Here is a 56585-nt window from a genome sequence, read left to right as displayed (position 1 = left end):
CGCCAGGTCGCGGCCGTCGCCGCGCATCTCGGGATGAAGTGCGTGCTCGTGCAGGAGCACTGGGTCAACTACGACGATCCGGTCTACGATCGCGTCGGCAACATCCAGTTGTCGCGCATGATGGGCGCCGACGTGCGGCTCGTCGCCGACGGCTTCGACATCGGCATTCGCCGCAGCTGGGAAGATGCGATGGAAAGCGTCCGGCAGGCCGGCGGCAAGCCCTATCCGATTCCGGCCGGCTGCTCCGAGCATCCGCTCGGCGGGCTCGGCTTCGTCGGCTTCGCAGAGGAGGTGCGCGAACAGGAGGCGCAGCTCGGCTTCCGGTTCGATTACGTCGTGGTGTGCTCGGTGACCGGCAGCACGCAGGCGGGGATGGTGGTCGGCTTCGCGGCCGACGGACGCGCGGATCGCGTGATCGGCATCGACGCATCGGCAACGCCCGAGCGCACGCGCGAGCAGATCACCCGCATCGCGCGGCATACGGCCGAACTGGTCGAACTCGGCCGGCCGATCGCAGACGCGGACGTCGTGCTCGACACGCGCTACGCGGGCCCCGAGTACGGGTTGCCGAACGACGGCACGCTGGAGGCGATCCGGCTGTGCGCGCGTCTGGAAGGCGTGTTGACGGACCCCGTCTACGAAGGCAAATCGATGCACGGGATGATCGACATGGTGCGTCGCGGGGAATTCGAGCCGGGATCGAAGGTGCTGTATGCGCATCTCGGCGGAGTGCCTGCGCTGAGCGCCTACGCGGAGATCTTTCGCGACGGCTGAGCGGTGCGAGGCGCGTCGTGTCGCGAGCCGCCGACGCGTCGCGCCCCACTTGCTTCACGCGGGCTCGCTCCCTGTTCCCGAGCCGGCTGCACGCAGACGCTCGGCCGACCGCTCGATGGCCGCGCGACACGCCGGCCATGCCGCCCGCAGCGCGGCGGTTCGGCCCTGCGAGAAGATCCGCTCGGCATGCGCGCAAGCGGCGCCAGCGACGATATCGCCGGCCAGCGCGAAACCGCCGCGCATCGAATGCAGCTCCACGCGGATGCGCTCGACGTCTCCGCGCGGCAGCGCGTCGTCGATCAATGCCAGAGACAGCAGCGTCGCGGTCCGCAAATTCTCGCGGATCTCGTCGGTCATCGGCGGTATCGGCCGGTCGCCCGAATCGGCAGAATCGCCCGTAGACGACCGGGCCGCCGCAGCGCGCCTCGCGTGCCGCGTCAGCACCGCGTCGAGCGCATCGATCGACAGCGGCTTGAGCACCACTTCCACCGCACCGGCCTGCGCGCAGCGGCGACGGTCTTCGTCCGTGGCATGCGCGGTCATCGCGATCACCGGCACGTTTGCACCCTGTTCGCGCAGGCAATTCGCGAGCGCGAAGCCGTCGAGTTCGGGCATGCCGAGATCGGTCAGCACCACGTCGAACGGCCGCGCGAAAAACGCGCGCATCGCTTCGATGCCGTTCGACACCAGCGTCGCATCGCAGTGCAGCGCGTCGAGCTGGTCGCGCAGCAAGGCGCGGCTCGCCGGATGATCTTCCGCGACGAGCACGCGCAGCGGCGTTTCGACGTCGGCGCTGCATGCCGGTGCCGGGGGCTGCACCGGTGAGAGCGCCGACGTGCGGGCATGGGTTTCTATCGGTTTGGGAGTCGCTGCGGGGCGGCTCGTTGCATTCGTAGGTGTGGCAGCGGCCCTCGTTGCGGCCGCCATTGCGTCGGCTCCGGTTCTCTTGGCTTCTGTTCCGCTGGCTCCAGTTGCCTCGGCTTCCGTTCCCTCCGCGCCAGTTCCGTCGGCTTCCGTTCCCGTGGCCCCAGTTCCATCGGCTCCAATTCCGTCGACCCGAGCCGCGTCGGCTCCCGTTACCTCAGCCTCAGTTGCCTCAGCGCCGGCCACCTCCGCGCGACGCGCCCCGGCCCCTTTCGCGCCGCTCGCCCTTGCATCAACCGCTGCGCGCCCCCGCAACGGCGCATCGGCCAGCGGCAGCGATGCCGTAAACACGGCGCCCGCCCCCGGCCGGCTTTCGACCGTCACGTCGCCGCCCATCAGCCGTGCGAGACGCCGGCACAGCGGCAACCCGAGCCCCGTGCCGCCGAAGCGCCGGTAAATCGACGCATCGGTCTGCACATAGACGTCGAACAACGTCGGCATGCTGTCCGGCTCGATGCCGATGCCCGTATCGCGCACCACGATTTCCACACCGCGCCCCGGCACGGCTGCCGGCAGCGCTTCGACCGTCACGCTGCCATGCTCGGTGAACTTGATCGCGTTGCTGACGAGGTTCGAAACGATTTGCCGCACGCGGGCCGGATCGCCGACGTACCCGTCGCCGAGCCCGGCCGCGATCACGCATTCGAGCCGCAGATGCTTCGCGTCCGCGAGCGCACGAAAAATCGCCGCAACTTCGTGCAGCACCGCGCGCAAATCGAACGGAACGGCTTCGAGCGCCATCTGGTTCGACTCCGCCTTCGACAGGTCGAGCACGTCGTTGATGGTGTGCAGCAACGCATCCGACGACGACATCACCGTCTGCAACCGTCGCCGTTCCGCCAACGGCAATTGCGCGCGCGCCATCAATTCGAGATTGCCGACGATCGCGTTCAGCGGCGTGCGGATCTCGTGGCTCATCGTCGCGAGGAACGTCGATTTCGCCTTGTTCGCATCCTCGGCCGCGGTGCGCGCCTCCTTCAGCTTGTCTTCGGTCAGCTTGCGCGCGGTGACGTCGGTCAGCGTGCACAGCAGCACGTCGACGCCGTGGAACATCGTCCGTACGACCTGCAATGCCAGATAAACCTTGCCGTGGTCCGCTTGCTCGACCGCCAGTTCGTGCTGCATCACGTCGAGCCGACCGTCGCCGGCCGCCGCGCGCTCGCGGTACGCGTCCCAGATGCGCTTGCCGAGCCGCTGGCCGCCCGCGCCGCCGTCGTACGCGCGCACCGCGTCGTTGTGCACCATCGTCTCGCCGTCCGCCGCCGACAGCAGCAACAAACCCGCGGGCGCATGACGGGCCAGCGTGCGGTTGAACGCCTCGCTCTCGATCAGGCGGATCGCACGCCGATGCGCGGGGCGCAGCGCGCGACGATCGAACAGCACGATCGCCGACCACAGCAGCACGATCCCGAGCAGCGCCGCGCCGAACGTGATGCCCAAGCCGACACGCATCTCCCGCACCATGCTGCGCCACGAGAAGCTCGTCATCATCACGAGGCCTGTGCCCGGCAGGCGATCGTAGACGACGAAGCGCGCGCCGACGCGCCGCACCGCGACGTGATCGCCGAGCGGCGCGCGCGCGTCGTGCAACGCGCGCTCGATCATCGACCGGTCGCGCTCGCGTCCGAACACGATGTCATGGCGCGCGTCGACGATCGCAACGTCTTCGTCGTCGGAACGCGGCGCCATCACGTCGTCGACACGATGCAAGCCGTTGATCACCAGCCAGCCGAACGGCCGGCCGGCCGCATCGTCGAGCCGGCGCGCGAAGCGCATGACGACCCGGCCCGACAGCGGATCGAGGCGTCGATCGAACACGAACGGACGGCTCTGCATCAGCGTCTTCTGCCGTGCGATGCCGGTCGGCATCAGCCCGTCGATCAGCGTGTGCAGGTCGGTGCCGGGCTCGAGCGTGTGCGCGCGCGGCACGAGTTCGGTGCCGAGCACGGCCAGAAACGGCGCATCGAGCCCGATCAGATAGCCACCGAGCGGTTCGCCGCCGGACACGAGCGCCGGCGGCAGCACGTGCCCGGATCGATCGTCCTGCCGGACCAGACCGAACAGCGCGCCGAGATAGCGCGCATACGATGGTGCGGGACGATCCGGCGTGAGCCGCGCGAGCGCGAGCAGCGTCTCGCTGCCGTCGCCGTTGCTCGCACCCAGCACGCCGCCGGCAGCAGAGAATTGCGCGAGCGCATCGGCAGACGGCCGCGCGCCCTGATTCCACAGCTGCTCGATCCTGCCGCCATAGGTCGCGAGCACCATGTCGGCCATCTCCAGCGTGCGGGAGAATTGCGCCTTGCGATAAAGGAACGTCAAACGGGCCTGCGCGCGATAGTCCTGCACGTCGAGCCGCGTGACGAGCAGCGCGCACATCAGGATGAACAGCGTCACCGCGAAGCCGCCGCCGTACAGCAGCAACTGCTGGTAGCGACGCGCGCGGCCGGGCTCGAACGGCTTGCGCCCCGCATTCGCGACCTGACTCGCGATGCGCTTCAGCTCGGCTGGCATGGGCGCTCCTTTACGCTGAACCGGAAGCCGAAGCCGAAACCACCGGCCGGGATGCGCCGCCGAATCGGCATCGTCGCAGCACGCATGCGGCGACTACGCATCGCTTACGGGTGCATCCGCACCGCCCGCATCCGGAAGCTCGCGTTCGCTCGCATAGCGAATCAGGTCCGCGTCGCGCACGATGCCGAGCTTCTTCATCGCGCTCGACTTCTGCGAGCTGATCGTCTGCTTGCTGCGATGCAGCTGGACGGCAATCTCACCCACCGTCAGCCCGGCCCCGTACAACCGCACGACCTCGATCTCGCGCGCCGTCAGCGTCCGCGCGCCGGTCGGCGCTTCGGTGCAGGTCAGCAATTGCTTGACGACGGGAGACACATAGTTCGCGCCGACGTAAGCCGCATGCACCGCGCCCACCAGATGCGAAATCGCGTCGGACTTGCTGAGGATGCAGCCGACGCCCTGCCGTTGAATCGCATGCAGCACGCTCGGGTTGTCGATCATCGTGATCGTCACGAGATGCAGCGCCGGATAGCGCCGTTGCAGAAACGACAGCAACACGAGCCCATCGCCGTACTTGCCGCCCGGCATCACATAGTCGACGACCAGCACGTCGGCCTGCTGCGCGTCGAGCATTTCCACCAGATCGGTCGAATTCGAGACAGTGCCGAACAACCGGATCGTGCTGCTCCCAGCGAGCGCCTGGGACATCCCGAGTGCTGACGCCGGATGATCGTCCGCCACCAACACTCGCACAAAAAATTCATCCATCTGCGTTCTTCTCCCGATACAGGCGCTCGACCTGCGATGTCGCACAATGCGTCGCAATTCGAATCGATTCCGCAACACGGTTCGTGTTACGGCCTTCGGCGGACCGAGCGGCGCGCGGTCCAATTCTAAAATAACGGGTGCGCCGCGCTTTGCGCCAACCGCACCTCGCGGCCTGCCGCAGCGAGGATCGCCACACGAACCCGTCGCGAGGCGAGATGACCGCGCAGGGCGTTGCGCCACGATCCGCCGCCGCTCGACGCTCGCGCAAAACCGATCGGCGGCGCCGACGACGCCGTCGATCCAACGTGCTGCGCGACACGATCGCCAGCAGTCGCTAATGTCCGGACACCGGCTCGTCCGGCTGCCCCGCTCGTTCGCCCGCGGCGTGCTGCCACTCGGCAATGACGCGCCGCCGCTGCGCCGGCGACATCATCATGAATTCGTTCAGCCTGGTCAGGAAATCCCGACGGGACTTCTCCGGCAACGTCGCGAACGCAAGCAGCAGCCCGAACACCTTTCCCATATAGCGCACGGCCGTACCCTTCCTTCAGTCGAAATCACACCGCACCCGCACGACGCGGCGTGTCTGCCTTCGATGATCGACGCCGACGGTCTGTGCCGCCGTGACGCGTCGGTTTCTTATCTTCCCGACATATCCGCGGTTGCCCGCGCCTTACCAACCACACAACGCTCGTTCATTGCGCCCACCAGCACACCGATCCCGCGCCGGCGTGCGATCCGCGTCAGACTGCGGCGCAGATCGGCGAGCATCACCGGCTTCGTCAATACGCAGTCCACCTTCACCGCGGCATAAAGCCTGGCGTCGTCGGGGCCCAGATGGGACGCGACGACGATCACGTCGCACGGCAGCGCGCGCGCATGGACGGCTTCCACCAGCTCCCGAGCGAGCATGTCGGGAAGCTCCGCGGCGATCAGCAGCACGTCCCAGTCGCCGCGCGCGAGCATGTCGAGCGCGGCCGCGCCGGACGACACGCAGTCGAACGGACTGCCGAGCACAGCCAGCTGCTCGAGGAAAATCGAGCCGTTGATCGCGGCATCGTCGGCGACCAGCACGCGCGGCAACGACTCCGCTGGCGCCGTCGCAGCCGCGTGCGGATCGGCAATCGGCGCATGCGGCGACTCGCCGCCGGCCCTCAGCGTGCGCTCGAGCGCCATGCGCAGCCCGTTCACCGAGTAGCTCGATACGCGAATCGTGCGGCCAGCGACATCCGGTTGCAGCGGGCCATCGGGCGTTGCCAGCACGATCGGCGTGTCGTGCCCGGCCCGGTCCAGTTCGTCGCGCCGCCATCGGTCGGCATCGCCGACGAGCACCAGCGCACGAGCGCGCGCGACGAGCTCGGCCGCGATCCCGACCGGGCTCGCGTGTACCGCGACATCGAAACCCCATGCGCGCAGATGCGCGGACACGAACTTGCGCCAGGCCTCGTCCTGCGACACGACGAGTACCACGTGGCCGCGGCTCGCGTCGAGCGGGCGTGTCGGCGCGATGTCGGCCTGCAGCGGCAGATGAACGCTGAAGACGCTGCCCACCTGCGGCGTGCTGTCGACCGACAACGTGCCGCCCATCGCCGTCACCAGCCGATCGCACAGCGCCAGCCCGAGCCCCGTGCCGCCGTAGCGGCGCGTGATCGATGCGTCGACCTGCGAGAACGGCTTGAACAAACGCGCGCGTTGCGTGGGCTCGATGCCGATGCCGGTGTCCTCGACGCTCAGTTCGACCTCGGGCACGCCGCGCGCATCGGGCCACACTGCGACGCGCGCGGCGATATGGCCTTCGCTCGTGAACTTGATCGCATTGCTCAGCAGGTTGCCGAGCACTTGGGCGAGCCGCGTCGGGTCGCCGCGCATGCGCTGCTCGACGCTCGCGTCGATCTCGACGAACAGCGGCAGCCCTTTCGCCTTCGCGATCGGCGCGAACGCGGCGAGCTGCTGCTCGATCACCGCGATCAATTCGAACTCGATCGACTCGACCGACATCGCGCCGGCCTCGATCTTCGAAAAATCGAGGATGTCGCTGACGATCGCGAGCAGCCCCTCGGCCGACGCGCGCAGCGTGCGCACGCGGCTCTGCTGCGACGCGTCGAGCGCGGTGCGCTCGAGCAGCTCCAGGTTGCCGAGGATCACGTTCAGCGGCGTGCGGATCTCGTGGCTCGTCGCCGCGAGGAACGACGACTTCGCCGCGTTCGCGGAATCCGCCGCGCGCACCGCTTCCTCGAGTTGCTGCACGAGCCGGCGCTGGGCGGTCGTGTCGGTGAATACGGCGATCAGCACGTCCTCGCCCTGATAGCGCGCCGCGTGCGCGATGATTTCCAGATGCAGCGGCGCATCGCCGTGAGCGTCGACCGCGAGCTCCGTCACCAGCGTGCGGCCGCGCCCGCCGTCGGCGACGAACGCGTCGTATCGCTCGAGCACGCGGGCCGACAGCGCGTGGTGATCGCCGCCGTGCGGCAGCAGCATCTGCACGAGTGCGTCGCTCGCGAGCATCACGCGCCGGTCGGACAACGACACGAGGCCGATGCCGACCGGCGCCATCGCGATCACGCTGCGGCACAGCGCTTCGCTGTCGAATACGCGCGCGGAGCGCGCGTAAACCGGCGCGAGCACGCGCCGGTGAAAGCGTACGAGCAGCAGCCACATCACGGCGATCGTCACGAGCGTCGCCGCGGCGAGCACCGCGGCCTGCACGCCGACGCCCAGGACGACGTCGCCCCACGACAGCACGTACGCGACGGTCCAGCCGGTCGTCGCGAGCCGGCTGCGAAATACGATCGAGCCGCTGCGAAACAGCGGCTCGCCGAGCGACTCGTCGCCGCGGGCGACGTCGAGCGCGAGCAGGCGCGCGTTCAGCGCGCCGGTGTGCTCGACGGCCGGGTCGATCGCGATGAGCCGGTTGTCCGCCGACGCCACGAAGAACCGGCCGGCCAGGCCGCGATCCGGCAGCCACGACAGCAGGTACTCCGGTGCGTATTCGGTGACGAGCACCGCGAACGCGCCGCCGCCCGCGCGGGCCTGGGCGGCGATGCGGATGCGCGAGCGGCCCGTCACGGGGTCGACATAAGGCGGCAGCCAGCGCACGCTCGGCCGGCCATCGCTCTGCGCGGGCATCGGCCCGTCGAAATCGACGTGCAGCGCCGCGAGCAATTGCGCGCGCGTGCGCGCGGTCGCGAGCGCCGGGTGGTCGCGCGCCGGGCGCGGCACGATGCCGAATACGCCGGTACGCGTACTGTAGTGATAGCCCTCGACCGTGCATGCGCGATTGTCCGCACTCGTCGCGCACAGGTGCGGCAGCATGAACGACAGCGCCAGATAGCGCGCGACCTCGTCACGCTGCGCGGTCTGGCCGGGCACGCCGACCACGAGCGATTGATACGGTGTGACCGCGAGTTCCTGGCCGTGTGTGAAAAAAGTGTCGACGACATCGGCAGGCGCCGGCGCCGTCTCGCTCCAGATCAGCTGCGCATTCATCACGTCGTTGACGAATGCGGTTTCGGCGACCTGCAGCTCCTCGGCGGTCTCGTCGACGCCGTTCAGGAAATTGCGCCGCTCGGCGTCCAGATAGCCGTACACGATCGACGAGATGCCGAGCCCGCAGGCGATCAGGATCAGGATCGTGACGACGATGCCGCCGCCGAACATCGAAATGCTCTGATAGCGGCGAATGAACTGGAGCGTGCTGTTTTGCATGGCGCGACGTGACGACGCCCGGGCGGCGGACTCGCGGCGCAACGGCGGCCGCGCCCGGCATGTCGACGGATAGATTCGGATGACGAATGCCGATCATGCCAAATGACGACGCGGAAATCCGTCGCGGATTATCCTTTTAGTACACGTACGACTCGTTCGAACGTTCGTTTTGAACTTGAACGATATTTCGTCGTCAAGTCGCCGGTGGGGCGGATCGGACGGGACCGATCGCGTGGTCGAATCGCGCGCGCACGCGCGTCGCTGCGCGTCACCGTGAACGTCGGCGAAGAATGCGTACTGCGAAGCGCACGCCGGCGCACGCGGCATGCGGTGCGCGCGCAGCGGGTGTGCGCGCGGCGGGGCGAATACAATTCACCCACGCCGACACGCAGTCCCAGCTTTTCTCAGGCTCTCTCAGGCTCTCTTCGGATTGTTTTGTCACCTGCGCAACGCCGGCTTCGCCGTGTCGATTGGTCGACATTCGGACTCCAAACCTGACGCAACAAACAATAGTGACGCGGTGGGCAATAATAATCGAGATAAATGCCATGTCAAGGCGTATCTCGAATTAAAAGTTTGCATACCACGTCACTTTTGAATATGCTCTCGGTCGCTCAACCGCAGGAGACCCCTTCGAGATGTCCAATAGCGAGCAGGTCAACGTCGATCTCATCACCGCAACCAAGGTGCGCGATCTGCTGACGCGCAACGGTGTTCCGCCGCGCAGCCACAACACGACGATCGCCAACGTGCTGGGCCTCAGCTTCTCGGTCGTCACGCGCAAGATGAAAGGGCTGATCCCGTGGAACCTGTCGCAGCTGCAGGACATCGCGACGCACTTCGGCGTGCCGCCCGCGATCCTGCTCGACGACAAGGGCACGCAGCCGGCCGCCGCCGAGATGGTCGATGCGACGCTCGTGATCGCGTCGCGCCGCTTTCGCTGCCGCGCCGCGATCTCTGCGAAGGCGAGCAGCCAGATCGACACCGATTTCGTCGCGCTGCAATGGCAGGGCGAATGGATCGTCACCGAACGCGAGCACGCGCGCGAAGGCCGCACCTATCCGGTCGACGTCATCGAGCTGCGCTCGAGCCAGCCGACCGTCTATGCGGCGCGCATCGCCGTGGTCGACGATTCGGTGGACGTGGCCGAGACGGTGTGCGAGTACTTCCTCGAAAAGGGCGTCAACGCGATTCCGTACCACGACGGCGCATCGTTTCGCAAAGCGCTGGAAGTCGAGGATTTCGACGCGTACATCCTCGACTGGATGCTCGGCGACCAGACCGCCGCCGAGCTCGTGCGCGGCATTCGCTCGAGCGAGAACGGCGACGCGCCGATCTTCCTGCTGACCGGCAAGATCTCCACCGGCGAAGCGAGCGAGGACGAGATCGCGCACATCGTGTCGCACTACAACGCGCGCTGCGAGGAGAAGCCGGTGCGCCTGCCGATCCTGTTCGCCGAAGTGGCGCGCGAACTGAAGATCACGCTGCCGGCCGCCGCCGCGCCCGCGAACTGACATCCGGCGCAAGCCGGCCCTCACGCGAACCCGCCCCAAGGAACAGCCATGCGAATCTCGACCCTCTGGATGAAGACCCTGCTCACGGCCGGCCTGCTCGGCATGTCCGTCGCGTGCTGGGCCGCGTCGTTTACGTTCACCGTCGACGGCGACATCGGCCGCAGCAACCAGCCCGGCAAGACCACCTACGTGTTCTCCGAGCAGGCGCTGATGGCGCTGCCGCAGTACACGATCGTCACGTCGACGAGCTGGACGCCGAAGGCGTCGTTCACCGGCCCGCGCCTGTCCGACGTGCTGAAGACGGTCGATGCGCACGGCACGCAGATCGAGTTCCGCTGCATCGACGAATACACGTTCACGATTCCCGTGTCGGACGCCGACAAGTACGGCGTGATCCTCGCGCGCACGATGAACGGCAAGGTGCTCGGCAACGACAACTACGGCCCGTTGTGGATCATGTACCCGCGCGACGACTATCCGGACGAGCTCAAGACGCCGCTCGGCGAAGCGAAGTTCGCATGGCAGATCATCGGCCTGACCGTGAAGTAAGCGCACGACATGATGCGCGGGCAATGGAAGAACCGTAAGCTCATCCTGGTCCTCGGATCGCTGTGGCTGCTGGGCTTCGCGGCGTGGGCGTTCCTGTTGTGGGACCTGCTCGCGACGTCGGTCAACGAGGGCGTGCTCGAAGGCCCGCGTGAAGGCGTGTTCTGGACGGCCGCGCAATACCGCAACGCGTATACGCGCTTCGAGCGTCAGCTGATCCTCTACGCGACGCACGAGGACGACGACTTCGATCGCGTGCAGATGCAGCTCGACAGCCTGTCGGTATCGTTCGGCTTCCTGCAGCGGCCGTCCGAAGTGTCCGAATACTGGCTGCGCATTCCACGCGCGCGCGACGAGATCGCCGAGCTCGGCGCCTTCATGGCGCGCCTCAAGCACGACGTGCCGCTGCTGCGCACGGCGCCGCACGACGACGCACGCCGCATGATCGACGACGTCAACACGTACTGGCCGAAGGTCAACGGCCTCGCGAACTACTTCCGCGCGATCGAGATGGCGCAGCGCGACTTCACGTTCCATCAGCTCAAGGAACGGCAGCGCGCGATTCTCGCGCTCGGCATCATCCTCGGCGTGATCCTGTGCGCGCTGTTCCTGCTGCTGTTCTACACGATGCGCACGCGCGACAACCTGCTCGCGCGGCAGCGCGCGGCGCTCGATGCCGAACGCAAGGCGTCCGAGCGTGCGTTCGAGATGATCGAGGCGAAGAACGCGTTCCTCGGGATGGTCAGCCACGAACTGCGCACGCCGCTGCAGGCGATCTGCGGGTCGATCGAGATCCTGCTCGCGCGGCCGCAGTCCGACGCGAACCTGAAGACGATCCGGCGGCTGCAGAACTCTGCGTCGTCGCTCGAGGCGCTCGTCAAGGACCTGACCGACTACATCAAGCTGCGCTCGACCAAGCGCCTCGCCGAAGCCGAAACCGTCGGCATCGCGTCGTTGCTCGCCGAGGTGCTCGATCCGTTGCGCGCGAAGATCGCGGCGAAGCGGATCGCCGTCACGCAGCGCGTCGAGCCGCACGATCTGGCGATCCGCTCGGATCGGAAGCTGTTGCGGCAGGTGCTGTCGAACCTGATCGAGAACTCGGTGAAGTACACCGTCGGCGGATCGGTCGACGTGTCGGTCACGCTGGTCGACGCGCCGGCCGGGCGGCAATTGAAGCTGGTGGTGCGCGACACCGGCGCCGGCATCGCGCGGCAGCATCTGCCGAAGATCTTCGAGCCGTTCTACCGCGCGAACGACGCGGTCGGCCTGCACGTCGACGGCATCGGGATGGGGCTCGCCGTCGTGCGCGAAATCGTGACGACGCTGCGCGGCCATGTGGACGTGCGCAGCGTCGTCGGCGAAGGCAGCGAGTTCGTCGTGACGCTGCCGGCCGAGACGCCCGACGCCGGCGACGCGGCCGGCGACACGCCCGCGTGGCCCGCCGCCGCCGCGCATCGCAACCGCCGCGCGCTGGTGGTCGACGACAACGACAATGCGCGCGAAACACTCGGCGCGATGCTGTCGGCGCTCGGCATCGACGCCGATCTGTGCGGCACCGGCCACGAAGGCGTCGCGCGCTTCGGCGACGCGCATTACGACCTGGTCGTGCTCGACCTCGAGTTGCCGGACCTGAGCGGCTTCGAAGTCGCGCAGCGCATCCGCGCGGCCGCCCAGCCGGACGACGACGGCAGGCTCGTGTCGATCGTCGGCGTCAGCGCGTACGAGGCGGCGGCGCTGCGCGAGAACCCGCAGGCATTCGATGCGTTTCTGCCGAAGCCCGTGCATCTGCACGAACTCGGCGCGCTCGTCGACACGCTGTCCGGCTGACGGCGGTACGCCCGCGCCTATTCGCCGATCAGATGCAGCACGATATCGCGCCGGTGCGCCGCACGGCGATGCTCGAACAGGTAGATGCCCTGCCACGTGCCGAGCACCATGCGGCCATGTTCGACCGGGATCGACAGCTGCACCTGCGTGAGTGCGGTGCGCAGATGCGCGGGCATGTCGTCGGATCCTTCGGTGTCGTGCTCGTAACGCGTGTCGTCCTCGGGCGCGAGCGTCGCGAAGTAGCGTTCGAGATCGCGCTGCACCGACGGATCGGCATTCTCCTGGATCAGCAGCGATGCCGACGTGTGGCGGCAGAACACGGTGAGCAGGCCGGTGCGGATCGCTTGCTGGTCGACGAACGCACGCACCTGCGGCGTGAATTCGACGAGGCCGCGGCCGCGCGCTTCGACGGCGATGTGCGTGATGGTCTGTTGCATGTCGACGGCCTCAGGCGAGTGCGGCGAAGCCGTCGGCTTCGATCTGCGTGGCGTCGGCCGGACGCACGACACGCGCGACTTCGACGCCGTCGCGCAGGAACACCAGCGTCGGCCACAGCTTCACGCCGAACGAACGGCCGAGCGGGCGGCCGGGGCCGTCCTCGATCTTGAGATGCCGCACGGCAGGATGCGCGGCGAACGACGCGGCGATCGCGGGCTGCGCGGCCGCGCAGATGCCGCACCAGTTCGCGCCGAATTCGATGACGGTGGCACCGGTCAGTGCGTCGACTTCCGCGCGCGTCGGCGCGTTGGCGGTGTAGCGTTGCTCGGTTTCCATCGAGGCCCTCGTGTGCATTGGCGGAACGGGGCCGCCGCGTGCCGGCGTGCGCGGCACGAGCGGCCGGTGATTTCTTACTGTAGCGGAAAAGCGCGCGGGATGCCGGCGGCGGGCGGGCCGGCGCGCCGGTCGATCCGGATGAGGCGAGACGGGCGATCCGCTGACGCGCCCCGTTCTGCGGGATAGCGATCGGATAAGATACGGCCCGATTGGCCCATGACCGAACCGACGGAGTGTTTCAGTGATTCAACCGACCGCAGTATTCAAGGACAACCTCGCGCAACTGCCGGCCATCGACGGCATCGCACGCATCGACCTCGTCGGCGCGAACGGCGAGGTAGTCGCCAGCATCGAGAACCAGCCGGGCAAGCAAGGCTCGCTCGCCGTGTACAACTATCTGCAGCAGGCGTTCGGCACGCTCGACGCGAAAGCGGCCGAACACGGCCTCGCAGTGTTCGGCGAGCATACGGCCGATGCACGCAACCGCCCGGGCGCCCACCCGAACGTCGATCGTCTGCTGGCGATCGTCGCGGGCGGCGAAGCGCTGCGCATCGACGTGATCGCGCAGCACTGAGCGCGCAACGACGTAACGGCGGGTGCGCGAAGCCGGCTTCGGGCACCCGCCGTTACGCAGCCGCACGCCGCCACGCGCGGCGGCATGCGGCAACGGGCGAACCCGCGCGCGATCCTCAGCGATTCGCGCCGAGCGCCACGCGCAGCCGCTCCATCAGCGCCGTGTAGTGACGCAGCACGTCGGCCTTGTCGGTCACGTTCGCGGTCGCGAAGCGCTCGACCCATGCCGGTTTCCATTCGTACGCGCCGTGCACGCTGCGGTCGCCATCGGGCGCGTGGATCAGCGAACGAATCCGCGCGTCGCGGCCGGGCCCCGTGTGCATTTCGAACAGCGCGTGGATGAACGTGTGATACGCGTCGTAGACGTCGTCGTCGAACAGATAGCGATAGATGTGGAACGTGCGGTCCAGTTCGCGCTTCGCGCGGATCACGTCGTCCGGCGAGATGTCCTTCCAGTAGCCGATCCACGTGTAGAAGCACAGCAGCGCATTGAGCTGCGGCGCGACCGTGTCGTACAGCGCGAGCCGTTTCTCGATCAGCCGCTGGTTGGTCCACTGCACGAGCTCGAGCCGCTTCAGCCGGCGCGCGACGAGCCAGCCGAGGCACGCGACCGACAGCGGCGTCAGCACGCCGAGCACGAGCTTGACGATTTCCAGCGAATTCCACGGATCGTTGAGTGGCTGCATGACGGGCTCGACCAGAAGAACGCACCGCGCGGCGATCGTCGCGCGATGACGGTTAGTTGCCGGTGCAGCCGACGCGCGCATCGGCCGCGACGCGGCGAAACGAAACTGCATCGACAGTGTAGCGGGCGATCGTCACCGGCCGATGACGAAACGGCGATGCGGCGCGGCGCGTCCGCCGTGCGCTACGTCGGCAGCGCCGACGTGAGCTTCACCTTCTGCATCGGGATGTCGGTCTTCACGCTGAGGACGCCGGGGATGCGCGTCAGGTACTCCATCTGGAAGCGCCGGTAATCGTCGATGTCCGCCGCCACGACGCGCAGCAGAAAATCGCAATCGCCGGCCATCAGATGACATTCGACGACCTCCGGCATCTGCTGGACGGCGTCGGCGAAGCGATTCACGGACTCCGCGTCCTGCCCCTTGAGCCACACGCGCGTGAAGATCGTCAGCCCCTTGCCGACCTTCGCCGGGTTCAGCACCGCCACGTACTTCTCGATCACGCCGGCTTCCTCGAGCAAGCGCACGCGCCGCAGGCACGGCGACGGCGACAGCCCGACCTCGTGCGCGAGTTCCACGTTCTGCATGCGGCCGTCGCGCTGCAGAGCGCTGAGGATCCGTCGATCGATCGCATCGAGCTTCATTGGCATCCGATTCCAAAAAAATATCAAAACACGCGTTAAGTGCCAAATTCTCGGAAATATCTAGCTACAACGCAACCCGATTCGAGTCAAAAAAGCAGACAATCCCACTCCCCCGAAGGAGGAGTAATGAGCAGTAGCATTTCCACGTCGTCCGGGCTTCGCGACAAGCCCGCCTATGTCGCCGAGATGGGTCGCGGGCTGCGCGCGGCGCTGCCCGTCATGCTGGGTTTCGTGCCGTTCGCGCTGCTGCTCGGCGCGCAGGCGGCGCAAAAAGGGCTGAGCCCGTTCGAGGTGCCGATGATGACGGGCCTGAACTTCGGCGGCGGCTCCGAATTCGCGGCGATCCATCTGTGGACTTCGCCGCCGCACATCGCGCTGATCGTCGCGATGTCGTTCCTCGTCAATTCGCGCCACATCCTGATGGGTGCGGCGTTGGCACCGTACATCCGGCGTCTGCCGCGGCGCCGCGCGTTCGCCGCGCTGTTCTTCATGTGCGACGAGAGCTGGGCGATGTCGCTCGCCGATGCGCGCGCCCGATCGGCCTCGCACATCAGCGTGCCGTACTACGCGGGCATCTGCGCGGGGCTGTACCTGACGTGGATCTCGATGACGACGTTCGGCGCGGCGGTCGGCCCGACGATCGGCAACGTCGAGCAGTACGGCTTCGACATGGCGTTCACTGCCGTGTTTCTGGTGCTGCTGCGCGGCATGTGGAAGGGCGTGCGTGCGAGCCGCCCGTGGTTAGTGAGCCTCGTCGTCGCGGCCGCCACGCACATCGCGGTGCCGGGCGCGTGGTACGTCGCGGCCGGCGCGTGCGCGGGGCTGCTCGCCGCGCTGCTGTGGGAGCCGCACGATGCTGCCTGACGTCGCGACGGTCGCGACCATCGTGCTGATGGCGTCGACGACCTATCTGTCGCGCGTACTCGGCTATGTGCTGCTGCGCAACCGCACGCTGAGCCCGCGCATGGCGTCGGTGATGGAGAACGTACCCGGTTGCGTGCTGATTTCGGTGATCGCACCGGCGTTCGTGTCGACGCGGCCTGCCGATCTGGTCGCGCTCGCCGTCACGCTGGCCGCGGCGACGCGCCTGTCGATCCTGCCGACCGTCATCGCCGGGGTCGTGTCGGCGGGAGTGCTGCGGCAGTTGCTGGGGTAACGCGGTAACGCGGTGCGGGCTGCGGGCTCTGGTCGCTGCTACTCGGCTGCCCCGTTGCTTGTCGAAGCAAACCGAATGGTTGCGATCAGTACGCGCTCAAGGCGACGTCGCCGCGGCCACCGACACCGGTATCAAACGGCCTCGCCGCTCTCGCCCCCATCACGTCAGATTCAATCCCCCGTCGAGCATCACGATCTCGCCCGTCATGTAATCGGACGCGACGAGCATCGCGACGGTCTGCGCGATGTCATCCGGCGACGCGGCGCGACGCATCGGCGCGTGCTCGCGCCAGAGCCGCTGCGCATCGGTCCAGTCGGCCGTGAGCGGTGTGTCGACGAGCCCGGGCGCCACCGCGTTGACGCGGATCGCCGGCGCGAGCGTGCGCGCGAGCAATCGCGTCGTGTGATTGAGCGCGGCCTTCGCGGCCGCATACGGAATCGACGCGCCCTTCGGCCGTACCCCGGCATGCGAGCTGACGTTGACGACGCAACCGGCGCGCCCGCGCGACGCTGCATCGAGCAGCGCGGGCTGGGCGAGCGCCACGAGCCGGAACGGCGCGATCACGTTGATCTCGTGCATCTCGCGCCACACGTCGGGCGTCGCGGCCGCGAGATCGTCATGTGCGATCACGCGGCTCACGCCGGCGTTGTTCACCAGCACGTCGAGCCGGCCATGCACCGCGAGCGCATCGCGTATCAGCCGCACGCGCTCGGCATCGTCGGCGAGATCGGCCTGCACGTACGTGCCGCCGAGCTCCCGCGCCATCGCGCGCCCGGCGTCGACCGAACTGCGCGAATGCAGGATCACCGCATGGCCATCCGCCGCGAGGCGGCGCGCGATCGCCGCACCGATGCCCGACGTCGATCCGGTGACGAGCGCGACCGGCCGATGCACGCGCAGCGCGCGCGGCTCGACCGCGGTTTCGGTTTCGGTTTCGGTTTCGGTTTCGGAAAGCGGGTCGTTCAACGGCGGAAGCGGCGCGTCCATGGGATGCGATCCTGTCAGTGGCGTTCCCGCATCATAAGCGCGACGGCGGCCGCTGCGGGCAAGCGCGGCTTATAGCTGGCCGGGCAGTTCGACGAAATCCTCGAGCGCGCCCGCGACGTGAAGCCGCTTGCCGATTCTCGGATACTCGCACACGTCGTGTTCCAGGCGCTGCCCCATGATCAGCAGTTCGAGCGGCGCGGCGCCGGTGTTCTGCAACGTGTGCGCTTCGCCGCCGCGCGCAAAGCCGAGAAAATCGCCCGGCCCGATTTCGTACGCACGCTCGCCGATCGTGGCCGTGCCCGTGCCCGACAGCACGTACACGCATTCTTCCTCGTACAGATGACGGTGATATTCGGCCGATTCGCGACCGGGCGTCAGCGTCAGCAGGTGCGCGCCGATCTGCGTGAGGCCGGTCGGGTCGCCGAGCTGGCGTTTCAGGCGGACCGCATTGGGGTTCAGCGGATGCACTTCGCGCGCCGGTTCCATCTTCGCGATATCGGCGGCTTTCAACAGTGCCCTGGCAGGCGTCGGGGACATGGCAACCTCGTCGGCAGCAATGCAGCGGTTGAACGGGCTCGCCGAAGCGGCACGGCAAGCATGCGACGGTATTGTCGGACATTTTCGCGCACGCGCGCAGCGGTGCGCGCGGCCGCCCGCGCGGCGGTCGCTCAACGCACGTGCACGCCGCGCAACTGCGTCAGCAATGCGACGAGACGATCGACGTGTTCGTCCTGCGTGCGCCATGACGACACGCTGATGCGCAATGCGGGCCTGCCCTGCCACACGGTCTGTCCGAACCATACGGCGCCCGAATCCTGCGCGGCTCCGATGATGGCGATCGTTTCGTCGTCCGTGCCGGCTCGCACGAGCACCTGATTCAGCACCACGCGGTTCAGCACGTCGTAGCCGGCCGCGCGCAAGCCGTGGGCGACGCGCGCTGCCTGCGCGCAATGCCGCTCGATCATCGTCGCGACGCCCGCGCGGCCGAGCGCGCGCAGCGCTGCCCACACCGGAATGCCGCGCGCGCGCCGCGAGAACTCGAGGTTCAGGTTCTTCTGCGCGTCGTGCGCGCCGCTCAGGTAAACGGCGTCGCTGTTCATTGCGGTTGCGAGCGCCGCCGCGTCGCGGCAGATCACCATCGCGCCGTCATACGGCGTGTTCAGCCATTTGTGGCCATCGGTCGTCCAGCTGTCGGCGCCGTCGACGCCGTCGGTCAGCGCGCGCTTGGACGACGCCCGCGCCCACAGGCCGAATGCGCCGTCCACATGGACCCACGCACCGGCGGCCCTGGCGCGCGGAATCAGCGCCGCGAACGGATCGAACTCGCCCGTGTTGACCTCGCCCGCCTGCACGCAGAGTATCGTCATGTCGTCGAGCGGCGGCAGCTGCGCGGGATCGATGCGGCCGTGCGCGTCGACGGGCGCGACGATCAGGCGCTTCATCCCGAAGCCGAGCACGCGCAGCGCCTTCTTCACCGTGATGTGCGCGAGCTCGGACAGCACCACCTTGACCTCGGGCGCGCCGTTCAGCCCGTCCTCGTCGACGTCCCAGCCGTTGCGCGCGAGCAGCGCGCGCCGCGCGGCCACCAGCGCGACGAGCGTGCATGCCGTCGCGCTCGTGCCGAATCCCACCGCGCTGCCTTCGGGCAGCCCGAGGACGTCGACGATCCAGCGCGCAGCCTGCCGCTCGATCGTCGCGGCCACCGGCGAGTTCACGAACGACGACGCGCACTGATCCCATGCGAGCATCAGCCGTTCGGCCGCCGCCGCGGCCGGCAGCGTCGCGCCGATCACGAAGCCGAAGTAGTTCGGGCCGTTCGACGCAACGGTCGCGGGCGTGCCGCGCTCGTCCAGCAGCCGCAGCACGTCGTCGGCCGCACGACCCGTATCCGGCAGCGGCTCGTCGAACGCGGCGAGGCCGGCGAGCGCCGCCGCGTCGGGGTACGCGCGCCGTTCGGCGGTCGCGGCGAGATACGCGTGCGCACGCCGGTCGGCGTCGGCAAGCAGCGCGAGTTCATCCATGTCGTGGCCTCGATGAAGGTCAGAGTTGCAGCAGATCGCGGCCCAGCCGATGCAGCGCATCGTCGATCCGCTTGTAGTACGTGAACTTGCCGACGCGCGTCGCGCGCACCAGCCCCGCATCCGCGAGGATGCGCATGTGGCGCGTGGTCGTCGCCGGCGCGATGCCGAGCTTGTCGGTGATGTACGTGCAGCACACGCCGAGCTCGTCGAAGTCGCCGTGCGGCTGCGGCGGAAAATGCTTGCGCGGCTGCTTGAGCCAGCGCATCACGGCCAGCCGGCTTTCGTTGGCCAGTGCGCTGATGCGGATGACGTCGTCCATGGGGTCGGCCTCGGTTAACGTTTCGCATATTAGCTAAATGACGAAACGTCTGCAACGGCCCGTCGCGTGATCGGGCTGCGGCAGGCGCAGATGCGCTGCACCACGTTGCGGGACGATGCGGCACGGTGCGCGAAACCAACGGCACGTCCGCGCCGCTTTCCGTTTCCCGCGCTGACGTTCTACAGTTACGGGAACCGACCTGCACCGTTGCGCATCGCCCACGTGCCGCGATACACACCCGATTCCGAGGGACATCCATGCCGAGCATCATCGCCGGTTCCGCCGCCCTGCCGCCGAGCACCGTCGCCGCCGAAACGCGCATGGTGCGCGACGTCGCCACGCTGCGGCCGTCCGACTACCGGTCGGCCGACGGCACGGCGTGGGTCATCGCGACCATCACGCCGGCCGCCGACAGCGGCGCGCCGGTGACCGGCCCCACCTACTTCGACACCGCGACCCGCCAAACCGTCGCGGTACCCGATGCGCGCAGGCGCTATGCGAACCGCGGCACCTGGCAGGTCGTCGCGACGTCGAGCCCCGCGGTGCCGGCCACCGGCCGTTACGACTGGCTCACGCTCGCGTGGCTGCCGATCAACCGGCGGCCGCTGCCGCAAACGCCCGAGCATCTGTATTCCCCGTTCATCCACGGCGGCACGATCGTCTATCGATGGAATCCGGCAGCGCAAGGCGGCGAGCAGTTCGGCAACGTGCGGATGATCTTTCCGGCGTGGCAGCAGCCGGTGGCGGACGTGCTGCGCAGCGCACCCGACGACGCCGCGCAGTTGGCAGCGAGCGCCGCTGCACCGGCGCTCGAGCGCGTGGTGCACGACGACAATCCGATGCTCGCCGTCGTCGACTTCGGTACCGCGCTGCAAGAAGAACCGGCCGAGCGGATCGCCGCGCGTCTGCCGGCATTGTTGCGGGCGCGCGATTTGCACGAAGTGTCGGCGCTCGTGTTCCTGTGCATCGCCGAAGCGCGCGAAGCCGAGCGGCCGCGCCTCGTCGAAGCGATCAACGGGGCGATTTTCTCGATCGACGACGGCCCACGTCTGCTCGCGATCGCCTACGGCGCGTTCGCGGCCGGTCGCGCGAAGCAGCGTCCGTTCAGCGATGCCGCGCAGACCGCGCGCATCGGCGACGTGTTCGCCGCGTTGAAGCAGCGCACCACGGCACTCGGCGTGCCCGTCGGTCACGGCACGCCATGGGATGAGTTCTTCACGGCGTACCGGCTCGGCGGCACGTCGGCCGGCGTGGGCCGCGACATCCGGTAGTCAGGGCTGCGGCGCGAGCGCCGCGCGTATCGTCGGGCGCGCCGCCGCACAGCGGCGAACGCGACGTCGTCCTGAACGATCGCATCCGCCATTCGAGCGGCCGCCGCAACGCGGCGCAGGCCGCTCGATCACGACGGGAACCGCAAGCGCCGCGCCGGGTCGAAACGCCGCATCACGCGTCGACCGCGTCGCATTCACCGGTCGATCCCTCGTTCCCCGAAACTTTTCCTTCATGTTGAGCCTTGGTCCCTTCTCGATACGCGTCGTCGCGGTAGCCGCCGCGGCATTGCTGGCGTGGCTCGTTGCCCGCCTGATCCAGCGCCGCCCGCCTGACGGCCAGCACAAGAGCGCGTCGAGCCTGATCCTCGACGCGCTGCTGCTGGGGCTCGTCGCCGCCCGTATCGGCTATGTCGCGCAATGGTGGCGCGAATACGCGGCGACGCCGCGCTCGATCGTCGCGCTGGGCGACGGTGGCTTCGACTGGCGGATCGGCCTCGCAACCGCGCTGGTGTTCGCGGTGTGGCGGCTGCGCCGCCTTCCGGCTCTGCGCCGGCCCGTCGCCGCCGGCATCGTCGCCGGGCTGGCCGCATGGGGCATTGCGCTGGGCACGCTCGCGACGCTGCAGCGCAATGCGCCGCCGTTCGCCGCAATGCAGTTGCAGGCGCTCGATGGAGCGCCCGTGTTGCCGCAACGCTTTGCCGGCAAGCCGCTCGTCGTGAATCTATGGGCGACGTGGTGCGCGCCCTGCCGGCGCGAAATGCCGATTCTCGAACAGGTGCAGCGCGATCGGCCGGACATCACGGTGTTGATGCTCAATCAGGGAGAAAGCGCATCGGCGGTACGCGCGTTCCTCGCGCAGCAGGGGCTGCGCTTCGACACCGTGCTGCTCGATCCGACGCTGCGCGCGATGCATGCGTACGGATCGCGCGGCCTGCCCACGACGCTGTTCTTCAACGCGAAGGGCGAACTCGTCGAATCGCACATGGGTGAAATCACGGCCGCACGGCTGAAGGACGCCGCGGCGCAGCACTTCGGCCAGTGATGCGCGCGGCGCCCGGCGGCGACCGTCACGGCCGCGACATCACCATCACGCGCCCCGACACGCGCTGAAGCTTGAGCCAGCCGGTGTCGGCGGTAAAGCGGAGCTGCTGCAACGGGAAGTCGAACGACGCCTTCTGCGCCGCGCTGACCACCGCATCGGCGATCCACCGAATCAGTTCCTTGCCTTCGTCGGTGGTCTGGTGGCCGTTCTGCACGCCGTAGAAATAGCGATTGCCCGCGTTGACTTCGTTCTGCAGCTGCATCCAGTGGCCGGCCAGGCCGGGCAGCGTTCTGAACAGATCGGCGACGCGTTGCGTCGTCAGGCCGCGCGCCCACAACGCACCGTTCGTCGCCGGGCGCGCCAGGTTGTGTCGGTCTGCTTCCTGGGCCTGCTCCTTGATGTCGCCTCGCAGTGAGTCGGGTTTCGTCATCGCATTTTCCTCGTGAAGGCCCGTCGCGGGCCGGTTGATTGAAAAGCCGCTGAAACGCGCGCGCGCGCTGCCCGCACGATATCGCCAATCCGGAAAATGTTCGCCTGTCAGGTGTATCAGGCCGCGCACGCGCGCGCACGATCGGCGCGACACTGCATGCGTCCCGCCCGGTTGCGTTCGCGCCGCGCACGGGAAGGTTGTACAGTCGAGGGCTGCCGACGTGCGAGCGCAGCGCCGTCCGACGACGAGCCGTGCATCACGTCGCGCCTTTTGTCATCGAACCGGAATCCCGTCATGTTTCTCGATCATCTTCATCCGGAACGCTGGACGTTCCTGTGGAACGCGTTGTCGACGCTTTCGATCAGGCTTTGCGCCGGCCTCGCGTTGCTCGTCGTCGGCTGGTGGCTGTCGAAGCGCATCGGCAACTGGCTGAACCGTCTGCTCGCGAACAAGGAGCGCGTGGACGTCACGCTGCGCCCGATCCTCTGCGACGTCGCCGTGTGGGGCATCCGCATCGTCGCGATCGTCGGCGCGCTGTCGCAGCTCGGCATCGAAACCGCGAGCATCGTCGCGGTGCTCGGCGCGGCCGGCCTCGCGATCGGCCTCGCGCTGCAAGGCACGATGCAGAACATCGCGGCCGGCATCATGCTGTTGCTGCTGCGGCCGTTCAAGGTCGGCGACTACATCGACGGCGGCACCGGCGTCGCGGGCACCGTGGACGAGGTCGGCCTGTTCATGACACGGCTGACCAAACCCGACGGCATCTGCGAATACGTGCCGAACAGCGCGCTGTGGGGCAGCTCGATCCGCAACTACACGCGCAATCCGACGCGCCGTCTCGATCTCGAAGTGGAGGTGTCGGTGCACGACGACATCGATCGTGCACTCGGCGCGCTGCGCGCGCTGGCCGAAGCCGACCCCGACGTGCTGAGCGATCCTGCGCCCGACGTGATGGTGATGCGCTTCGACGACAGCACCGCGATCGCGAACGTGCGCGTGTGGACCCACACCGACAAGTTCTGGGCGACCCGCTGGCGTCTCGCGCGCCAGGTGCGCAAGACGCTCGACGATGCGGACTGCGCACTGCCGATCCGCACCCGCGAGCTGCATATCGTGCACGACGCCGAGCAGCAACGACGCGCCGATCCGCATCGCGCGCAGGTGTCGTGAGGCGGCGCGGTGCATGACCGCGCGTATCGCGCGAGGACACGCCGCGCGATACGCTCCGGCATGCGCGGCGTCGCGTACGTCACGTAATTCGTACCTCGATCGGTTGCCCGCATGGTCGCGCGGCTGCGCGGCGCAGCGGGCGCTCGATCGGCATCGCCGCTGCTCGCCGAAGCGGCGGTTCAGCGGTTCAGCGGTTCAACAACGCAGCGAAACGCCTACGCCCGCCCTTCGAAACCAAGCAACACGTTCACCGCATTCACGCCGATTTCGTCGACCATATACCCGCCTTCCATCACGAACAGCGTCGGCACGCGCAGCCGCGCGAGCGCCTCGCCGATGCGCAGGTAGTCGGGCGAGCGCAGCTTGAAGTGGCTGATCGGGTCGTGCTCGAACGTGTCGACGCCGAGCGATACGACCAGCAGATCGGGCGCATGCGCGGCGACCGCTGCCGCCGCGTGCTCGAGCGCACGCGCATACGCGTCCCACTGCGTGCCCTTCGGCAACGGCAGATTCAGGTTGAAGCCGTCGCCCGCGCCGCTGCCGCGCTCGTGCGCGTAGCCGGAGAAGTACGGATAGCACACGGCCGGCTCGCCGTGGATCGACGCGAACAGCACGTCCGCGCGATCGTAGAAGATGTCCTGCGTGCCGTTGCCGTGGTGGAAATCGACGTCGACTATCGCAACGCGCGCAGCGCCGCTCGCGATGCCGCGCTGCGCGGCGATCGCCGCGTTGTTCAGATAGCAGTAACCGCCCATGTATTCGCGACCCGCATGATGACCGGGCGGCCGGCACAGCGCGAACGCCGCACGCGCGCCGCCGTTCGACAGCAGGTCCGCCGCGGTAAGCGCGGAATTCGCGCTCGCGCGCACGGCGTCCCACGTGCCGGCATTGATCGGCGCACCGGCGTCCATCGCGAAGAAGCCGAGCTTGCCGTCGATGAAATCGGGCAGCGCCGCCGCCGACGGCATCGCGCGCACCGGCCACACCAGCGGCAGCGCCTGGCAGCTGCGGCCGCTCGCGGCCCACTCGTCCCACGCACCGGCAAGAAACTCGACGTAACGCGCGCTGTGCGCGCCGGCGTAGCAGGCGGGGTCGAACGCGCGCGGCACGAGCACGTCGCCGAGGCCCGCCGCGCGCACCTGCGCGAGCACCGTCTCGGCGCGCAGCGGGTTTTCGAACGAATCGGTGATCGCGCCGTCTTTCAGTTCGACGCCGCGATGCAGATGGTGATCGCTGCTATAGATCGTGAGCATGGTTGGCCGTTCCAGTGAAACGCGTGACTGAGGCGACAGTCTATCGACGCCCGATGGCGATTGTTTTGCTTTCGACTTCGCCGTTTCCTACAATTTCGAAAAAACCGCCTACGGAGATCACTCAATGAGCAAAAATCGCGCTCCGCTCGAACTGGACGGCGTCGACCGCGCGATGCTGCGCATGCTGCAGGACGACGGCGCGCTATCGAATGCGACGCTCGGCGAGCGCCTGTCGTTGAGCGTCACGCCATGCTGGCGGCGGCGCAAGCGGCTCGAGGACGAACGGGTGATCACCGGCTATCAGGCCAATCTCGACCGCCGCGCGCTCGGAATGAACGTGTTCGCGTTCGTGCACGTCACGTTCAACATGCATTCGGACCAGGACGCCGATCATTTCGAGGACGTGATGCGCAGTCACGACGAAGTGACGTCGTGCCACAAGATCACCGGCGCGGCCGACTACATTCTTCAGGTGGTCGCGTCCGATCTCGACGCGTATGCCACGTTCGTCGAACGCGTGCTGAGGAAGCAGGCCGGCGTGTCGTCGATTCAGTCGAGCCTCGCGCTGCGCGAGGTGAAGTTCTCGTCGCGCGTGCCGGTGCCCGATGCGTAAGCGTCCGTTCCCGCCCGCGCCGGCATCCGCGTCGATCGTCATCCCATGGAGCACCCCGTCATGAAACCCGTCATGCCTTCCGTCTCGCTCGCCGCCGCATTCGCGCTCGCGCTCGCATTGACCGCCTGCACCACCGAACCGCCGTCGCCGCTTCCACCGGACGTCGCCGGACGGTCCGCGCCGAGCACGCAGACCGCCCAGGTCACGCCGCCCGCACTCGGCGGCGATCGCGACGCGCACGGCTGCATCGGCTCGGCCGGCTACGCGTGGTGCGCGCACACGCAGCAATGCGAGCGTCCATGGGAGCTCGCGCACGCGCGCGGCTTCGCGAACAGCGCGCAGGCGTACGAGCAGTTCTGCGGGAACGGCGTCGCGAATTGACCTGAGGCAGGCGCGAACGCCGGCCCGCGATGCCGCGCCGCGGCTCGACGATCGGCGGGCGCGCTTCGCGCCGTGCCGCGAGCGCACAGGTCGGGCCGCACGCGTTCGCTTTCCGTCGTTGCGGCCGCGTCCGGGCCGCCGCAACCGGCCGGCCGCGGCATTCGCGCCGTTGCGCGCTGCCGCCGTATCGGCCCGCTCGCCGCGCGCCCGCCCGAATGCCCGACTGCCGGTGCGCCGCATCCGCTAGAATTGCGGGCACGCGCGACGCCGTCGCCGCCCGCTCCACCCATCCGCATCGCCGCGGTCCCCGCGACCGCCGGTGCGGCCCGCGCCCGAGCCGCGCGAGCGCCGCACGCCGTTGCCGCGCCCGCCGGGCGCGCCACCAACCGAATTCAGCTGGAGAAAAACCGTGTTTACCTGCCGAAACCAGAGCTGCGGCACGCAGTGGGAGACGTCCGACGTCGTGATCAAGGACGAAGGCCAGGGGCTGCTGTTCCGCTGCCCGCTATGCGGCGCACGCAACTATCTCGAGCGCTTCGAAGCCGAAGACGGCACGGTCGTCTACGAGCAGATGGCCGGCCGCCCCTACCTCGGAGATGTCGAATGACGCAGCCCGCCGCCACGCCGTTCAGCGCGCTGCCGCTGACGCCCGCGACGCTCGCGAACCTCACTCAGCTCGGCTACGTCGACATGACGCCGATCCAGGCCGCGAGCCTGCCGATCGCGCTGGCCGGGCACGACCTGATCGCGCAGGCGAAGACGGGCAGCGGCAAGACCGCCGCATTCTCGCTCGCGCTGCTGTCGCGCCTCGACGCGCGTCGCTTCGACGTGCAGGCGATGATCCTGTGCCCGACGCGCGAGCTCGCCGACCAGGTCGCGCAGGAAGTGCGCCGCCTCGCGCGCGCCGAGGAGAACGTCAAGGTGCTGACGCTGTGCGGCGGCACGCCGATGCGTCCGCAGGCGCAGAGCCTCGAGCACGGCGCGCACGTCGTCGTCGGCACGCCGGGCCGCATCATGGACCACCTCGAGCGCGGCAACCTGAAGCTCGACGCGCTGAACACGCTCGTGCTCGACGAAGCCGATCGGATGCTCGACATGGGCTTCTTCGACGACATCGTGAAAGTCGCACGGATGTGCCCGGCGACGCGTCAGACGCTGCTGTTTTCCGCGACCTATCCGGACGGCATCGCGAAGCTGAGCCAGCAATTCCTGCGCAACCCGAAGGAAGTGAAGCTCGCGGAGCGCCACGACGACAGCAAGATCCGCCAGCGCTTCTACGAAGTGACGGACACCGAGCGTCTGCATGCGGTCGGCCAGTTGCTGAACCACTACCGGCCGGTCAGCACGATCGCGTTCTGCAACACCAAGCAGCAATGCCGCGACCTGCTCGACGTGCTGCACGCGCAGGGCTTCCATGCGCTCGCGCTGCACGGCGAGCTCGAACAGCGCGAACGCGATCAGGTGCTGATCCAGTTCGCGAACCGCAGCTGCTCGGTGCTCGTCGCGACCGACGTCGCCGCGCGCGGGCTCGACATCGCGCAGCTCGAGGCGGTGATCAACGTCGACGTGACGCCCGACCCCGAAGTGCACGTGCACCGGATCGGCCGCACCGGCCGGGCCGACCAGGAAGGCTGGGCGCTGAGCCTGGCGAGCATGGACGAGATGGGCCGGGTCGGCGCGATCGAGCAGGCGCAGAAGCGCGACGTCGAATGGCATTCGCTCGCGGAACTGAAGCCCGCCGACGAAGGCACGCTGCTGCCGCCGATGGAAACGCTGCAGATCCTCGGCGGACGCAAGGACAAGATCCGCCCGGGCGACGTGCTCGGCGCGCTGACCGGCGATGCCGGCTTCGACGGCAAGCAGATCGGCAAGATCAACGTGACGGAGTTCTCGACCTACGTCGCGATCGAGCGCGGCGTCGCGCGCGACGCGCTGCGCAAGCTCAATGCCGGGAAGATCAAGGGCAAGCGCGTCAAGGTGCGCCTGATGGACGACGAATGACCGCAAGCGGTGCGGCGCTTCGAGCGCCGCACCGCCGCGTCATGCCAGCACCGGATAGCCGCGCGCCGCCGCCCGCTGCGCGAACTGCGCAATCGCGTCGTATGCGTGCGGCGCCACACTCTCGAACCCCTTCAGCCTCAGCACGCGCGCGCGGTCGCGATCGACCGTGACCGCATGCGCGAGCGCATCCCGTAGCGGCTTCACCAGCCCGCCGTCGAGCGCCTTCGACGCAATCAGCGGCAACCCCGGCGCCGGCGCCGTCATGCCGACGATCCGGATCTCGTCCAGCAACGCCGGCAGCGCATCGCCCACGTACGCGAACGTCACGCAGTCGATCGCCGCGCAATCGGCGTGGCCGGCGGCGAGCGCGCGCAGCACGTTCAGGTGCGAGCCGAACGACGCGACCGAAGCGAAGAAACGTCCGTCATGCGCGTGCGGCGCGACTGCATCGCGCAACGCATTCATCCCGCTGTGCGAATCGTCGCCGTTGATGGCCGCGCGTAGGCCGCGACACGCGGCCAGCGTCGTCGCGCCGCGCGCCTGCGCGCGCGCCGACACGACCAGCACGCTGCTGTAGCGTGCGCCGTGGCAGCCGGGCGCATCGAACGCGGGCGTCGCGATCAGATGCACGGTTTCGTTCAGCCCGAGCATCCGGTACGGATAGCCGCAGGTCTGCGACAGCAGCAGGTCGTTGCGGCGCCACAGCGCATTCAGATCGTCGAACGGCTCGCCGGGCAGCGCGACGTCGACCGGCCCGCCGGCACGCGCGAACGCATCGAGCGCGTCACGCAGCAACGCGCGCCACAGCGCGCCGTGGCGCGGCGTCACGTTGTACATCGGCAGTGCGGCGATCCATTGGTTCATGCGCGCATTCTACGCAGCGGCGCTGCACCGCGGGAAGCACGCTCGATCGAACTTCCGCAGGCACCGAAACACGAGCGCGCGAACGATGCTTATGCGCCGCGCGGCGATAAGCAAATGCGAAACGCTTGGTTGGCGCGCCGACGCCGCGCCGTTAGCGTTCAAATGGCGCGGCGCCGTCGGATTCCGCCCTGGTGACGGCCGCCACCGGCGAAACACCTGCGGGCACATCGAGCGTGCGCTGCATCGACGCATTCGTCCGCTTGCCGCCTTTCGCGCCGACGGCGCACTTCATCCCGTTTCACACCATGGCCGAATACTTCGACGTCGACCACGCGCGCGCGATCGCCGCGCTCGACGCCCGCTTCACCGCCCGCACCGAGTGGCCGACCTGGCTGCTGATCGTCGCGATCTACGGCGGCTGGCTCGCCGTGCTGCTGCTCGTGCGCGCCGGCCATTTGTCGCTTGGGGCCGCGACGCCGCCGCTGATCCTGCTCGGCGCGTGGCACATGTCGCTGCAGCACGAACTGCTGCACGGGCATCCGACCCGCTGCGCGTTCGTGAACCGGCTGCTGGGCTATCCGCCGCTGACGATCTGGTATCCATACACGCTGTATCGCGACACGCACCTCGACCATCACCGCGACGAGGATCTCACCGTGCCCGGCGTCGACCCGGAATCGAACTACGTGTCGCGCGAGCAGTGGGCGCGGCTGCCGCGCTGGCGACGCGCGCTGACGGTGGCGCGCAACACCTTCGTCGGGCGCCTCGTGTTCGGGCCGCCGACGAGCGTCGCGGCGACGTTCGCCGACGCACTGCGCAGGTTCCGGCGCGGCGACTTCCACTACCTGCCGATGTGGGCCGCGCACGCCGCGTGCGTGGCCGCACTGCTCGCGTGGCTGCAACGGGCGATCGGCATGCCGTGGTGGTACTACGTACTGGCCGTCGCGTGGCCCGCGCTGTCGGTCGCGATGATCCGGTCGCTGTTCGAGCATCGCGCCGCGCGGCAGCCGAAGGCGCGCATCGCGATCAACGAGGCCGGCTTCGCGATGCGCCTGCTGTATCTGAACAACAACTACCATCTCGTGCATCACGACCTGCCGAAGCTGCCGTGGTACGACCTGCCGCGTGCGTACCGGATGCGCCGCGACGCGTATGCGCAAAAATGCGGCGGCTTCGTGATCCGCGGCGGCTATCGCGAACTGCTCGCGCGCCATGCGTGGACGCCGACCGACGCGCCCGTGCATCCGTTCGAGCGCGGCACCGCATCGCTGTCCACAGGCTGCGGCGCGACGGTCGCCGTGGTCGACGGGTATCTCCGGATCAGTACCTGACGCACGTCATGCGCGCGAGCGCGTAGCGCGTCGGTCGCGTCGCGAAGCCGCCCGTTGCGGCGGCCGTTGCGCGCAACGGCGCGCCGTCCACGCCCCCTGCGCATTCCTTACGAAACGCCGACGCCAGCGCAATGCGGCGCTCTACCGCCGAATTGCCAATTGCGTCGGCAATGGCCAGAATGACGGCTCGTCCGGAGCCGCCCACGATCATTCGCTCCGCCTCCGCCCGCGGCCGCGCGCCGCCCTCTCCGAACGACGATGCAACCCAACTCCTCACCCGGCGCGGTCCGCTCGATCGGCAACGACTGGTCGGTGTCCGCGATCACCGCGGGCTTTCTGGCGGTGCTGATTTCCTATGCGGGTCCGCTCGCGATCCTGTTCCAGGCATCGCAGGCCGCGCACGTATCGAACGAGATGGTCGCGTCGTGGGTCTGGGCGATTTCGATCGGCGCGGGCGTGTCGGGCCTGTTCGCTAGCTGGAAGCTGAAGGTGCCGGTGATCACCGCGTGGTCGGCGCCCGGCACCGCGCTGCTCGTCGGCCTGTTTCCGCAACTGTCGCTGAACCAGGCCGTCGGCGCCTACCTGACGGCCGCGGCGATCATGCTGGCGATCGGCGTGAGCGGCGGTTTCGACCGTCTGGTCCGCCATATTCCGCGCGGCATCGCGTGCGGGATGATGGCCGGCATCCTGCTGCCGTTCGGCATGCATGCGTTCTCGGCCGCGACCGCGCAGCCGGTGCTCGGCTTCGGGATGATCGGCGCGTACGTGATTTTCAGGCGCCTGCTGCCGCGCTACAGCATCGTGCTGGTGCTGCTGACGGGCGCCGCGCTCGCGACGCTGCTGGGGATCGCGCACATCGGCAACGTATCGCCGAGCATCACGCGGCCCGTGTTCATCGCGCCGGAATGGACGCTCGGCACCACGCTCAGCCTCGCGTTGCCGCTGGTCGTCGTCAGTCTCACCGGCCAGTTCCTGCCGGGGATGACGATCCTGCGCGTCTCGGGCTACCACACCAGCGCCCGGCCGATCATCGCCGCGACCGGCGTGATGTCGCTCGTCGTCGCCTGCTTCGGCGGGATCACGATCGTCGTCGCGGCGATCACCGCGGCGCTGTGCACCGGCAAGGATGCGCACGAGGATCCGGACCGCCGCTATGTCGCGGGCATCGCGAACGGGGTGATCTATCTGATCGGCGGGATCTTCGCGGGGACGATCGTCACGCTGTTCTTCGCGCTGCCGAAGGCGTTCGTCGCGATCCTCGCGGGGCTCGCGCTGATCGGTGCGATCGGCGCGAACGTGCACGGGATCTTCGAGGACGACGCGCACCGCGACGCGTCGGTGATCACGTTCCTCGCGACCGCATCGGGGATGACGTGGCTGGGGCTCGGGTCCGCGTTCTGGGGCATCGTGATCGGGTCGGCCGCGTATGCGGCGTCAAGCCGGGTGCGCCGCCACGCGTGACGCGACGCGCGCGCATCGGCGCAGACGTCGGCTCAGCGCGTGTGCTCGCGCAGCAGCGCCGCGATCGCCTGCTCCGGTGACGTTGCGCCGTAGACGCGCTCCGACACGCCGGCCTCGACGTCGATCTGTCCTGCGTTGTGCGCGTCGTAGAGATCGACGATCAGCTTTGCATGAAGTTCGCTGAGACCGGCGCGCAACAGCGTAGCGGTCCATGCGTCGCGCGGCAGCTCCTGCGCGACGATCGCGCGGCCGACACGTTCGGCGAGCGCATGGGCGATGTCGCGCACGTTCACGCGCCGCGGCCCCTCGATGCTGACGATGCGCAACGCCGTACGCGCCGCGGCCGGCTCGGTCAGCAGCCGCGCGGCCGCGATGCCCACGTCTTGCGCCCAGACCGTCGGAAACACCTTGTCGAGCGGATGATGAAAGCTCGGCAGCACGCCGGTGGCCAGCGCGACCGGCAGCACGCGCGCCCAGTTCTGCAGGTGTTCGGCCGAGCGCAGCAGCGTGAGCTGCGTCGGGATCGTCTTGAACGCCGCTTCGAGCCGATGAAAGAGCCGCGTGATGCCCGTGTTGCCGTCACGCTCCGCGCCGTAATCCGACAACGCGAGCAGCGCCGGCGGCGCAGCGGCGACGAGCGCGCCGGTCACGACGTCGATGATCCGCTCCATCGACGCGGCCGGGTCGCGCTCGGCGGCGGGCACCGGACACAGCATCTGCACGGCCTGCGCGCCGTCGAGCGCCGCGGCGACGGCCCGTGCGTCGGTCAGATCGGCGATCGCCACCTCGCAGCCGAGTTGCACGAAGCGCTCGCACCGGCTTGCGTCGCGCAGGACGGCGCGAACCGGATGGCCTGCGCTGCGCAGGGCCGTGACGGCCGACAAACCGACATTGCCTGTTGCGCCGAAAATCACGAACACGATTCGCTCCTTGGGGGATGACGTTGCGGTGATTGTCGCGGTGCGCGACTCGGATGGCGCGCACGGATGGATGAAGCGAGCAGGAATGGATGACGCGATGGTCGGGGCGCGCGCGGGTGGACGGCGTGAGCTGCGGCTCGGTGGATGTTATCGGAGGCGCGCTGTCAGGTTGGCGTTGCCATTCACGCTGCCCTTACCGCCATCAACCTCCTAAGCCCGCGTCAGCCCGCCCTTCCCCCCGCGCGCGCAATTTCGGTCGGCGTCGCGCCGAGCACGCGATTCATCCAGTTCGCCATGTGGCTCTGGTGCGCAAAGCCGGCCTCGAGCGCGATCTGGCTGATGCTGAGCCGTCCTTCGAGCAGCAGCGTCTTGGCCCGCTCGACGCGCCGCCGCACGACGTACTGATGCACCGGCATCCCGAGCGTCGCGCGAAACAGCACCTTGAAATGCGGCACGCTGATCGACACGAGCGCCGCGAGTTCGGCGAGCGTCATGCGGCGTTCGAGGTTCGCCTCGACGTAATCGATCACGCGCGACGCCGCCTTCGGCGTCAGCATGGGCGTGCGCTCGCGTAGCGCCGGACGGCTGTCGGCCAGCCGCGCGACGAGCGCCGTGCACAGGCTCTCCGCATAGAGCGGGTCTGATGCGTCCGCCGCGTCGAGTTCGGCGGCCAGCGCCCACGCGATGTGCTGCAGCCGCGGATCGCGCACCTGCAGCCGCCGGCGGATCTGGGCGTGCGCGGGCTTCAGTTCGAGTTGCTCGAACGTGCTCCGCACGAACGTGTCGCTCAGCGCGATGTACAGGACCCGGCAATCGGCGCTGTCGGTCCACCGGCCCGGCAGCCCTGCGGGGATCACGTCGACGTCGCCATGCGCCTGGATGCGCGACACGCGCTCGCCGTCGCATACGCAATCCGCGCGCACGGGCGAGCCGACGTGCACGCCGATGCGGTGATGCTCGGCGGCCGGAATCCGGTACGTGCCCGCGCGTATTTCCAGCAGCGATGCGCCGAAGCCGCACCATCCGAGCCCCCGGCTGGAGCGCAGCGTGATGGGGACGCCTTCGTCGGGTGGCGCGGCGAGAATCGGATCGCTCATGATTTCCCTCCACCGAAGCGGATACAGATCGCGCATTGTGACGCCTTTTCGGCGCGCTTGCCGGGCCTGCGCGGTCACTTCGACGTCGCGTCGGAAAAGATCATCCGTTTCTGCTCGGGCCAATCCTTGCGTGCGCGCCAATCGCAGCCGCGCCGCCTACGATGGGCGAATCCGACACCTACGGAGACCGAGATGCCCCGTTCATGCCCGCCGCATGCGGCGTTTGCCGCCACTTCATCGTCCCGCGCAGTGCGCCTGCGTGCGCTTGGCGCGTCGCGCGACCACAGCCCGACCCTTGCCGAACGCTGCCTGCGCGTGATCGGCTGGCACCGGCTCGAGCGACTGCTCGCGTCGATTCCCGACAGCAACGACGACTTCGGCATCGTCTGACGGCGGCGCCGCACGGCACGGCCCGTATCGGGCCGCTTGCATCACCCACTCACATCGCCTGCTTCCGCCGCCGATCGTGCGGCGCGACCGTCGCGCCGTCGATCACCGGCGCGCCCTGCTTGATCAGGAAATCGCGGAACAGCCCGGTCACCTGCGAGATGCGGCGATCGGCGAGCGTAACCACGTACCACTCACGCTCGATCGGGTTGCCGGGAAACGGCAATTGCCCGAGCAGCCCCGTGCGCAACTCGAGCGCGCATGCGTGCAGCGACAGGAACGCAATGCCGAGCCCGGCTTCGGCCATCTGCTTGATCGCCTCGTTGCTCGACAGTTCCGAGCCCACGTGGAACCGGTAGCCGGCCGTCTTGAACAGCGTCTCGACGGTCGAGCGCGTGCCCGCGCCGCGTTCACGCACGAGCAGGTGGGCGGATTCGAGATCCTTCAGCGTGACGCGCTTGCGCTGCATCAGCGGATGCGTCGGCGCGGCGACGAACACCATCGGATGCTTCGCGAATTCGACCGCGTGCGTGCGCAGCTCCTTCGGCGCGCTGCCCATCACCGCGAGATCGATTTCATGCGTGGCGAGCATGCGGATGATGTCGTCGCGGTTGCCGACCTTGAAATAGGTCTTCACGTGCGGACGCGTCGCGGTGAATTTGACGAGCAACGGCGGAATCAGATACTCGGCGGTCGTGATCGCGCCGATGCGCAGCGTGCCGCCGAGATCGCCCGTCAGCGCGGCCACCTCGTCGCCGGCCTCGCTCCACAGATGCAGGATCTCGCGCGCGTAGCGCGCGACGATTTCGCCGGCCGCGGTCAGCTGCACACCGCGCCCCACCCGCTGCAGCAAAGCGGCGCCCACCGCCTCCTCGAGCAGCCGAACCTGCAGCGATACGGCGGGCTGCGTCAGGTTCAGCTCCTCGGCCGCGCGGGACACGCTGCCGAGCCGCGCAATCATGTCGAGCGCCTTCAACTGCCGGAACGTTGCGGTCTTTCCTATAAGTGAATACATATGAGTCGCTTATAAACATTAAATTGTTTGCGCAGGTTCGAAACTATATCGTCGGTTCCTGAGGAATGTCATTCGAATCATCATCAAGCGGGAGCCCAACATGAACCACAACACGCACACCGTTGCAACGGACCGCGCACCACCCACGCCGCGCATCGTGATCGTCGGCGGCGGGGCCGGCGGCCTGCAACTCGCGACGCGCCTCGGCGACACGGTCGGGCGCCGCGGGCAGGCCGAAGTCGTGCTCGTCGACCGCTACCCGACGCACTTCTGGAAGCCGCTGCTGCACGAAGCCGCATCCGGCCATCGCGATCCGGCCACGCACACGATCGAATACGTCGCGCAGGCGAAGCGCCACGGCTTCCGGTTCGTGCAGGGCGCGCTGCAGGCGCTCGACCGCGCGACGCGCACGGTGACGATCGCCGCCGTGCACGACGCCGACGGCACCGAGATCCTGCCGCAGCGCGAACTCGGCTACGACGACCTCGTGCTCGCCGTCGGCAGCGTGACGAACTTTTTCAACGTTCCGGGCGCGGCCCGCCACGCGCTGCCGCTCGAAAACCTCGACCAGGCGGAAGATTTTCGGCGCAAGTTCCTCGCCGCATGCACGCGGGCCAACCACGCGGCCGAGCAGCATCCGGCGCGGCGCGCGGCACCGGTCTGCATCAGCGTGATCGGCGCGGGCGCGACGGGCGTCGAACTGGCCGCGGCGCTGCGTCACGCGGTCCAGCAACTGACGACGTATCGCTTCAAGGCGCTGGTGTCCACGCGCGACGTGCACATCCGGCTGATCGAAGGCGGGGCGCGCATCCTGCCGGCGCTCGACGAGCGGCTGTCGGCGCGCATGCATGCGCAGTTGCGCACGCTGAGCGTCGACGTGCTGACGGATACGCGCGTCGCGCAAGTCGATGCCGACGCGGTCACGACCGCGACCGGCGAGCGGCTGGCGAGCGACATCACGATCTGGGCGGCCGGCGTGGCCGGCCCCGCGATCCTGCGGGAGCTCGGCGGTATCGCGCTCAACCGGTCGAACCAGGTGATCGTGACCGACACGCTGCAAACGCCCGACGATGCGCACGTGTATGCGTTCGGCGATTGCGCCGCGTGCCCGTCGGCCGATGCGCTGAGCGTGCTGCCGCCGCGCGCGCAGGTCGCGCACCAGCAGGCCGTGTACCTCGGCGACGCGTTCGCGCGGCGCCTCGCCGGCAAGCCGGTGGCGCGCTTCGCGTTCCGCGATGCGGGCACCGTGGTGTCGCTCGGCCACACCGGCGCCGTCTATCAGGCCGACTTCGGCGCGCGGCCGCGCTCGGTGATCGTCGACGGGCTCGCCGCGATCGGGCTGTACAAGTTCCTGTACCGCAAGCATCTGTTCAGCGTGTACGGACTGAAGCGCGCGCTGTTCCAGTCGCTCGGGCACTGGCTGCAACGCCGCAACCAGCCGTCGATCAAGCTGCACTGAGCGCGGCTTGCACGGTGCCGCAACACCGCGTATCGCGCGCACCACGCGATACGCGGCCCGCTGCGGCGCACGGCCGTGGTGCAGCGATCGGCTGCGCATGTTTGGTGCATCGGGCGAAGGCCGTCGCGCCGATGCCGAACCTGCGTGTCGTGCTGCATCGCGCACTTCCGCACCAGTCATGGCCCGCGATGCCATTCATTAGTCGAATCGTATGGGTCGGATATAAATATTAATTGGTCGCATATTCCGGATCGACGCTAAGGTGTCGAGCATTCCCGTCCGCGAACGGATCGTCACGTGTCAGGAGAGGAATCACCGTGGTCATTGAAGCCATCGTCACCCGTCTCGATGCTGCATTCGCGCAGATCGAAGCGACACCCGATTCGCACGAAGCACGCAACCAGCGCGACGCCATCATCCAGTGGCTCGACAGCGCATCCGAGCAAGGCTATCGGCTCGGCCTCGTCACGACGCTGCCGGCCGCCCGCCTCAGCGACATGTTCGAGGGGCAGTTCGGCCGCGCGACCCTCGACCGCTTCGCGGTCGTCGTGACCGACGCCGATCAGCAGGATGCCGCAGCGAACCGCCATCCGTTCGACGTCGCGCTGCAAGCGCTCGGCGTACCGCCCGAATGCGCGGTGGGCGTCGCCAGCAGCGAGCCGGAGCGCCGCGAAGCCGAGATCTTCGGCCTGTCGCGATGCATGCGCGTCACCGATACGATGCACGCGCTCGCATCGGCAAGCGTGCACTGAACCGCGCGCGTTCATACGGATACACTCGGCTGGTCGGGCGCGATGGCGCGCCATGCCGATCATCGTCTGACGACGCGCTGGCATTTTTGCCGTCAAAGTCGGCTGCGACATTCGCCGGCTTGATCGATTTCTTCCCGAGGCGGGACGGTGCGTGCATCGTCTCGCTCGTCGCGCAACGGCGCCGGTTCACCGATACACAGAAGGTTGTGACACCAAGACGAAGATCGCTGCGGCGGTCGACGCGGTGAACGGTCGCCGTCATCGGAAAGGCTGAACGTCCGCGACGCGGAGCCTGTCACGTACCGGATGACAAAGCGGCTGCATGACGATTTCTTCAACGTGGTCGATGCAATCGCACTCGGCGGCCCGATACGCGCCGCAACGCTGCGCTCCCATTCGCATCCGTCATGGGCCTGAAGAACGCTTTCATGGCAACGCCGCACGCGCGGCTACGGTCCAACGCGGAACCGCATGCGAACAGCCAGCGGCCGCGCCGAAACTCCGCCGACACCGCGAGGTCGAACGAGCATCGTCGGAGAAAGTGACATGAACCACACCGCCCCGCTCGCCATCCTGCTCGTGCTCGTTGCCGCCAGCTCGCCCGCATACGCCGACGCGAGCGCCAACATCCCCACCGCGCAGGTTCCGCCGCAGCAGAAGAACTGCGTGCCGTCCTCCAGCGTGCGTCAGCCTTCGAATCGGCCGCCGATCCGCGTATGCGTCGGCGATTCCGACACGCAGCTGAACCTGCCGTGGTTCGTCACCGACGTGCTCACCGCCGTGGACACGCGTCAATCGCCTCGCGCCCTGTTGCACCGGATGCGCGACGATTTCTGAATCCCGGCGCGCCGGACGCTTCGGCCTACAGCGCGCCATAACGCGGCGTTCCCGGATTGGCCGCGGTATCACCCAGATAACCGACGTTCATACGAGATAGGCGGCTGATGGCAACGTATGCGCCGTCCCACGAATATTTACGATCACACGTTAATCTACGACACAGCATTCAATTAACAAACTACGATCAACAATTGAGGGATCCATCGTATACTTGCCGCACACCGTCCTCGTGCCAAAAGAAGGTGGGTTCCGCCCGGCCGCATTCGATGCGGCCGGGTTTTTTTACGCGCCATCAATATATATGCATAATCGATGTATGTTATGGAGAGCCGCGTCGAACCCGTGTCCCCGCATCGTTATCGCTTCGCGTGTGTCGCGAGCGTAGAATCGACTGACGTCCCGCTACCGGCGCGGACCGCCGCGCTCCGGCCAGGCACGGCGAATGCTTCGCGCCCATTCATCGACCGGTTCGACGAGCATGCCCATACGGACAACAACGAGCGCGACCCGACGAACGTCCGCGTCCACGCCGGGCGCGAAGCCGGTATTCCATCGCGCCGACGCCGCGCAGCACATCGTGTTGCCGATTGCCCTCCTCGCCTGCATCGTCGTGCTCGTCCTCGCGCTCGTCATGGCCGACCGCATGGCGCGCGACTCGGTCACGCGCCACGAGCGCACGGTCGCGACCGATATCGCGATCTCGATCGACCATATCCTCGACGGCGTGCGCTCACGGCATCCCGGCGAACTCGACGCGCTGATCGGCCGGCCCTGCGCCAGCGTGTCCAGAACGCTCGCCGAAGTGGCCACGCGCCTGCGCTACCTCCGTGCGGTCGGACTGGTCAACGGCGGCCGCGTCACCTGCTCGTCCGCGCTCGGCCCGGTCGATGTTCCGCTCGACGTTTACACGCGCACGCCGGCGTCGGCCGGCACGACGCTCGCGCTGCTGGAGCAGACGCCGTTTCAGCGCGGCGTGCCGGTGCTCGCGGTCGTGCGGGCGGCAACGCCGGGCTCGGGCGTGCTGTACCTGATCGAAGGCGACTATGTGGCCGACATGCTCGCGTACGGCGCGCGCTTCGGCGCGGCGACGGCCACGCTGTCGGTCGCGGGCTGGGGCGGCCTCGATCAGCGCGGCCGCTTCATGCCGCCGCACCCGGCGGCCGCGCCGGCGGGCAGCGCGATCACGTCGAGCGCGTGGCCGTTCACGGTGTCGGTCGCGGCGTCGCAACCGTACGTCTCGCAGGTGTATCGGCGCTATCGGCTCGTCTGCCTGACGATCGCGCTGCTCGTGAACGGTCTCGTCGCGGCCGCGTACCTGCTGGCGATGGCGCCGCGCCGGCTGCTGCTGAAGGCGGTCCGCCACGCGCTCAAGCGCGGCGAGCTTCACGTCGTCTACCAGCCGATCGTCGACGTCGAGACGCGCCGAACGGTCGGCGTCGAGGCGCTGCTGCGCTGGCAGCATCCCAAATGGGGGGCCATCGGTCCGGCGGCATTCGTCCCCGAGGTCGAGTCGAGCTCGATCCTGCCGAAGATCACCGAATTCGTGCTGCGCACGGCCGTGTCGGAACTGGCCGACCTGGCGCCGTCGACGCCGCTGCGCATCGCGATCAACATCGCGCCGCAGGACCTCGAACGGCCGCGCTTCGTCGCCCTCGTCGCCGAGGCGATTCGCCGGCTGCCGCCGGGATGCACGCTGGTGCTCGAAGTCACCGAGCGCGTCCTGCTCGAGAAGAATGCACGCACGACGGAGATGTTCGCCGCGCTGCGCGCGACGGGCGCGAAGTTCGCGATCGACGATTTCGGCACGCATCACAGCAATCTCGACCTGCTGTCGCGCTTTCCGTTCGACTACGTGAAGATCGATCGCCAGTTCATCTCGCAGCTGACGACCGGCAACGCCAGGCTGATCGAGGGCATCGCGGCGCTGGCGCGCCATTACGACGTGACCGTCATCGCCGAGGGCGTGGAGACGGAGGAGCAGCATCGCGCACTACGCGCCGTCGGCGTGCAATATGCGCAGGGCTTTCTGTATCACCGGCCGCAAGACCCGGAGAATTTGAAGCGCGATTTCGCGGCGATGCCGGCCTGAGCGCGCCGCGTCGCGCGCCCGCGTGCGGGCGCCGTCGCGAGGCGGCGCCGACGGGCCGCGGTGCTGGTGCTGGTGCTGGTGCTGGTGCTGGTGCTGGTGCTGGTGCTGGTGCTGGTGCTGCTGCAAACGCCCACGCGAGCATCAACGCCAACGCCGAAGCGAGCACCAATCCCCATCGCGGCCCAGCCAGCGACGAACCCACCGCACCGCGACCGAGCACGCGGCGCAACCGCCACGCAGAACGAGTATCCCGATGACGCCAGACCATCCGCCGCCCATCCCTTCGAACCGCGAGCCGGTCGCGCACGATCAGCCGCTGCTCCACCGCTACGCGGAGTTCCGGTTCCAGACGGTCGTCTCGTCGATCACCGACTATGCGGTGTTCATGCTCGACACGCACGGCAACGTCGCGACGTGGAACGCGGGCGCGGAGCGCATCAAGGGCTACCGCGAGGACGAGATCGTCGGCCGCCATTTCTCGCGCTTCTATCCGCCCGACGCGATCGCCGCCGGCCGCCCGGCTCAGGCGCTCGAAACCGCGGTCGCGTCCGGGCACTTCCAGGACGAAAGCTGGCGCGTCCGCAAGGACGGTTCGCGCTTCTGGGCCAGCGTGACGATCACGGCCGTGCGCGACGAGTCGAACACACTACGCGGCTTCATCAAGATCACGCGCGACATGACCGAGCGCAAGCGCGTCGAGGAACTGGAAACGGCCACGCGGCGGCTCGACGTGTTCATCGCGACACTCGCGCACGAGTTGCGCAACCAGCTCGCACCGCTGCAGCACACGATCGGCATCCTTCACAGCCTGCCGGCGGCCGGGCTTGGCCCCGCGCTCACGCAATGCAAGGACATCGCCGAGCGGCAGATCGGCCAGCTCGTGCGGCTCGTCGACGATCTGCTCGACATCGGCCGCATCAAGACCGACAAGGTGGATCTGCAGCAAGCGCCACTGAACGTGCGCGACATCGTCTATCGCAGCGTGCAGAGCATCCAGCCGAAGGTCGATGCACGCGGACAGCGCATCGTCGTGCGCCTGCCACCCGCGCCGGTGATCGTGCGCGGCGACGACGTGCGGCTCGTGCAGGTGCTGTACAACCTGCTCGACAACGCATCGAAGTATTCGCCGAACGGCGAGCACATCGAAGTCCACGTGCGCACCGAGGCGAGCGTGGTCGCGATCGACGTCGTCGATCGCGGGATCGGCATCGTCCCCGGCGCGCAGGAGTCGATCTTCGAGCTGTTCGAACAGGACAGCAGCGCGGGCCGCCTTGCGGCCGGCGGGCTCGGTCTCGGCCTCGCGATCTGCCGCAAATTCGTCGGCCTGCACGGCGGCAGCATCACCGCCGACAGCGCCGGCATCGGCAAGGGTTCGTCGTTTACCGTGCGGCTGCCGCTCGCGCAGCCGGCCGAACGCGTCGAGCCGGCGCGCGTCGCACCGGCACCGCTCACGACGCGCCCGCTGCGCATCCTGGTCGTCGACGACAATCGCGAGGCAGCCGACACCCTCGCCGTCCTGCTGCAAATCAAGGGCCACACGGCGCGTGTCGCCTACCACGCACGCGATGCGGTATCGCTCGCGCGCGACTTCGCACCGCAGCTGATGCTGATCGACCTGAGCATGCCCGACGTCAACGGCTTCGAGCTGCTGCGTGAACTGAACGCGACGCGCATCGCGCCCGATGCATTCCGTGTCGCGCTGTCGGGGCACGTGCGCTCGTCCGATCGCAAGGAAACCGCCGACGCCGGCTTCGACGACCATTTCGCGAAGCCGATTCCGATCGAGGCGCTCGATGCGTTGCTCGCGCGCGTCGACGCCGCTGCGCAGCGCCACGGCCAAGGTTGAGCACGCTGCTCGATGCGGCACGCGCAACGCGCGGCCCGCCCGCGCCGCCTGACGCCATCGACGCACGCGCGGCGGCCGGCACGCGCAAGCGCTAAAATTCGCCGCCTGGGCATCCACGACGAGCGAGCGTTTTGACGGAGTTCGAGCAGGGTTTCATCCTCACCCGCCACTGGTGGGACACCGCGTCCGGCATCGAGATCGAGTTCTGGCTGGCAACCGAACACGGTCCGCGCCGGGTGCGGTTGCGCCCGCAGGAAGCCGTCGCGTTCGTGCCGGCGCAGCAGCAGGCGCTCGCCGAGCGCGCGCTGGCCGGCGAGCGCGATGCCGAATGGCGTCCGCTCGCGCTGCGCGACTTTCGTCAGCGCCCGGTGGCCGGCCTCTACTGCCGTCGCTACCGCCATCTGAGCGCACTGCAGAAGCGCCTCGCGTCGGCCGGCGTCGACGTGTACGAAGCCGACGTGCAGCCGCCCGACCGCTACACGATGGAGCGCTTCATCACCGCGCCCGTGCTGTTTCGCGGCGCCGTCGCCGCCGACGGCACGCTGACCGACGGCGAACTGAAACCGGCGGCCGATTACCGGCCGACGCTGCGCTGCGTGTCGCTCGACATCGAGACGAGCGTGAACGGCGAGCTGTATTCGATCGCGCTCGAAGGCTGCGGACAGCGACAGGTCTACATGCTCGGGCCGCCGAACGGCGACGCGCGGGCCATCGACTTTCGCCTCGACTACTGCGACAGCCGCGCCGAGCTTCTCGCGCGGCTCAACGACTGGTTCGCCGAGCACGATCCCGATGCGGTGATCGGCTGGAACCTCGTGCAATTCGACCTGCGCATCCTGCACGCGCACGCGCAGCAGTACGGCGTCGCGCTGAAACTCGGGCGCGGCGGCAGCCTGCTGGAATGGCGCGCGCACGGCCAGCAGCCCGATCACTTCTTCGCGGGCGCGGCCGGGCGCCTGATCCTCGACGGCATCGACATGCTGAAATCGGCGACGTGGACGTTTCCGTCGTTCAGCCTTGAATACGTGTCGCAGGCGCTGCTCGGCGAAGGCAAGTCGATCGACAACCCATATCAGCGGATGGACGAGATCCAGCGCCGCTTCGACCACGACAAGCCGGCGCTCGCGCACTACAACCTGAAGGACTGCGAGCTCGTCACGCGAATCTTCGCGAAGGCCGACCTGCTGTCGTTCGCGCTCGAGCGCGCGACCGTCACGGGCCTCGCGGCCGACCGCACGGGCGGCTCGGTCGCGGCGTTCACGCATCTGTACCTGCCGCGCATGCACCGGCTCGGCTACGTCGCGCCGAACCTCGGCGACGTGACCGGCCAGAACAGCCCCGGCGGCTTCGTGATGGACTCGCGGCCCGGCCTGTACGACTCGGTGCTCGTGTTCGACTACAAGAGCCTCTATCCGTCGATCATCCGCACGTTCCTGATCGATCCGGCCGGCCTGATCGAAGGGCTCGCGCATCCGGACGATGCGGCATCGGTGCCCGGCTTTCTCGGCGCGCGCTTCTCGCGCACCGCGCATTGCCTGCCCGACATCGCGCGACGCGTGTCGGAAGGCCGCGACGAAGCGAAACGCCGGCGCAACGCGCCGCTGTCGCAGGCGCTGAAGATCATCATGAATTCGTTCTACGGCGTGCTCGGCTCGACCGGCTGCCGCTTCTTCGATCCGCGGCTCGCGTCGTCGATCACGATGCGCGGCCACGAGATCATGCATCGCACGCGCGAGCTGATCGAGGCACAGGGCTACGAGGTGATCTACGGCGACACCGATTCGACGTTCGTGTGGCTCGGCCGCGCACACGACGACGACGCGGCGGCCACCACCGGCCGCGCGCTCGTCGCGCAAGTGAACAGTTGGTGGCGCACGCATCTGCGCGAACGCTACGGGCTCGACAGCGCGCTCGAGCTGCAATACGAGCGGCACTACCACCGCTTCCTGATGCCGACCGTGCGCGGTGCGGAGGAAGGCAGCAAGAAGCGCTACGCGGGCCTCGCGCGCGCGGCGGACGGCGGCGGCGATCTCGTCTTCAAGGGGCTCGAAACGGTGCGCACCGACTGGACGCCGCTCGCGCAGACGTTCCAGCGCGAACTGTACCGGCGCGTGTTCAAGCGCGAGCCGTACCAGGATTTCATCCGCGACTACGTCAGGCGCACGCTCGCCGGCGAATACGATGCGCAGCTGATCTATCGAAAGCGGCTGCGCCGGCCGTTGAGCGAATATCAGCGCAACGTGCCGCCGCACGTGCGCGCCGCGCGGATCGCCGACGAATTCAACCAGGCGCGCGGGCGTCCGCTGCAGTACCAGCGCGGCGGGTGGATCAGCTACGTGATGACGACCGCCGGCCCGGAGCCGCTCGAAACGATGCGCTCGCCGATCGACTACGCGTTCTACGTGAGCCGCCAGCTGCAGCCGGTCGCCGATGCGATCCTGCCGTTCCTGCGCGACGATTTCGAACGCGTGATCTCCGGCCAGGGGCAATTGTTCTGACGTCGCGCGGCTGCGCGAGCGGCCGTTCCTTCATACGGTTGCGCGTGCAACCGCCTCGCCTGTATCCGCCGTGTGCCGATCGGCATTCCGACGGCCGCGTGCATCGAGCGATAAGTAAAACCGATCGACCCGGTCGGAAATCCGACTTGGACGGCGCGCACGCCGCAGCGCACAATTTCGTCCATCGCAATCGAATGAAACCCTGATCCTTCGCAATGCGTTTTCGTGGCGCCGCGCTGAACGACCGCGTATCGCCACACGCTTGAATAACAAGGAAAAGGCGCGCTCGCCGTGCTTGAAATGCCTCCAACGAACCATCCCTGCGTGCGCCGCCGCGTTCGCGCACGCTCCGTTTCCGTCCGCCGCGACGCATGCTGCCCACCGGTGCCGCACGACATGACGTGCGGCACGCCGCCTCCGGCGCCGTAACGCGCCCGCAGCAAACACTACTCCCCCGTCTCGCCCGAGGAAACCGACGTGTCGCAAGCCACCGTCGCGCCGCTACGGCCGCGCGCCCCCTTCTCCATCGATCCGAGAAAGCTGCTGTTCTCGGTCACCACCTTCGTCGCGGCCGCGCTCGTGCTGCTGATCTCGTTCGCCGTCAGCTTTCCGCGCCCGTGGTGGGCGCTGCTCACGGTATACGTGACCGCACAGCCGATGGCCGGCACGTTCCGACCGAAGACCATCTATCGCGTGGCCGGCATCGCGACCGGCGCGATCGTCACCGTTGCGGTCGCACCCAATCTGCAGAACTCGCCGGCGCTGCTGGTGCTGTGCCTCGCGCTGTGGATCGGCTTCTGCATCTATCTCGCGGTGCTCGATCGCACGCCGCGCGCGTTCCTGTTCCAAATGGCGGCGTTCAGCTCGGCCGTGATCTGCTTTCCGTATCTCGACGATCCGACCAACATCTTCATCACCGCCGTGTCGCGCGTCGAGGAAATGTCGGTCGCGATCCTGTGCGTGACGATCGCGCACCGCGTCGTGAAGCCCGCGAACAACCGGCCGGTGATTCACGAACGCGCGCTGTCGTTTCTCGGCGATGCATGCCGCTGGACCGCCGAGGCGTTCGGCACCCGCCACGCGCGCCTCGAACACGCGCATCGCCGCAAGCTCGCCGCCGATGTGACGGAGCTCGGCATCATCGCGACGGCGCTGCCGTTCGATCAGCGCTTCGCGCTCGCGACGCGCGACACCGTCACCGCATTGCAGCACCGCCTTGCCGCGCTGCTGTCGATCGCGTCGGCCGCGGCGAACCGGCTCGACCAGCTGCGCGCGCTGAACGCGGTCGATGCGGACACCGCCGCGCTCGTCGACGCGGTGATCGCCGACCTGCACGCGTCGCAGGAGGTCGGCGACGCGCTCGACGCCGGCCTCGCCGCGCGCTGCCGCGCCCTTGCCGCCGAGCGGCTGCACGATTCGACGTGGACGTCGCCGCTCGCCGCGAGCCTGTTCGACCGCACCGCCGATTTCATCGACACGCTGCACGCGGCGCGCACGCTGGTGCGCAGCTTCGCCGCAAGCGACGCCGAGCTCGCGCGCCACCTGACGCCCGCGGACGCCACGCGCCGCTTCGCGCTCGCGCGCGATCACGGGCTCGCGCTGCTCGCCGGCGCGGCGACGGCCACCGCGATCGTCATCTACTGCGCGGTGTGGATTCTCCTCGCCTGGCCGAACGGGTCCGCGACCGCCGCCTTCGCCGCGCTCGTCACCTGCTCGTTCGCGGCGCAGGACGATCCGGCGCCGATGATCAGCCGCTACCTCGTGTCGACGCTCGTCACGTTTCCGCTCGCCGCGCTGTACCTGTTCGTGATCCTGCCGCGGGTCGACGGCGCCGGGATGCTGATCCTGACGCTCGCGCCGGCGCTCGTCTGGATGGGCTACATCCAGGCCGATCCCGCACGCACCGCGCGCGCGTTTCCGATGTTCTCCTGCTTCATCGTCGCCATGGGCTTTCTCGATCGTTTCCAGGCCGACTTCGCGCTGTTCCTCAACACGGGGCTCGCGCAGGTCGGCGGCATCGCCACGACGCTGGTCGTGAGCAAACTGTTCCGCTCGGCCAGCACGCGCTGGACCGCATACCGGATCGTGCGCCAGAACTGGGCCGATCTCGCGCAGATGGCCGACCCGCGCCGGCCGCTCGATGCGGCCACGTGGACGGCGCGCGCGATCGACCGGCTCGGTCAGGTCGCAACACGCATGGCGTTCGCCGATCCGGACGACGCGTTGCACGCGGTCGACGGGCTGAGCGACCTGCGCATCGGCCGCAACATCATCCAGGCGCGCGAGGGGCTCGATCGAGGCGACGCGAATACGCGCCCGGCAATCGAGGCCGCGCTCGCGCAGGTGTCGAACCTGTATCGCGCGCGCGCCGACGCCCGCCATCCGATTGCAGCCGACGCAACGCTGATGCGCGCGCTGAATCGCGCGATCGCGGCCGTCGCGCGCGACCCCGCCGGCCGCGACGACGCCACGCTGCTCGCGCTGGTCGGCATGCGCTGCAACCTGTTTCCGCATGTTCAACTCGTCGAAGGAACGACGCGATGATCGAAGAGATCCACATTTTCGGCATCTACATGCCATCCGCGCTCGCCTGGGCCGTCGTCGCGCTCGGCGTCACGTTCATGCTGCGCGGGATGCTGGTGCGGCTGCGCCTGCACCTGCTGCTGTGGCAGCCCGCACTGCTCGAACTGGCCGCCTTCTTCGCGCTGTGGTGGGGTATCGCCCGCATTGCCGACGCCTGTCTCCCGCATCGACTCCTCTCCTGAACATGAAGCGAATCATTCCGCTGCTGCGTACCGTGCTGACGGCCGCCATCCTCGCCGGCATCGTCGCCGCGATCTACGGACTATGGGTGCGTTACCAGATCGAGCCGCTCACGCGCGACGGCAAGGTGCGCGCCGACGTGGTGCCGATCGCGCCCGACGTGAGCGGCCTCGTCACCGACGTGCGCGTGCACGACAACCAGAAAGTGACGAAGGGCCAGGTGCTGCTGGTGATCGATCCGTCCCGCTACCGGATCGCGCTCGAACAGGCCGATGCGAACCTCGCGAGCGAGCAGGCCGAACTCGACGAGGCGATCCGCGAAGACCGCCGCAATCGCGCGATGCCCGACGTGGTGGCCGAGGAGTCGGCGCAACAGGGCGCGACGCGCGTCGAGAAGCTGCGCGCGGCGCTCGCGCAGGCGCATTCCGCGCGCGACCTCGCGGCGCTGAACCTCGAACGGACGCTCGTGCGCGCACCGGTCGACGGCACCGTGACCAACGTCGGGCTGCTGCCCGGCGTGTACCTGAGCGCCGGCAAGGGCGCGATGGCGTTGGTCAACGACACGTCGCTGCGCGTGGAAGGCTACTTCGAGGAAACCAAGCTGCCCGCGATTCACGTCGGCGATCCGGCCAGCATCTATCTGATGGGCGTCGCGAGCGAGATTCGCGGCCACGTGCAGAGCGTCGCGGGCGGCGTCGAGGACCGCGAGCGCGCGGGAGGCGACGCGCAGCTCGCGAACGTGAACCCGGCGTTCACGTGGGTGCGGCTCGCGCAGCGCATCCCGGTGCGCATCGCGATCGATTCGGTGCCGCCCGGCGTGCGGCTCGTGCCGGGGCAGACCGCGTCGGTCGAGATTCACGCACGCGCCGGCGACGTCACGGTGCGCCGGAGCCTGCCATGGTGAGCGTGCGCAAAGCGTGGATCGCCGCGCTCGGCCTCGCGCTCGCCGCCTGCGCGGAGGTCGGCCCGGACTATCGCGTGCCGCCTGCCGCGCTCGCGAACGCGCCGGCCGCCAGCGGCGCGTTCGTTGCGGGTGCAACGGCCGCGTCGAATGCGCCGTTGCCCGCTCGCTGGTGGCGGCTGTACGACGATCCGGCGCTCGACGCGCTGATCGAGCGGGCGCTCGCGAGCAACGTCGATCTGCGCGCCGCGCAGGCGAACCTCGAGCGCAGCAGCGCGCTGCTCGCGGCGGCGCGCACGGCGCGCGAGCCGAGCGCGGGCTTCGACGCGTCGACGAACTACACGCAGCAATCCGCCGCAGCGGTGCTGTCGCACGTCGAGCCGCCGCGGCACGAGATCTACAACATCGGCTTCACGATGAGCTACGACCTCGATCTGTTCGGCGGCATCCGGCGCGGGATCGAGGCGGCGTCCGCCGACCACGAGGCCGTCGCCGCCGCGCGCGATCTGGTGCGCGTGAACGTCGCCGCCGAAGTCGCGCGCGCGTATTCGGACCTGTGCAATGCCGGAAACCGGATCGACGTGCTGCAGCGGGCGATCGCGCTGCAGCAGCAGCGCCTCGCGTTGACGCGCCAGTTGATCGCTAACGGCCGCGCGCCGAGCTTCGAAGCGCAGCGCGACAGCGGTGCGATCGACGACAGCCGCGCGGCGCTCGCGCCGCTGCAGGCGCGCCGGCTGAATGCGGCGTTCCGGCTCGCGACGCTGATGGGCGAGCCGCCGGAGAACTACGATCGCGCGCTGCTGTCGTGCCGCAAGCCGCTCGAACTGGCCGCGCCGATTCCGTCCGGCGACGGCCGCGCGCTGCTCGCGCGCCGTCCGGACGTGCGCGCGGCCGAGCGCCGGCTTGCCGCGTCGACCGCGCGCATCGGCGTCGAAACCGCGGCGCTGTATCCGGACATCAAGCTCGGCGCGAGCATCGGCTCGACCGGCGGCGCGGCCGCGTTCCTCACGCCGTTGACGAACCGCTTCGCGGTCGGGCCGATGGTGACCTGGGATCTGCATCGCAGCGCGATCCGCGACCGCATCGACGCGGCCCGCGCCGACAGCCGCGCGAGCCTCGCGCATTTCGATGCGACGGTGCTCACGGCGTTGCGCGAAACGGAGACGTCGCTGAACACGTACGCCGCCGCGCTCGAACGCCTGCAACGTCTGCAGGCAGCGCGCGACGCCGCGCGCGACGTGATGGAGCGTACCGACGAACTGCGCCATGGCGGCCGGGTCGGCGGCCTCGTCGCGCTCGATGCGCGGCGCACGTGGCTCGCGGCCGAAACGGCCGTCGCCGCGGCACGGCAGCAGGTGAACGACGACCAGATCGCGACCTTCCTCGCGCTCGGAGGCGGCTGGCAATGAGCACCGTCGACGATCCGATGCTCGCGCGGCCGGCGCATAATGGCGGGATGCCCGCCCCACGCGACTCGCGAATCAATCCGCGCAAGATGAAGTTCACACAACGCAGCCCGCTGCTTCGCAACATCAGTTATTTGCTGGCGATCGACGAGCATCGCAATTTCACGCGCGCCGCCGAAGCGCTGAGCGTGTCGCAGTCGGCGCTGTCGCAGAAGGTGCGCCAGCTCGAGGACGAGCTCGGCGCGCAACTGTTCGATCGCAGCGGCCGCGTGGTACAGCTCACCGACTTCGGCAGCGTGTACCTCGAATACGTGCGCCGCGCGCACAACGATCTGGTCACCGCGCAACGCGCGCTGCACGACGTGCACGACCTGTCGCGCGGGCAACTACGGATCGGCTTCACGCCGACCTTCACCGAATACCTCGTCGCGCCGGTGATCGAGCAGTTCCACGAACGCTATCCGGGCATCGTGATCGAGATCACCGAGATGTCGCTCGATGCGGTCGAGACCGCACTCGGCGACGACCAGGTCGACCTCGCGTTCGGCTTCGTCGATGTGCGCTCCGACGAAATCGAGGCCGAAGCGCTGTTTCCCGAACAGCTGATGCTGGTGGTCGGCCGCACGCATGCGCTGACCGCGCAACGCGAGCCCGTCACGCCGACGCAGCTCGCCGATACGCCGCTCGCACTGCTGACGACGAGCTTCGTGTCGCGCTTCTACGTCGACAGCTATTTCCAGTCGTACGACATGCAGCCCGACGTCGCATTGCAGGCCAATTCGATCAGCGCCGTGCTGAAGATCGTGAGCCGCGGCAAGATCGCGACGATCCTGCCCGGCACGATCGAGTTCGAGCATCGCGATCTGCAATACGTGCCGCTCGACCCGCCGTTCCCGGTGCGCACCGTCGCACTGCTGCGCCGCAAGGGCGCGTATCGCACGGTCGCGTCGACGGCATTCGCGGAGCTGGTGCGCGAGATGCTCGACCATGGCAGCCTGTCGTCGCTGCGTACGCTGACGGCGCGCGAGCAGGGCTGACGGCGGCGGCGCCGCCGCAATCTCCACCGCAATCGCCAGATCGATCGACCGCCGCATCGCGGATGCGGCGGTCGTTTCTTGCGTCGTCGTTTCGTTGCGCATGCATCGATCAACGATCGATCCGCCTTATCGACCGCATCGGAAATACGCCTTGGACACGCTCAGGGTTTTCCATCATTCTCCCCTCATCGATTCGATGTGAATCGGTCGCGCCGAATAGCGGCGTCGACGGGCCCGGCGCCCATGTCGCACGATCCTTCCGTAGCACGCCGACACACTCGACAAGAAGAATCTGACACGCTCCCGGCCATCGACGGCCTGCGTCGGCGATGCCCACGTCCCGAATCGAACGCGTGTAAAACCCATTTGGTCTAATTGGAATCCTGAATGTCCCGGTCCGCTTCCCTTTCCGTTCTCGCCACCTTCATCGCGCTTTGCGGCATCACGGTCACCGCACCCGCGTCCGCGCAACAGCAACCGGCGGCGCCCGCCTCGCAGCAGCAATCGAGCAGCATCGCCTCTGTCGTAGCGGTCGCCGCCGCGCATGCAGGCGATGACGCATGCGCACACGGCGCCACCGCAACGAAGGCCGTCGCCGCACCGGTGCGCGTCGCCCCGACCCGCACGCCCGATGCACCGAATGCACCTGAGGCCGGCTGCATCGGCCCGGCGAGCTTCTGCAACGTCTACTTCGGCAGCTGATCCGCCGCCGCCACCGCCCCTTCCAACAGGAATCGTCGTGAATCATCTGTTCAGTGCGATGCGGGTCTTTCTCAAGGTTGCCGACACGCATCACTTCTCCCATGCCGCTCACCAGCTGAACCTGTCGCCGTCGCTCGTGACGCGCTATGTCGGCGATCTCGAATCGCACCTCGGCGTGAAGCTGTTGCAACGCTCGACGCGCAAGACGGTGCTCACCGAAGTCGGCGTCCGCTATGCGCAAGGCTGCCGCTCGCTGCTCGCCGACCTGTCCGAGATCGAGTCGCGCGCGACGCAGGAATCGAGCCGGATCGGCGGCGATCTGAACGTCGTCGTGCTGCACAGCTTGATGTCGCCGGAGCTGGCCGCGCTGTTTGCCGAGTACCAGTCGCGCCATCCCGAGGTGTCGCTGCACATCACGCTGACCGAGTCGGAAGTCGATCTGCTCGGCGGTGGCTTCGACTGCGGGATCGTCGCCGATACGATGATCTCGTCGCTCTCGGTCGTGTCGCGCGCGCTGGCCCATGCGCCGCTCGTCGCGGTCGCATCGCCCGGCTACCTGCTCGCCATGACCGCGCCGCAGCAGCCCGCCGACCTCGCCGCGCACCGGATCGTCGGCGTCGCGACAGGCGCGAAGACGTGCCGGTGGGTTGCCCCGGACGGCACCGTGGACGCGCTCCACGTCGAGCCGCGCGTCACAGTGAACAGCGCGCTGATGCAGCGTCAGCTCGCGCTTGCGGGCGGCGGTATCGCGCTGCTGCCCGAATTCGCGGTGGCGAGCGATCTGCGCAGCGGCGCGCTGAAACGCGTGCTCGCCGATTACCGACTCGTCAGCGACGGCGTCGCCGTGTCGCTCGTGTATCCCGGCCGCGAGTTCCTGCCGGGCAAGGTGCGCGCGTTCGTCGATCTCGCCGCCGAGCGCTTCAGGCTGCCGTCGGTCAGCATGCTGCGCGCGGTGGCGGCGCGACCGGACATGACCGTGGCGACGGCCGCCGCCGCGTGACGTGCGTTGCGTTCCACGCGTATCGATTCGTTTCGTCGCTGCGGCCCGCCGCGTGCGCGACGAACCGCAGCGAAACCCTCCGAGGAAATCATGAAATCCATCATCGTCACCTTCGCGACGCTCTGCGCGGCCGCGACCGTCCTGCTCGCCGCACCGCGCGCATCGTATGCGCAGTCGCCGCTCACCCGTGCACAGGTTCGCCAGGAATTGCTCGACCTCGAATCGGTCGGCTACGATCCATCCGCCGGCGACGCCGACAACTACCCGGAAGGCATCGTCGCCGCGCAGGCGCGCCTCGAGGAGAAGCGCGCCGCCGAACACCGCAGCGGCGAAGCGGCCTACGGCTCGGGCGGCGCACCGCGCACGTCGTCGGGCGCAGCGGCCGTCGCGGCAGCGAACCGATGAGGTGTGGGGTGCCGATGCGCAGTGCGCGCGTGAAGATCGACGCATGCGCGGGCACACCGCCGCACAGCGGCCTCTCGCGTCCAGCTAAAATACCGGCCTGCCGCGCGTCCCGCCGCGGCCGGAGGACCCCACATCATGACCGCACGCCGCGGTGCCGCGATTGCGATCGCGCCCGGTCACGAGACAGCCCGCCTGTCCGACGCCCAGAAGACCTTCAACACGCTCGTCGAGCGCATCGACAAGCGGCGCGAGCGCCTCGCGGCGTGGGACGCCGTCACGCCGGCGTTCCAGAAGAAGTTCGTGGACGCGCTGCTGCCGCTCGAACGCGAATCGGCGGCGCTGCGCACGCGGCTGATTCATCTGCTCGACGACGCGTTCCTGCGTAGCGGACTCAGCAAGGCCGAGCAGCGCACGCTGTCCGACCTGATCGCGGACATGGCCCGCGACGTGCTCGACGCCGCCGACGACGCGGCGCTGCAGCGCGTCTACGATCGCCATCATGCAAGCGGGCCGGCCGGCAGCGCAGCGGCCGATCCGCAGCCCGCGCCCGGCGCCGACGCGGCAGACGATCTCGATGCCCTGTCACCCGACGAACTGGCGCAACGGCTCCAAGCCGAGCTCGACGCGCAGTTCGAGCGCGACATGGCCGCGCACGCGGCACGCGAGGCGCAGCGCGCGAAGCGCAGGAAGACGCCGAAGCAGACAGCCGCGCAGGCGCGCGCCGAAGCGGAGCAGGCCGAATCGAGCAAGTCGATCCGCGAGATCTACCGCAAGCTGGCCAGCGCGCTGCATCCCGATCGCGCCACCGATCCGCACGACCAGGAACGCAAGACCGCGCTGATGCAGCGGGTCAACCACGCCTATGCGAAGCGCAACCTGCTGCAGCTGCTGGAGCTTCAGCTTGAGATCGAACAGATCGACCGGCATGCGATCGCCGGCCTCGGCGAAGCGCGGCTGACGCGCTACAACGGCATCCTCGACGAGCAGCTGCGCGAGCTCGACCGCGAGATCGAACACGTGGAGAACGATTTCCGCCGAACCTACGGCATCGCGCCGTCCGTGAAGATCGCGCCCGACACCGTGGTGCGCCTGCTCGCGCGTGACATCGCCGGCATGCAGCGCAGCATTCAGGACCTGACCGTCACGCTGCGCGAGTTCGAGGATCCGGACAACGTCCGGCGCTGGCTGAAGGAGATGAAGCGCCGCCCCGCATCGGCGCGCTTCGACGAAGACCGTTAGCAAGCGGCGCGCACATCACTGCGGCACGTCACTGCGATGCATCACTGCGGCTCGCCGATCCCGCCCATCAGCGTCATCAGCTGCTCGCGCAACCATCGGCTGCCCTGATCCTGGTCGGCGCTGCGGTGCCAGTAGCAGAAGTATTCGAGCGCCGGCATCTCGAACGGCAGTTCGAGGATGCGGGCCGGATAGCGCTGCAGCAGCCGGAGCGGCGCGGTCAGCGCGAGATCGCCGCGCATCGCGATCAACGGCGCGACCATGTAGTGCTGCACGCGCATCTGGATGGTGCGGCGCAGCCCGAGGCGCGTCAGCTCCGCGTCGACGTGCCCGCTGCCCTTGCGGCGGCTCGACACGTGGATGTGCCCCATCGACAGGTAGTCGTCCATGGTCAGCGCATCGCGCCGGAACGGATGATCTTCGCGGATCATGCACGCGTAGCGGTCGCGCACGAGCAGCGCCTGGCACAGGTGCGGATCGCCGATCAGCGGCGCGTCGATCGCGATGTCCACGGAGCCGTTCGCGAGCGCGGTCGCCACTTCGCGGCGGTCCAGCGTATAGCTGCGCACGTGCATGCCCGGCGCATGCGTCTGCAGCAGCTCGCCGAGCGCCGGCAGCAGCAACGCCTCGGTCAGGTCGCTCATGCTCAACCGGAACACCCGCTCCGACGACGCGGGATCGAACACGTCGCCCTCGTGCGCGCTCGAGTCGAGCAGCTGCAACGCCTCGCGCACGCGGCCGACGATGTTCTCGGCCATCGGCGTCGGCATCATCCCGGCCGGCGTGCTGACGAACAGCGGATCGTTCAGCGTCTTGCGCAGCCGCGCGAGCGCATTGCTGACGGCCGGCTGCGTGAGGTTCAGCACTTCGGCCGCGCGCGTCAGGTTGCGCTTGTTGTAGATCGCATCGAATACGACGAACAGGTTCAGGTCAATCTTCGAAAGGCGCATCGCCGGATCTCCTTGCCGGCATCTTAATACGGCGCGCGCGTCGGGTTCGGCCACCTCGCGTCCGCTCGCGCGCGCTCGCCGCGACATCGCAGCGACATCGCAGCGACACGTTCAGTCGCGCGGCGGGCGCGTCAGATACGGCTCGGTCGCGCCGCGCACGGCGCCCTTGATCTCCATCCGCGCGATCGACTGCAGATGCACCTCGTCCGGGCCGTCTGCGAAGCGCAGCGCGCGCCCCCAGCTCCACAGATCGGCGAGCGGCGTGTCCGGGCTCAGGCCCATCGCGCCGAACACCTGCATCGCGCGGTCGCACACGTCGGTGTACATGGTCGGCACGAGCGCCTTGATCATCGAGATTTCCTTGCGCGCGGCCTTCGCGCCGACCTTGTCGATCATCCACGCGGCCTTCAGCACGAGCAGCCGCGCCTGGTCGATCTCGATGCGCGAGCGCGCGATCCATTCGCCGACCGTCCCGTGCCGGTTCAGCGGCTTGCCGAACGCCTCGCGCGACTGCGCGCGATCGATCATCAGCTCGAGCGCGAGCTCTGCCGCGCCGATCGAGCGCATGCAATGGTGGATGCGCCCCGGCCCGAGCCGCGCCTGCGCGAGCGCGAAGCCGCTGCCTTCGTCGCCGAGCAGGTTGCGCGCCGGCACGCGCACGTTGTCGAAGGTGATCTCGCAGTGCCCTTCCGGCGCGTAGTGATTGACCACGGTGATGTTGCGCACCACCGTCACGCCCGGCGTGTCGCGCGGCACGAGGATCATGCTCTGCTGCCGGTGCGCTTCCGCCGCCGGGTCGGTCTTGCCCATCACGATGAAGATCTTGCAGTTCGGATGCGCGGCATTCGTGATGAACCACTTGCGGCCGTTGATCACGTACTCGTCGCCGGCGCGCTCGATGCGCGTCGTGATGTTGGTCGCATCCGACGACGCGACGTCGGGCTCCGTCATCGCGAACGCCGAGCGGATCTCGCCGTGCAGCAGCGGCAGCAGCCACTCGTCGCGCTGCGCCGGCGTCGCGAACATGTGCAGCAACTCCATGTTGCCGGTGTCCGGCGCATTGCAGTTGAAAACCTCCGACGCCCACGCGACGCGCCCCATGATCTCCGCGAGCGGCGCGTATTCGAGGTTCGTCAGCGCCGTGCCCGGCTCGTCTTCCTTCAGATGCGGCAGGAACAGATTCCACAGCCCTTCGGCCTTCGCGCGCGCCTTCAATTCCTCCATGAACGACACCGGGTAGTGCCCCGCATGCACTTCGTCGTTCCACTGGCGGATGCGCGGCACGATGTGCGCATCCATGAACGCACGCACGCGCTCACGCAGTTCTTCCACCTTCGGGGTATAGCCAAAATCCATGATCGATTCCTCGCAATTGCACGTGTTCGTTCGGTTCAAAAGGCCCGCAGGCCGTCGTAGGTCGTCGCGCGCTCAGAGCGTGAGGCCGCCGTCGACGACGATGCATTCGCCATTCGTATAGCTCGCCGCGTCCGACACGAGATACAACACCGTGCCGGCCATCTCGGACGGCTGCGCGTGACGGCGCAGCGGGATCTTCTCCATCCATGCCTGATAGATCTGCTGGTCGGCGAACAGCGCGCCCGCGAACTTCGTCTTCGTGAGGCCCGGCAGCAGCGCGTTCACGCGGATGCCGAGCGGCCCGCATTCCTTCGCGAACGCCTTCGTCATGTTCACGACCGCGGCCTTCGTGATCGAATAGATGCCCTGCCGGTCGCCCGGCT

Annotated in this window: 55 protein-coding genes and 1 pseudogene (2 of these 56 cut by a window edge); 33 read left to right on the top strand and 23 right to left on the bottom strand. The window is 68.4% G+C overall.

The window, feature by feature from the left end:
* Positions 1 to 774: the 3' portion of a 1-aminocyclopropane-1-carboxylate deaminase gene (locus tag C3Y15_RS09125; protein WP_011881270.1), read on the top strand. The gene continues 243 nt to the left of window position 1, outside the view; only the last 774 of its 1017 coding nucleotides appear in the window; its start codon lies beyond the left edge, outside the window; it ends in the stop codon at positions 772 to 774.
* A gap of 54 nt (positions 775 to 828) precedes the next feature.
* Here the strand turns inward: C3Y15_RS09125 and C3Y15_RS09120 are convergent, their stop codons facing one another.
* From C3Y15_RS09120 to C3Y15_RS09105, 4 genes are all read right to left on the bottom strand, one after another.
* Positions 829 to 4209, bottom strand: coding sequence for an ATP-binding protein (locus C3Y15_RS09120; RefSeq protein ID WP_059462837.1), 3381 nt, complete (start codon positions 4207 to 4209; stop codon positions 829 to 831).
* Between the two features lie 93 nt (positions 4210 to 4302).
* On the bottom strand, positions 4303 to 4977 hold the full coding sequence (locus C3Y15_RS09115) for a response regulator (protein ID WP_124259668.1): 675 nt from the start codon (positions 4975 to 4977) through the stop codon (positions 4303 to 4305).
* Between the two features lie 334 nt (positions 4978 to 5311).
* Positions 5312 to 5500, bottom strand: coding sequence for a hypothetical protein (locus C3Y15_RS09110; protein WP_085954502.1), 189 nt, complete (start codon positions 5498 to 5500; stop codon positions 5312 to 5314).
* A gap of 116 nt (positions 5501 to 5616) precedes the next feature.
* The gene (locus C3Y15_RS09105; protein ID WP_069246569.1) at positions 5617 to 8682 is read right to left on the bottom strand and encodes an ATP-binding protein; all 3066 of its coding nucleotides are present in this window, start codon (positions 8680 to 8682) and stop codon (positions 5617 to 5619) included.
* Between the two features lie 638 nt (positions 8683 to 9320).
* On the opposite strand from C3Y15_RS09105, the gene C3Y15_RS09100 reads away from it, so the two are divergent.
* Genes C3Y15_RS09100 through atsR form a run of 3 tightly spaced genes read left to right on the top strand, consistent with a single transcriptional unit; the run spans position 9321 to position 12569 of the window.
* Positions 9321 to 10196 (top strand): helix-turn-helix domain-containing protein, encoded by an 876-nt coding sequence (locus tag C3Y15_RS09100; protein WP_014724356.1) that lies wholly within the window; start codon positions 9321 to 9323, stop codon positions 10194 to 10196.
* A gap of 48 nt (positions 10197 to 10244) precedes the next feature.
* Positions 10245 to 10745: a molybdopterin-dependent oxidoreductase gene (locus C3Y15_RS09095; RefSeq protein ID WP_045578308.1), complete on the top strand. Its 501-nt coding sequence runs from the start codon at positions 10245 to 10247 to the stop codon at positions 10743 to 10745.
* Between the two features lie 9 nt (positions 10746 to 10754).
* On the top strand, positions 10755 to 12569 hold the full coding sequence (atsR, locus tag C3Y15_RS09090) for a hybrid sensor histidine kinase/response regulator AtsR (protein WP_069246570.1): 1815 nt from the start codon (positions 10755 to 10757) through the stop codon (positions 12567 to 12569).
* A 17-nt stretch (positions 12570 to 12586) separates the two neighbouring features.
* Here the strand turns inward: atsR and C3Y15_RS09085 are convergent, their stop codons facing one another.
* Together C3Y15_RS09085 and C3Y15_RS09080 are read right to left on the bottom strand one after the other, a co-directional pair.
* On the bottom strand, positions 12587 to 13006 hold the full coding sequence (locus C3Y15_RS09085; RefSeq protein WP_014724354.1) for a secondary thiamine-phosphate synthase enzyme YjbQ: 420 nt from the start codon (positions 13004 to 13006) through the stop codon (positions 12587 to 12589).
* 10 nt (positions 13007 to 13016) lie between these two features.
* Positions 13017 to 13343 (bottom strand): thioredoxin family protein, encoded by a 327-nt coding sequence (locus C3Y15_RS09080; protein ID WP_011881262.1) that lies wholly within the window; start codon positions 13341 to 13343, stop codon positions 13017 to 13019.
* Between the two features lie 241 nt (positions 13344 to 13584).
* Between C3Y15_RS09080 and C3Y15_RS09075 the strand changes: the two genes are divergently transcribed.
* A complete protein-coding gene (locus C3Y15_RS09075) occupies positions 13585 to 13917 on the top strand; it encodes a DUF2322 family protein (RefSeq protein ID WP_011881261.1) in 333 nt (110 codons plus the stop codon).
* A gap of 115 nt (positions 13918 to 14032) precedes the next feature.
* Here C3Y15_RS09075 and C3Y15_RS09070 read toward each other — a convergent pair whose 3' ends face one another.
* Together C3Y15_RS09070 and C3Y15_RS09065 are read right to left on the bottom strand one after the other, a co-directional pair.
* On the bottom strand, positions 14033 to 14602 hold the full coding sequence (locus tag C3Y15_RS09070; protein ID WP_045578476.1) for a hypothetical protein: 570 nt from the start codon (positions 14600 to 14602) through the stop codon (positions 14033 to 14035).
* Positions 14603 to 14784: 182 nt separating this feature from the next.
* Entirely contained in the window at positions 14785 to 15243 is a 459-nt protein-coding gene (locus C3Y15_RS09065; RefSeq protein ID WP_009691375.1) for an Lrp/AsnC family transcriptional regulator, read from the bottom strand.
* Between the two features lie 126 nt (positions 15244 to 15369).
* Between C3Y15_RS09065 and C3Y15_RS09060 the strand changes: the two genes are divergently transcribed.
* Positions 15370 to 16107 (top strand): AzlC family ABC transporter permease, encoded by a 738-nt coding sequence (locus C3Y15_RS09060; RefSeq protein WP_011881258.1) that lies wholly within the window; start codon positions 15370 to 15372, stop codon positions 16105 to 16107.
* Positions 16100 to 16399, top strand: a complete 300-nt coding sequence (locus C3Y15_RS09055) for an AzlD family protein (protein WP_085954519.1) — start codon at positions 16100 to 16102, stop codon at positions 16397 to 16399. The genes C3Y15_RS09060 and C3Y15_RS09055 overlap by 8 nt, the downstream gene beginning before the upstream one ends.
* A 159-nt stretch (positions 16400 to 16558) precedes the next feature.
* Here C3Y15_RS09055 and C3Y15_RS09050 read toward each other — a convergent pair whose 3' ends face one another.
* The 4 genes from C3Y15_RS09050 to C3Y15_RS09035 all read right to left on the bottom strand — a co-directional run bounded on the left by C3Y15_RS09050 (position 16559) and on the right by C3Y15_RS09035 (position 19726).
* On the bottom strand, positions 16559 to 17386 hold the full coding sequence (locus C3Y15_RS09050; protein WP_059462834.1) for an SDR family oxidoreductase: 828 nt from the start codon (positions 17384 to 17386) through the stop codon (positions 16559 to 16561).
* Positions 17387 to 17455: 69 nt separating this feature from the next.
* On the bottom strand, positions 17456 to 17923 hold the full coding sequence (locus C3Y15_RS09045) for a cupin domain-containing protein (RefSeq protein WP_059462833.1): 468 nt from the start codon (positions 17921 to 17923) through the stop codon (positions 17456 to 17458).
* A 131-nt stretch (positions 17924 to 18054) separates the two neighbouring features.
* On the bottom strand, positions 18055 to 19407 hold the full coding sequence (locus C3Y15_RS09040; RefSeq protein ID WP_059458507.1) for a pyridoxal-dependent decarboxylase: 1353 nt from the start codon (positions 19405 to 19407) through the stop codon (positions 18055 to 18057).
* Between the two features lie 19 nt (positions 19408 to 19426).
* Positions 19427 to 19726 (bottom strand): helix-turn-helix domain-containing protein, encoded by a 300-nt coding sequence (locus tag C3Y15_RS09035; protein WP_011881253.1) that lies wholly within the window; start codon positions 19724 to 19726, stop codon positions 19427 to 19429.
* Positions 19727 to 19983: 257 nt separating this feature from the next.
* On the opposite strand from C3Y15_RS09035, the gene C3Y15_RS09030 reads away from it, so the two are divergent.
* Positions 19984 to 20997: a hypothetical protein gene (locus tag C3Y15_RS09030; RefSeq protein WP_069239876.1), complete on the top strand. Its 1014-nt coding sequence runs from the start codon at positions 19984 to 19986 to the stop codon at positions 20995 to 20997.
* Between the two features lie 232 nt (positions 20998 to 21229).
* Entirely contained in the window at positions 21230 to 22039 is an 810-nt protein-coding gene (locus tag C3Y15_RS09025; protein ID WP_059460418.1) for a TlpA disulfide reductase family protein, read from the top strand.
* 25 nt (positions 22040 to 22064) lie between these two features.
* Here C3Y15_RS09025 and C3Y15_RS09020 read toward each other — a convergent pair whose 3' ends face one another.
* Positions 22065 to 22469, bottom strand: coding sequence for a hypothetical protein (locus tag C3Y15_RS09020; RefSeq protein WP_011881250.1), 405 nt, complete (start codon positions 22467 to 22469; stop codon positions 22065 to 22067).
* 294 nt (positions 22470 to 22763) lie between these two features.
* On the opposite strand from C3Y15_RS09020, the gene C3Y15_RS09015 reads away from it, so the two are divergent.
* Positions 22764 to 23639, top strand: a complete 876-nt coding sequence (locus tag C3Y15_RS09015) for a mechanosensitive ion channel family protein (RefSeq protein ID WP_011881249.1) — start codon at positions 22764 to 22766, stop codon at positions 23637 to 23639.
* A gap of 215 nt (positions 23640 to 23854) precedes the next feature.
* Here the strand turns inward: C3Y15_RS09015 and C3Y15_RS09010 are convergent, their stop codons facing one another.
* Positions 23855 to 24892 carry a histone deacetylase family protein gene (locus C3Y15_RS09010; RefSeq protein WP_011881248.1) on the bottom strand — a complete coding sequence of 346 codons (1038 nt, stop codon included), beginning with the start codon at positions 24890 to 24892 and terminating at the stop codon, positions 23855 to 23857.
* Between the two features lie 124 nt (positions 24893 to 25016).
* Here C3Y15_RS09010 and C3Y15_RS09005 point away from each other — a divergent pair, with 124 nt between their 5' ends.
* The 4 genes from C3Y15_RS09005 (at position 25017) to dbpA (ending at position 27887) form a co-directional block, all read left to right on the top strand.
* On the top strand, positions 25017 to 25505 hold the full coding sequence (locus tag C3Y15_RS09005; RefSeq protein ID WP_014724347.1) for an Lrp/AsnC family transcriptional regulator: 489 nt from the start codon (positions 25017 to 25019) through the stop codon (positions 25503 to 25505).
* A 60-nt stretch (positions 25506 to 25565) separates the two neighbouring features.
* Positions 25566 to 25886: a hypothetical protein gene (locus C3Y15_RS09000; RefSeq protein ID WP_014724346.1), complete on the top strand. Its 321-nt coding sequence runs from the start codon at positions 25566 to 25568 to the stop codon at positions 25884 to 25886.
* A 409-nt stretch (positions 25887 to 26295) separates the two neighbouring features.
* Entirely contained in the window at positions 26296 to 26493 is a 198-nt protein-coding gene (locus C3Y15_RS08995) for a hypothetical protein (RefSeq protein ID WP_011881245.1), read from the top strand.
* Entirely contained in the window at positions 26490 to 27887 is a 1398-nt protein-coding gene (dbpA, locus tag C3Y15_RS08990) for an ATP-dependent RNA helicase DbpA (RefSeq protein ID WP_014724345.1), read from the top strand. Before C3Y15_RS08995 ends, dbpA begins: the two co-directional genes overlap by 4 nt.
* A gap of 39 nt (positions 27888 to 27926) precedes the next feature.
* Here dbpA and C3Y15_RS08985 read toward each other — a convergent pair whose 3' ends face one another.
* Both C3Y15_RS08985 and C3Y15_RS31680 read right to left on the bottom strand, forming a co-directional pair.
* Positions 27927 to 28751, bottom strand: a complete 825-nt coding sequence (locus C3Y15_RS08985) for a PhnD/SsuA/transferrin family substrate-binding protein (RefSeq protein ID WP_069246571.1) — start codon at positions 28749 to 28751, stop codon at positions 27927 to 27929.
* Between the two features lie 151 nt (positions 28752 to 28902).
* Complete coding sequence (locus C3Y15_RS31680) at positions 28903 to 29043, bottom strand: hypothetical protein (protein ID WP_155121953.1); 141 nt, start codon at positions 29041 to 29043, stop codon at positions 28903 to 28905.
* A gap of 13 nt (positions 29044 to 29056) precedes the next feature.
* Between C3Y15_RS31680 and C3Y15_RS08980 the strand changes: the two genes are divergently transcribed.
* The gene (locus C3Y15_RS08980) at positions 29057 to 30082 is read left to right on the top strand and encodes a fatty acid desaturase (RefSeq protein WP_011881242.1); all 1026 of its coding nucleotides are present in this window, start codon (positions 29057 to 29059) and stop codon (positions 30080 to 30082) included.
* On the opposite strand, the gene C3Y15_RS08975 is transcribed toward C3Y15_RS08980, so the two are convergent.
* Positions 30072 to 30293, bottom strand: a complete 222-nt coding sequence (locus tag C3Y15_RS08975) for a hypothetical protein (protein ID WP_124259667.1) — start codon at positions 30291 to 30293, stop codon at positions 30072 to 30074. The two genes, C3Y15_RS08980 and C3Y15_RS08975, sit on opposite strands and share 11 nt — an antisense overlap.
* 47 nt (positions 30294 to 30340) lie before the next feature.
* Between C3Y15_RS08975 and C3Y15_RS08970 the strand changes: the two genes are divergently transcribed.
* The gene (locus C3Y15_RS08970) at positions 30341 to 31543 is read left to right on the top strand and encodes a benzoate/H(+) symporter BenE family transporter (protein ID WP_034193707.1); all 1203 of its coding nucleotides are present in this window, start codon (positions 30341 to 30343) and stop codon (positions 31541 to 31543) included.
* A 32-nt stretch (positions 31544 to 31575) separates the two neighbouring features.
* Here the strand turns inward: C3Y15_RS08970 and C3Y15_RS08965 are convergent, their stop codons facing one another.
* Both C3Y15_RS08965 and C3Y15_RS08960 read right to left on the bottom strand, forming a co-directional pair.
* Positions 31576 to 32463, bottom strand: a complete 888-nt coding sequence (locus C3Y15_RS08965; protein WP_069246572.1) for an NAD(P)H-binding protein — start codon at positions 32461 to 32463, stop codon at positions 31576 to 31578.
* Positions 32464 to 32684: 221 nt separating this feature from the next.
* Complete coding sequence (locus C3Y15_RS08960) at positions 32685 to 33560, bottom strand: AraC family transcriptional regulator (RefSeq protein ID WP_045578317.1); 876 nt, start codon at positions 33558 to 33560, stop codon at positions 32685 to 32687.
* A 192-nt stretch (positions 33561 to 33752) separates the two neighbouring features.
* Here C3Y15_RS08960 and C3Y15_RS08955 point away from each other — a divergent pair, with 192 nt between their 5' ends.
* Entirely contained in the window at positions 33753 to 33950 is a 198-nt protein-coding gene (locus C3Y15_RS08955; RefSeq protein ID WP_059622495.1) for a hypothetical protein, read from the top strand.
* Positions 33951 to 33999: 49 nt separating this feature from the next.
* Here the strand turns inward: C3Y15_RS08955 and C3Y15_RS08950 are convergent, their stop codons facing one another.
* Positions 34000 to 34962 (bottom strand): LysR family transcriptional regulator, encoded by a 963-nt coding sequence (locus tag C3Y15_RS08950; RefSeq protein ID WP_011881237.1) that lies wholly within the window; start codon positions 34960 to 34962, stop codon positions 34000 to 34002.
* 100 nt (positions 34963 to 35062) lie between these two features.
* Between C3Y15_RS08950 and C3Y15_RS08945 the strand changes: the two genes are divergently transcribed.
* The 16 genes and pseudogenes from C3Y15_RS08945 (at position 35063) to C3Y15_RS08870 (ending at position 53899) form a co-directional block, all read left to right on the top strand.
* Positions 35063 to 36421 (top strand): NAD(P)/FAD-dependent oxidoreductase, encoded by a 1359-nt coding sequence (locus C3Y15_RS08945; RefSeq protein ID WP_034193711.1) that lies wholly within the window; start codon positions 35063 to 35065, stop codon positions 36419 to 36421.
* 317 nt (positions 36422 to 36738) lie between these two features.
* Positions 36739 to 37173: a hypothetical protein gene (locus C3Y15_RS08940; protein WP_011881235.1), complete on the top strand. Its 435-nt coding sequence runs from the start codon at positions 36739 to 36741 to the stop codon at positions 37171 to 37173.
* 276 nt (positions 37174 to 37449) lie between these two features.
* Positions 37450 to 37622 (top strand): annotated as a pseudogene (locus tag C3Y15_RS32215) (histidine-type phosphatase); the annotation flags it as partial.
* 97 nt (positions 37623 to 37719) lie between these two features.
* Positions 37720 to 38010 (top strand): hypothetical protein, encoded by a 291-nt coding sequence (locus tag C3Y15_RS08935; RefSeq protein WP_011881233.1) that lies wholly within the window; start codon positions 37720 to 37722, stop codon positions 38008 to 38010.
* Positions 38011 to 38455: 445 nt separating this feature from the next.
* A complete protein-coding gene (locus tag C3Y15_RS08930; RefSeq protein WP_080484399.1) occupies positions 38456 to 40102 on the top strand; it encodes an EAL domain-containing protein in 1647 nt (548 codons plus the stop codon).
* Positions 40103 to 40355: 253 nt separating this feature from the next.
* Entirely contained in the window at positions 40356 to 41948 is a 1593-nt protein-coding gene (locus C3Y15_RS08920; protein WP_069239869.1) for an ATP-binding protein, read from the top strand.
* Positions 41949 to 42079: 131 nt separating this feature from the next.
* Entirely contained in the window at positions 42080 to 44446 is a 2367-nt protein-coding gene (locus tag C3Y15_RS08915) for a DNA polymerase II (protein ID WP_124259665.1), read from the top strand.
* A 477-nt stretch (positions 44447 to 44923) separates the two neighbouring features.
* Entirely contained in the window at positions 44924 to 46990 is a 2067-nt protein-coding gene (locus tag C3Y15_RS08910; RefSeq protein WP_124259664.1) for an FUSC family protein, read from the top strand.
* On the top strand, positions 46987 to 47211 hold the full coding sequence (locus C3Y15_RS08905) for a DUF1656 domain-containing protein (RefSeq protein WP_011881228.1): 225 nt from the start codon (positions 46987 to 46989) through the stop codon (positions 47209 to 47211). Before C3Y15_RS08910 ends, C3Y15_RS08905 begins: the two co-directional genes overlap by 4 nt.
* 2 nt (positions 47212 to 47213) lie before the next feature.
* A complete protein-coding gene (locus tag C3Y15_RS08900; protein ID WP_014724331.1) occupies positions 47214 to 48113 on the top strand; it encodes an efflux RND transporter periplasmic adaptor subunit in 900 nt (299 codons plus the stop codon).
* On the top strand, positions 48107 to 49519 hold the full coding sequence (locus C3Y15_RS08895; RefSeq protein WP_034193716.1) for a TolC family protein: 1413 nt from the start codon (positions 48107 to 48109) through the stop codon (positions 49517 to 49519). Before C3Y15_RS08900 ends, C3Y15_RS08895 begins: the two co-directional genes overlap by 7 nt.
* Positions 49516 to 50553: a transcriptional regulator CynR gene (gene cynR, locus C3Y15_RS08890; protein ID WP_045578322.1), complete on the top strand. Its 1038-nt coding sequence runs from the start codon at positions 49516 to 49518 to the stop codon at positions 50551 to 50553. Before C3Y15_RS08895 ends, cynR begins: the two co-directional genes overlap by 4 nt.
* Positions 50554 to 50940: 387 nt before the next feature.
* On the top strand, positions 50941 to 51255 hold the full coding sequence (locus C3Y15_RS08885; RefSeq protein ID WP_034193718.1) for a hypothetical protein: 315 nt from the start codon (positions 50941 to 50943) through the stop codon (positions 51253 to 51255).
* A 37-nt stretch (positions 51256 to 51292) separates the two neighbouring features.
* On the top strand, positions 51293 to 52255 hold the full coding sequence (locus C3Y15_RS08880) for a LysR family transcriptional regulator (RefSeq protein ID WP_014724326.1): 963 nt from the start codon (positions 51293 to 51295) through the stop codon (positions 52253 to 52255).
* 90 nt (positions 52256 to 52345) lie between these two features.
* Complete coding sequence (locus tag C3Y15_RS08875; RefSeq protein ID WP_069239866.1) at positions 52346 to 52660, top strand: DUF4148 domain-containing protein; 315 nt, start codon at positions 52346 to 52348, stop codon at positions 52658 to 52660.
* Positions 52661 to 52795: 135 nt separating this feature from the next.
* The gene (locus tag C3Y15_RS08870; protein ID WP_069239865.1) at positions 52796 to 53899 is read left to right on the top strand and encodes a J domain-containing protein; all 1104 of its coding nucleotides are present in this window, start codon (positions 52796 to 52798) and stop codon (positions 53897 to 53899) included.
* A gap of 41 nt (positions 53900 to 53940) precedes the next feature.
* On the opposite strand, the gene C3Y15_RS08865 is transcribed toward C3Y15_RS08870, so the two are convergent.
* From C3Y15_RS08865 to C3Y15_RS08855, 3 genes are all read right to left on the bottom strand, one after another.
* Complete coding sequence (locus C3Y15_RS08865; RefSeq protein WP_059462821.1) at positions 53941 to 54846, bottom strand: LysR family transcriptional regulator; 906 nt, start codon at positions 54844 to 54846, stop codon at positions 53941 to 53943.
* 111 nt (positions 54847 to 54957) lie between these two features.
* Entirely contained in the window at positions 54958 to 56202 is a 1245-nt protein-coding gene (locus C3Y15_RS08860) for an acyl-CoA dehydrogenase family protein (protein ID WP_011881220.1), read from the bottom strand.
* Positions 56203 to 56274: 72 nt separating this feature from the next.
* Positions 56275 to 56585, bottom strand: partial view of an SDR family oxidoreductase gene (locus tag C3Y15_RS08855; RefSeq protein WP_011881219.1) — the final stretch only. The gene runs 454 nt beyond the window's last position; only the last 311 of its 765 coding nucleotides appear in the window; its start codon lies off the right edge, out of view; its stop codon occupies positions 56275 to 56277.

Source organism: Burkholderia sp. B10 (assembly GCF_004368385.1).
Classification (GTDB): Bacteria; Pseudomonadota; Gammaproteobacteria; order Burkholderiales; family Burkholderiaceae; genus Burkholderia; species Burkholderia vietnamiensis.
Note: the sequence above shows the minus strand (reverse complement) of the source record. Positions and strands in the feature narration are given on the sequence as shown.

Coding starts and splice junctions, on each gene's coding strand:
- C3Y15_RS09045 (WP_059462833.1), bottom strand. CDS start 17,923: ATGTCCCCGACGCCTGCCAGGGCACTGTTGAAAGCCGCCGATATCGCG.
- C3Y15_RS31680 (WP_155121953.1), bottom strand. CDS start 29,043: ATGAAGTGCGCCGTCGGCGCGAAAGGCGGCAAGCGGACGAATGCGTCG.
- C3Y15_RS08920 (WP_069239869.1), top strand. CDS start 40,356: ATGACGCCAGACCATCCGCCGCCCATCCCTTCGAACCGCGAGCCGGTC.
- C3Y15_RS09120 (WP_059462837.1), bottom strand. CDS start 4,209: ATGCCAGCCGAGCTGAAGCGCATCGCGAGTCAGGTCGCGAATGCGGGG.
- C3Y15_RS08970 (WP_034193707.1), top strand. CDS start 30,341: ATGCAACCCAACTCCTCACCCGGCGCGGTCCGCTCGATCGGCAACGAC.
- atsR (WP_069246570.1), top strand. CDS start 10,755: ATGATGCGCGGGCAATGGAAGAACCGTAAGCTCATCCTGGTCCTCGGA.
- C3Y15_RS09060 (WP_011881258.1), top strand. CDS start 15,370: ATGAGCAGTAGCATTTCCACGTCGTCCGGGCTTCGCGACAAGCCCGCC.
- C3Y15_RS08905 (WP_011881228.1), top strand. CDS start 46,987: ATGATCGAAGAGATCCACATTTTCGGCATCTACATGCCATCCGCGCTC.
- C3Y15_RS08935 (WP_011881233.1), top strand. CDS start 37,720: ATGAACCACACCGCCCCGCTCGCCATCCTGCTCGTGCTCGTTGCCGCC.
- C3Y15_RS09015 (WP_011881249.1), top strand. CDS start 22,764: ATGTTTCTCGATCATCTTCATCCGGAACGCTGGACGTTCCTGTGGAAC.
- C3Y15_RS09050 (WP_059462834.1), bottom strand. CDS start 17,386: ATGGACGCGCCGCTTCCGCCGTTGAACGACCCGCTTTCCGAAACCGAA.
- C3Y15_RS08985 (WP_069246571.1), bottom strand. CDS start 28,751: ATGAACCAATGGATCGCCGCACTGCCGATGTACAACGTGACGCCGCGC.
- C3Y15_RS08945 (WP_034193711.1), top strand. CDS start 35,063: ATGAACCACAACACGCACACCGTTGCAACGGACCGCGCACCACCCACG.
- C3Y15_RS08950 (WP_011881237.1), bottom strand. CDS start 34,962: ATGTATTCACTTATAGGAAAGACCGCAACGTTCCGGCAGTTGAAGGCG.
- C3Y15_RS08870 (WP_069239865.1), top strand. CDS start 52,796: ATGACCGCACGCCGCGGTGCCGCGATTGCGATCGCGCCCGGTCACGAG.
- C3Y15_RS09010 (WP_011881248.1), bottom strand. CDS start 24,892: ATGCTCACGATCTATAGCAGCGATCACCATCTGCATCGCGGCGTCGAA.
- C3Y15_RS08900 (WP_014724331.1), top strand. CDS start 47,214: ATGAAGCGAATCATTCCGCTGCTGCGTACCGTGCTGACGGCCGCCATC.
- C3Y15_RS08980 (WP_011881242.1), top strand. CDS start 29,057: ATGGCCGAATACTTCGACGTCGACCACGCGCGCGCGATCGCCGCGCTC.
- C3Y15_RS08895 (WP_034193716.1), top strand. CDS start 48,107: ATGGTGAGCGTGCGCAAAGCGTGGATCGCCGCGCTCGGCCTCGCGCTC.
- C3Y15_RS09115 (WP_124259668.1), bottom strand. CDS start 4,977: ATGGATGAATTTTTTGTGCGAGTGTTGGTGGCGGACGATCATCCGGCG.
- C3Y15_RS08930 (WP_080484399.1), top strand. CDS start 38,456: ATGCTTCGCGCCCATTCATCGACCGGTTCGACGAGCATGCCCATACGG.
- dbpA (WP_014724345.1), top strand. CDS start 26,490: ATGACGCAGCCCGCCGCCACGCCGTTCAGCGCGCTGCCGCTGACGCCC.
- C3Y15_RS09085 (WP_014724354.1), bottom strand. CDS start 13,006: ATGCAACAGACCATCACGCACATCGCCGTCGAAGCGCGCGGCCGCGGC.
- C3Y15_RS08860 (WP_011881220.1), bottom strand. CDS start 56,202: ATGGATTTTGGCTATACCCCGAAGGTGGAAGAACTGCGTGAGCGCGTG.
- C3Y15_RS09005 (WP_014724347.1), top strand. CDS start 25,017: ATGAGCAAAAATCGCGCTCCGCTCGAACTGGACGGCGTCGACCGCGCG.
- C3Y15_RS09080 (WP_011881262.1), bottom strand. CDS start 13,343: ATGGAAACCGAGCAACGCTACACCGCCAACGCGCCGACGCGCGCGGAA.
- C3Y15_RS09070 (WP_045578476.1), bottom strand. CDS start 14,602: ATGCAGCCACTCAACGATCCGTGGAATTCGCTGGAAATCGTCAAGCTC.
- C3Y15_RS09040 (WP_059458507.1), bottom strand. CDS start 19,407: ATGGATGAACTCGCGCTGCTTGCCGACGCCGACCGGCGTGCGCACGCG.
- C3Y15_RS09030 (WP_069239876.1), top strand. CDS start 19,984: ATGCCGAGCATCATCGCCGGTTCCGCCGCCCTGCCGCCGAGCACCGTC.
- C3Y15_RS08875 (WP_069239866.1), top strand. CDS start 52,346: ATGAAATCCATCATCGTCACCTTCGCGACGCTCTGCGCGGCCGCGACC.
- C3Y15_RS09100 (WP_014724356.1), top strand. CDS start 9,321: ATGTCCAATAGCGAGCAGGTCAACGTCGATCTCATCACCGCAACCAAG.
- C3Y15_RS09000 (WP_014724346.1), top strand. CDS start 25,566: ATGAAACCCGTCATGCCTTCCGTCTCGCTCGCCGCCGCATTCGCGCTC.
- C3Y15_RS08885 (WP_034193718.1), top strand. CDS start 50,941: ATGTCCCGGTCCGCTTCCCTTTCCGTTCTCGCCACCTTCATCGCGCTT.
- C3Y15_RS09025 (WP_059460418.1), top strand. CDS start 21,230: ATGTTGAGCCTTGGTCCCTTCTCGATACGCGTCGTCGCGGTAGCCGCC.
- C3Y15_RS09095 (WP_045578308.1), top strand. CDS start 10,245: ATGCGAATCTCGACCCTCTGGATGAAGACCCTGCTCACGGCCGGCCTG.
- C3Y15_RS08865 (WP_059462821.1), bottom strand. CDS start 54,846: ATGCGCCTTTCGAAGATTGACCTGAACCTGTTCGTCGTATTCGATGCG.
- C3Y15_RS09020 (WP_011881250.1), bottom strand. CDS start 22,469: ATGACGAAACCCGACTCACTGCGAGGCGACATCAAGGAGCAGGCCCAG.
- C3Y15_RS09105 (WP_069246569.1), bottom strand. CDS start 8,682: ATGCAAAACAGCACGCTCCAGTTCATTCGCCGCTATCAGAGCATTTCG.
- cynR (WP_045578322.1), top strand. CDS start 49,516: ATGAGCACCGTCGACGATCCGATGCTCGCGCGGCCGGCGCATAATGGC.
- C3Y15_RS09065 (WP_009691375.1), bottom strand. CDS start 15,243: ATGAAGCTCGATGCGATCGATCGACGGATCCTCAGCGCTCTGCAGCGC.
- C3Y15_RS09035 (WP_011881253.1), bottom strand. CDS start 19,726: ATGGACGACGTCATCCGCATCAGCGCACTGGCCAACGAAAGCCGGCTG.
- C3Y15_RS08955 (WP_059622495.1), top strand. CDS start 33,753: ATGCCCCGTTCATGCCCGCCGCATGCGGCGTTTGCCGCCACTTCATCG.
- C3Y15_RS08975 (WP_124259667.1), bottom strand. CDS start 30,293: ATGATCGTGGGCGGCTCCGGACGAGCCGTCATTCTGGCCATTGCCGAC.
- C3Y15_RS09110 (WP_085954502.1), bottom strand. CDS start 5,500: ATGGGAAAGGTGTTCGGGCTGCTGCTTGCGTTCGCGACGTTGCCGGAG.
- C3Y15_RS08960 (WP_045578317.1), bottom strand. CDS start 33,560: ATGAGCGATCCGATTCTCGCCGCGCCACCCGACGAAGGCGTCCCCATC.